Genomic DNA, 57,671 nt, shown 5'->3' with positions numbered 1-57,671 from the left:
GCATTGTAGCCCATGGTGTACAGGAAGGTATGGGACATATCCGCCTGGAAACCGATATTAGGCCGATCCACCATTTCCAGAAGCTCTACCATATGCTTCCAGCTATGCATAGCTCCCCAGCAGATTTCTCCCTCTGCTGCCAATCTTTCTCCAAATCCTGCCGCCACATCACAGGCCTCTCGGAAAGTCTCTGCGATCAGCTTGGTGTTTCCCACCGGATCTTTGGCCCAATCAGAAACCCCTGCCGCAGAATCTATCCGGACAATTCCGTAATGGCGAACGCCCAAATCCTTGAGCTTTTGGCCAAATTCACAGGATTTGCGGACCATTTCCACAAAAGTCTTTCTCTGCTCAGCCGTTCCCATAGCCGAACCGGCCCAGATAGGTGCTACCAAGGAGCCTACGTTGAGGTTGTGTTTGGCTACTTTATCGGCAAGTTTTTTAGGCTCGTCGGGATTATTGAGATCAAAATGGGGTTCCAAAAGCCCTACATCGATCCCATCAAATTTTACCCCGTTTACTTCTGCAGCTGCGGTCATAGCTAACAAAGAATCAAAAGGTATCACCGGCTCGGAATCGGGGCCTTTGCCCACCAATCCCGGCCAAGTCGCGTTGTGGAGTTTAGGAAAGTTGTTCATGGTTATTTGGGATTTGAAAATTGAAATATTGAAATATTTGAAAATTGCTTCGAGTAAAGGCTAGAAGCAGGATGTAATCCATTAAGGTTTACATTACCACAAGATCCGGATTATCCGGACCGAAATGCTTCAGCATTACGATTGGATCAGTTTTGGAAAGGTTGGTGATTTTTACCCCTGCTTTGGCAGCGTCTTCAGACACGAAGTATTCATCATGGGTCAATTGACCAAATCGAATCAAGGCGGGAGTCTCGATATCCCAAACGCCCATTTTGCCATAGCCTTGCATCATAATAAATCCATAGGCAGCATTGTCCTTAATCACCACAGTCTGGCCTGGATAGACCGTCAGCTCTTTGGCACTATAATCTCGGGACCGATAGCAAATCCAATTTTCATGGTACCCTGCAGCATGCATTTCCTCCACAGCATGAACTGGCTTGGGCTCCATGTAGTGATTATCCATCAGGTTGGGGTTAACATTCAAGTCCCAATCGATCATTTCCACTAGGAGCTCATAATCCCCCCATCGGTTTTTCGGAGTGGCATTCCAAAGCAATTCTTCCGGAATAATCGCCTCATTGACCAGACTTTGGTACATGGCGAAGATATCAGAAGCTTTTTGCGGCTCGTAGGTGCAGAGTGAACCCGGCGCATGAAGCATTCCCGGAGGCACATCCCAACCCGTACCCGGCTGCAATCGGAAAGCCTGAGAGTAGTTGGTGATTTTGTTATCTCCTTTACTGAAGTTTTTCAGACAATCCAAAATGATGTCCTTGGTTGTCCCCGGAGCGATCCCAAAGAAGGTATAGGGAAAATCCCCTCCATGATTATTGACCTGAGGAGGAAAATAATAGGCCTCGGGTTTCCCATTTTGTCCGGTCAATGCGCCAAACTCATCACTCGGGTGGATATGGTGAGGTAAGGGGCCCATGTTGTCAAAGAATTTGGAATACATCGGCCAGGACTTGTATTTATTCCAAAGCCTTGACCCGATAATCTGCGCACCTAATTCATCGATGGCATCTTTAAGAAGAAAGAGCTCCGTTTTTCCTCCCTCTTCGAAAGCCACATGGCTCAATCCTTCATTTTTGGAGGTCAGGGGGCCATTTTGAGCAGGGGTAGTGGAAGCAAACCATCGCTCGTCGATCCCTCCACGATTTCCTCCCAATGCATAGTAATCATCTGGATGAAGCTTGATTCTTCTTCCGGGTACACAAAAGGATCTCGGTACCCAAGTTGGGGTTAATCTTAGTATTCCTTCGCCCTGTTCTAGGGCCTTCTTGGCTAAACTCATCGTATTGGTTATTAGGTTATTGAGTTGATTTTTATTGGAAAATTGAAAGATTGGAAAATTGAAAAATTAACCCCTCTTTCCCTATTCATCATTTTTAATTTTAAACTTTAAACTCCTTTACTTTTTGGCCTGTCAATACTTCCAATCTAAGATCATAAGTTCGGCTTTCTCCGGGTTCAAGTAAAATCAAGGTTCCGTTTTCTCGGGCAGCAGCCTGACCAATCGGCGGATGTGTAGCCGGTTCCAAAGCTGTGACATATTCATTTCTTCCCCAATGCTGCCAATTGATCAACCAAGGCATCTGTTTTTTGGAAAAGGAAATCTTCAAGGCTAAGCCTAATTGGTCATTGGCATAGCCACAAATCACCTGATCTTGGGAATCTGCTTTAGGATCAATAAATGCCACATCTTCTCCAAATCCGGCATGCGCATCCATCGGGGCCGCACATCGGGTAAACTCATATTTCCGGTTGAAATCGGTATTATTCGCGTCCGTAGCTTTGGGTTTCTTTTCTCCTTTCCAGACGATCCTCGTGCCCTCATCAATGAGTGGCCAACCGCAGTTGATATGATACAAAAGCATATGAGGAGCAGGTGCGTTTCCTCTGTTATTTACCACATCTTTGATCCGGATTTCTGGATTTCCAAGGGTTCCTGAGATGCTTCTGTGCATTTCCAGACTAGGACCAAAGGTGGTCGTTTCCCGCACTTTGGCCACAATTTCAAAACTCAAATCCCCGGAGAAAATATCCGGCTGCTTGATTGAAATCAATTCTGCGGGTGTATTGGAATAGTTGCCATGCAAACCACGGGAACCTCCTTCATCGGTATTGGGCGGACCGGCATTGGAAAGACCACAGGTAGTCAATAAACCTCCTCCGAAGGTCCTCAACCAGTCGATCCCTTGATTGGAAAAAGGCTGTGGAGCTGTCAACCCGGCATGGGAAATCCAAGCCAAGCTGTTTTCATTGAAAAACGCATCCAAAATATCCATTCCCCGGTCTAGCACTAGCTTGTAACGAAGCCCAGTTCCGGTATTGACCCAGGCGATCCGAACTCCTTTTCCAGCCCCATTGTCCAGAATGGAGGTTTCTATTCCTCCGATTTGCTGGGCATTGGAGAGTTTATCTTTCCAGATTTGGGGATTTCCGAGGTTCATTTTGGGTAGTGAATTGAAAAGGTAACCTATTAAAAAGCCACTCTGAGACTATCCTGCCCTATATGGGTAAGGGAAAATAGACAGGCTTTAAGATAGCTAAAAGGGCAAATTAAATTTTGCCATTGGTAAAAAAATAAAAGGCACAACCAAGTTTATGTCAGTTGTGCCTTTTTCCATGAAAGCTCTATTTTATAGCTTCTTCAACTGAATATTCTTAAACTTAATAGTCATCGGAGGACCCACATGCATCTGCATTCCCATCAGCCCCTTCATCATCCGGTTTTTTTGATCCTCATCGTGGACTTCGCTCATCAGCGTACCATTAACGTAGTGCTTCAGGATATTTCCTTTGGCTACGATGTGGATGGAATTCCAGTCTCCAGATTTAATCAAACTGCCCAATTCAGCCCGGTCACCTAAATCCTCAACCAGATTCAGTCCTTGCCAGGCATTTCTCGCAACAAAGTCCCGTAGATTACTGATACTGTCGGGTTGGGAAGTAATTCGGGTTTTCTGTCCCCGATAGGCCAAGGTAGTTCGCTTTCTTTCCTCATAATTCTGTCCTGTGTAGCGATTTCCCCCATCAATGTCTGCCTGATAACCTCTCAAGGCATAAGGTACTTCGGTAAATCGATCGCTGCGATACTGGACTCCGGAGTTTCCGGTTTCGGAAATCCAGTAATCCATCTTCAGCTCAAAATCACCCAATTCACCACCTTTCCAAATAATGAAAGTATTGGCTTTAAGGGGATTTTCCGCTGTAGTTTCTCCATGAATAGCCCCATCGCTCACTTTCCAATAGGTCGGATCATATTCCCAACCCTCTAGGGACTTTCCATCAAAAATGGCAACAAAATCCGCTGATTTAGGATCCGAATATCCAAAACTAAAGGCCTTTCCAAGGAGAAAAGCGGCCTCTCCCCAGCGACTAACAAGTCTGTAGGAACTTAATCCAAGAGAAACTACAACTGCTGCTCCCAAAAGAATCAGAAAAGATTTTTTGGGAATAAACTTGATTTTCATTTCTGTGCTGTTGCTTTGTTTTGAAATACTTCGTGATCAGGATTGCCTGAGGAAATCAAATAGGCCATCAAGTCCTTCAGCTCCTCTTCATTCAGTCTGTTGATCAGACCAGGCATCATAATCGATACCTCGGCATTTTTCTTCAGCACCACGGAGCTTTTTGCAATGGTTTTAATGTCATTGGGTGCAAATGGATTTTGGGAGATATAGTAGTTCTGATCATCCTCATCATTGAGCTTACCCACGATCGATCCCCCGTCTTTGAGCTCTAAAACGGTCGCATGATACTGGTCGGAGATGGTTTCGGATGGATTAATGGTTGCCACCAAGATATCTTTTGGAGAAAAGCGAGTACCCAACTGAGTCAGGTCAGGACCAATCGCGCCACCTTCACCCTGCATGGTATGGCAGGATTGACACAGAGTAGCTGCATACATAGCTTTCCCTCGGACAAAATCCCTTCCGCTCAAATCTGCCATCAAAGGCTCAGCTTGCTCCACAGTCCATCTTCTTCCAGGACCTTCTGGCTGGATGCCTGGCTCTACGATATCATTTCCACTGGAGGAAAGTAATTTCCCACCGGACATTTCATCATACTTTTCAAAATCCCTAGACTCAACGGTTGCCAAAGCCATCTTTCTTGCCCTGTCCAAGAAGCCCACATAGCTTCGGCCTCCTTTGTAGTTGGTCAGGGCATTTTTCACCCAAGCAAAGTATTCATCCCGCTGAGCGGAGGTCCATCCTTTGTCTGCTCCTCCCAAAACGGTAGCATAGAAAGTAGCTTGGGCAGGTGGCACATTGGCCAGCATATTGGCAATGTCCATCCCGTATTGGGGATTTCTGAAAATCAAATCTGAGGAAGCGGTAAAGGTCTTTTGGTAATCAGGATCATCCTTGGCTGTCTTCAGAAGAGCCAGCGTTTTTTCTACTGCACTTGGAGCATCCAAATGAACCATCAGGATAGATAGCGAACGATCAAGCATGTTGTCATTAGCAGGGAAATTAGGATCCAAGTAGGCCACCAATTGCTGCTTGACGGGTTCTGCACCTTTGTCATAGCGGTAGAGAATCACTTCGATAGTCCGAAGCAAGTCCTGCTTGTCTTTTGCCGACAGCCCTTTGTAATCGATCTGCATCAAGCTATTAAGCATGGCGGCTGCATCTGCGTCAGTAGCATGATGGGCCAAGGCCAAAATCGCATGAATTTTTTTGGCGGGATCAGGTTCGGCAATCGCCTTATCTTTCCAAGAAGCAACCGGCTGATGTTCCAATACCAGTCTTGCGGCGTATTGCACGTATCGGTCGTCATGACCCAATTGTGCCCAAGCTTTTTCCAAACCATCTGCTGGAGCCCCTGAGACGTGGTATTTTTCCAGTTCCCGTCGGGTTTTAGCTTCCTGAGGAAGGTCTGCTTCGGTCATTGGTGTATAGCTGTCCAGCTCTCCGGTGTAATACACCCGGTATAGGTCTGATTCCAATCTTCTTCCTCCTGTGGCAAAATACATAGCCCCATCCGGGCCAATTGCCCCATCTGTCAGTGGAAGCGGAGAACCTGAAATGAATTCCTCAGCAGTAGCATCGTAAGTAGCACCATTTGGAGTCAAATGAATGGCGTAAATCATCCCAAAGCTCCAATCAAAAGCATAAAGGGCTTTTTTGTATTTGCTAGGGAATTTGGCATCGTAGCCAAACATGGCATTCACAGGAGAACCCTGGCCAATATTCAACACAGCGGGAAGATTATCCGGATAGTTTGGAGACCATTTAGAGTTACCTGTTCTCCAGCCAAACTCCGCTCCACTGGTCACGTGATTGATTCGCGTAGGTCGGTACCAAGGCATTCCAAAGTCCCACTCCATATCTGCATCGTAGGCGAAAATATCCCCCACTTCATTGTAATCGAAGTCAAATGCATTTCTAAAGCCAGCTCCAATCAGTTCCCAATCGGTTCCTTCTGGGTTGATTCTTGCAATCCATCCTCCCGGAGCCATTCGATTGTTGGCATGTCCACGTGGATCTTTGATCAAAGGGAACAGATTGTCCTCCTGCCAAACCGGAGGCAAGCGATAGGAATTCATCTCTGGCACATCCACATGGTTGCCTGCAATCAGGTAAATGCCTTTTCCATCTGGTGTCACTCTCATGCTGTGCGGACCATGTTCACCTTGCTGCCCTTTCAGTTCCCGGATTTGGGTGACAGTCTCAAACTGATCATCTCCATCCAAATCCTGAATTCGGTACAAACCCGTAGGCTGACTGAAGGTCTCATTGGGATTGTGGTTGACCATGACATAAAGGCTGTTAAAAGCATACAGCAAGCCCTGTGCATAGCCCATACCCACTTGAGGTTCGGACACGTTACCTACGATTAGTTTCTCCACCTTGGGTTTGACTGTAGAATCTGATCCAAGGGGTGGCAACTCTAATCTGTAGAGAAACCCATATTGATCTGAGGTGATCATTCGGCCTTTGTCATCAAAGGTCATTGCCACCCAAGAGCCTTGATCATGCTCCCCCGGGCTGTAGAGCAGTTCGGCTACGAAGCCATCCGGCAGTTTGAGTTTATCAATCTTGGGATTTCCGGTAAGCTGACGCTGGGATTCTTCTTTTTTTGCACAGGAAAAAAGAAGAACCGATACTCCCAGGACTAAAATGAAGATTTTGGATAATCGATTTAGAAACATAGGGTTAAGGATTTATTGCTTTCAAATGAGATAGCCACTTTTTCTCAAATTGGGAATAATTTGACGGAAAAAGGAGCCATTCACAAAGGCTATTTACTATTTATCACTTTGCTGACTGTCCTGCTATATCTGCCAAAAAATAACCCGGCTCCATTGCAAACCCCCTTTGAATTTGTTTGGAAACCGGGCTATTGGAATTGAAGAAAACCAACTTAGAAATGCGGCGTTAGGTCAGCTTCCAGAGATGGATAAGGGTAAAACTTATCCAGTACAGTGAAAGCATTGCTTGGTGGTACAGACCCCGGAACGGGTGGATAGTAGTAATCCAGAGGATTGGAAATGATTCGCTGACCATAAGGGACGATGATTTCCTGGATTCGGTCTGTTCGCATGATATCAAACCAGCGCTTGTTTTCGAAGGCCAGTTCCACCCTCCTCTCTTTGAAAATTGCCTCACGGACACCTGCTTGTCCTGAAGCCGTGGAAGCTCCCAATCCTGCTCTTTGTCGGACTTGATTGAGAAGATTTACTGCTTCTCCACTTTTTCCCTGTTCATTTTGAGCCTCTGCCATCAGCAACAATACCTCTGCATAGCGATAGACTGGCCAGTTCATCCCATGGTTGTTATGCTGAACATGGTTGCTCTGGAATTTTTTGATGTAAGGATAAACTTTGTCATCTCGGAAACTGGCCGAGAGGAAAATGTAACCAATGGAGGCTTCTTCTCTCAAATCCCCTTCTTCATAGGCTGCTATCAAGTCAGGGGTAGGCACTGCAGGACCTTCTCCACCGAGTTCTTGTGGATTAATGGTGCCCATGATCGGAGCCAATTCAGTAATGGAAATCGGTCTGGGCATAAATTGGTACATGAAATTACCCTGAAGCCCTTCCGGTCCTTCTTTGAATTGGACCTCAAAGACAGACTCCGCGTTGTTTTTATTATTTACACTTTCCGAAAACGCCATTTCGTAAGACGGCATCAGCATGTATTCACCCGAGGAAATGACGGGGGCCAATACCTGCTCGGCTTCCGACCAACGCTTAAGATAAATGTAAACGTCTGCCAGCAAAGTCCTTGCAGAACCTTGGGTGACTCTGCCTGGCAATTGCTGAGATTTTTGTGGCAACAATGGAACCGCCTCAGTCAAATCGGTAATGATCTGTGCAAAAACTTCTGCCTCTTCCGAAAGCGGCAAAGCAGACTCCTCACGGGTGGCTACCGGCTTCAGGTGAAGAGGTACCTTGCCAAAATACCGAGTCAAGTGAAAGTAGGAGAATGCTCTCAGGAATAGAGCCTGACCTCTTACATTGTTCTTGGAGCTTTCATTGAAATCTACCGCATCTATTCTGTCCAAGACTTGATTGGTCCGGGCGATGATCAGGTAGAGATTTCTCCATGCATTCAGGACATGGACATTTGGGGTAGTCCCTCCGGATATCGGCACAGCAAAGTCGGCCAGATTCTGATGGTTTTCTGTGGCACCAAAGAGGATGTTTCTCCCATAATACAGATTGTCGGAGTGCAATTCACCCAAAAGCCAAGCTCGATCGTTGTAATATGGCCGCAAAGGAGCATAGGCAGCATTGACAGCCTGTACAAAGTCCGCTTCAGTCTGGAAAAAGGTGGCCGAACTCAAGGAGGTCTCAGGCACCACCGTCAGGAAGTCTTCGCAACTGCTGAATACAAAAGCCAAAGACAAAAGGAATACATTATATTTTTTCATGTTCTTTTTCATTTTTAGTAGGTGATCAAATACATGGATCCTTATCAGAAATTAATATTGGCACCGAAAGTAATCGTACGAGGTACAGGATATGGAGCCAAATCCACTCCAGGGCTGAGATTACCTCCATCACCCTGACCGTTGTTTTGCATACTTACTTCAGGATTAGATCCACCCCAGTATTTGGTAAACACGAAGACATTCTGTGCAGAAGCATAGATTCTGGCTGACTTGATGGCCTTTGGTAGCTTTGTGAATGTGTAGCCCATGGTGATATTTCGGATGGTAAAGAAGGAGGCATCCCAGACGAAATTACTGTTTGGCCAATCCCGCTCAACTCCTGTCACTACCCCACCTCCGACTGTTGTGCCGAAGATACCTTCACCTGGATTTGACGGAGACCGGAATCTATCCCCAGCTCTTCTTACCATATTGAACACCCCATCCAAATTAGCTGTGGAGAAAAGGTGTCGCATATACAATTCATTGCCGTGAGAGCCTGAACCGATGATGCTGAAGTCCCAATTTTTCCAGTTTAGGTTATTGGTGATACCATAGACAAAGTCAGGGAATGGATTACCGATGATCGTTCTGTCGTCATTATTTCCGCCAAAAGTGATTACACCATCCCCATTGACATCTTCAAGCTTGATACTTCCTACGGTGGATCTTCCCGGAATGATGGGAGAGTTGGCCAAATCCTCGGCATTCTGATAGTTACCCAATTTGTTTAGCCCATAAAATTGGGCAAAGGGCTGTCCAACCTGAGTGATGTGAAAACTACCAAATACCCTGTCAATTCCGTCTGCCAAAGAGATTACCTTATTTCTGTTGAAAAATATATTGGCATTGATCGTCCACCTCAGTGCACCGGTGGTTGGGGTTGCATTCACGGCAAATTCATGTCCCCAAAACTTGATCTCCCCGATGTTGTCATTGAAATTGGTGAAACCAGATTCCTGAGGAATTTGAACAGCGAAAAGCAGGTTGGTGGTATTTTTCACGAAGTAGTCATAGGTGAATGAAATCCTATCATCCAAAAACCCTAAATCAAATCCGATATCAAACTGGGCCGTAGTCTCCCAACCCAAATTGGGATTGTCCAAGGTAGTCACAGCGGCACCAGGGATGACATTGTTTCCAAAGGCCACGTTTACGGTGTTGTTCACCAAAGCATATTGAGTAAAGTTACCGATGTTGTTATTTCCTGTGACACCAAAACTCGCTCTCAACTTGGCAAATGAAAGAGTCTTGTTATTGGCAAGAAAATCCTCGTCGGAAAGCACCCATCCTGCAGAAGTGGATGGGAATACCCCCCATCGATTATTAGAGCCAAATCGGGAAGATCCATCTCCCCTCACCGCTGCTGTAAAGAGGTATTTTCCTTTGTAGTTGTAAGTGAATCTGGAGAAAACCGAGGTCAAAGACCATTCCTGCACATCATTTCTTGTGCCCCCACGATTGATATTGATTGCTCCCTGAATAGTAGGAAGACGATCGTCTGCATAAGTATCTGCCTGAATTCGCGTAAAATCACTTCGGAATCGCTGATTGGCCAGACCGGCAAGAAACTCCAGGTTATGGTCATTGATTGAAGTTCTATAAGTCGCGATATTTTCATTGAGCCACGAGAGGTTATTTGCATTTTCTCTCACCGAAACAGCCACTGTAGGAATGGCCACATTAATTGCCGATGTAGCTGTAGAGGGGTTGAAAGTGAAGAATTTGGAGGTATTTATTTCCGTATTGAAAGTTGTCTTCAATGACAATCCCTTGATAGGCTTCCATTCCAAGTAGGTATTGGCCAATACATTCAGCCTAGTGGTCTCATTGATAATCTCTTGAGCTGAACGAACCCAGTTGGGATAGGCAAAAATGTTACCCGTGTTGCCCGGGAATCGATTAAAAAATGTCAGCTCACCTTCCTCATCATAGATCGGCATGACCGGCCAAGTATGCAATGCATTGAAAAGAATACCTGTGCCCCTTGTACCGTCTGTCCTTGGCGTATTGTCATAGACATAGTTAGGAGCCACATTAAGACCGAGGTTTACTTTGTCTGAAAGCTTATAGTCTGTATTCAGACGTAATGAATACCGCTGAAAATCAGTATTAATGACAACCCCTGTTTGGTCAAAAACTCCCAAAACCACCGCTGTATTCATCCGGTCTGTATTTGATGTCACGGTCAGGTTGTAGGAAGAAATCGGCGCTGTCTGAAGCAAAGCATCATACCAATCGTTGTTTTTATCCCGGTATTCTGCAGGATTTTGGAATTCAACAGGTACAGCTTGACCTGCATCTTCAAAGTACTCCTTCTTAAACTGGGCAAATTCTTCCGCATTCATCATTTCCAATCTTCCCTCCATTGGCACATTCTGGAAGCCTGTAAATACGTTAAGGTTGACATTAGTCTGCCCTGCCTTGCCTTTTTTGGTAGTGATCAAAACGACCCCATTAGCAGCACGCGAACCATAAAGTGAGGTCGAAGCTGCATCCTTGAGCACCGTGATATCTTCTATTTCATCGGGGTTGATCGCATTGATATCTCCCGTAATAGGAAAACCATCCACAACATACAGTGGATCGCTACCCCCTGTCACTGAAAGCTGTCCGCGAATACGAACCTGCATTCCTCGTCCTGGTTGTCCGGTAGTTTGATTGATTTGTACTCCGGCAAGCCTGCCTTGAAGTTTTTGAGCTACCGTGGACACGGGCATGTCTCGGAGCTGTTCACCCCCGATAGACTGGATAGCACCTGTCACTTCTTTTTTGATCTGACTACCATAGCCCACTACTACTACTTCTGACAGGTCTGAGGTGGAAAGCGGCAGATTGATGTTTACGGTGGTTTGTCCTGCGACTACAGCTACTTCTTGAGTAGTGTACCCTACAAAGCTGACTACGAGAATTTCTCCTGGAGTAGCCTCAATTGAGTAGGAACCGTCAATGTCGGTGACTGTCCCTTTTTGGGTACCTTTTATTAGAACTAATGCCCCTGGCACGGGCTCTTTGTCAGGCTCCGAAAGGACCACTCCACGAATCGTCTGAGTCTGTGCCAAAGACTGCAAACTCATGCATACAAAGAGCAGTAAAAATCCCAAAATTCGGAACCTTACCTTGGATAGATAATGGTTATTCATACGGTCGGGTTTATTGATGAGAGATAGATTGTAGAAGTGAATTTTGATTTTTACCCCAGCAATCCTATCCTGCTGAATCCTGCATAAAACATAGAAAATCAGGACTTAACACACAGGACACAGCAGGACACCACCCATTTTGAATCACCAGAATAGGCCTGTTCAAAGGCGGAGATTTGAAAAGAAAAAATAGGATAGAGCAGGATTGACTTTAGATAAATTTTACAGCCATTCCGGCAAAAAATTATTCATCGAATTTGAGTAGGCATTATTGTTCCAATCATCATTCTTTTATTGAAAATTGGATATAATCTGACTATACTTATCCAATCGAAATCCTCTTCTAATGAGAAAAAACCCGCACTGGATTCTTGCTGCAACTATGGGACTTTTGATCCTATTTCTAAATGGATGTACCCCAGACCCTACTCTATCAGTAAGAAAAAACTCACGAATCACTCTTGTAGGAAACAATCTGGCTTCTCGAATGATGGAGTTTGGGTGGTTTGAGACAGAAATGCACCTTAGGTATCCGGATAGTACTTTATTTATCCGAAATCTGGCTGATCCCGGCGATACCCCAGGATTCCGACCCCGCTCTGCATCCAATGACCCTTGGGCTTTCCCCGGCGCAGAGGAGTTTCAGGATGAGTTTGGCACTTATTCTAACAGTGAGGGCTTCCTGGAGAAGCCAGACCAATGGCTTTCTCGCCTCCAAGCTGATATAGTGATCGGTTTCTTTGGATTTAATGAGTCTTTCCAAGGGAAAGAAAAGTTGCAAAACTTCAAAGATGAATTGGAAGCCTGGGTCATTCACTCCAAGTCTCAGCAATACAACGGCAAATCCTCTCCCCAGCTGGCCTTGGTTTCTCCTATTGCCATGGAGGACCTAAGCGAAACTCTGGATGTTCCGAATGGAAAAGCCCAAAACGAACTCCTTCAAGCCTATTCCAAGGCGATGAAAGAAGTAGCTCAAAAGCATGAGTTGGTTTTTGTGGACGCCTTTTCTGCCAGTCAGAAATGGTATGATTACGAAGATCAGCCTCTGACCCTTGATGGATCCCAATTAAATGAGAGAGGATACCAACTTTTTGGTGAGTTTTTAGCTGATAAGCTTTTTGGAAAAACTGAAATAAAAGCGGAAGCCAACCGTGAAATGATCCATAAAGCTGTAATGGAAAAAAACTGGCTTTGGCACAATGACTATAAAATTCCAAACGGAGTCCATGTCTATGGCCGTCGCTACGATCCTTTTGGACCGGACAACTACCCTTTCGAAATCGAGAAAATCCGGCAAATGACTGCTATTCGGGATACCGCGATCTGGGAAGCCAATCAAGGCAGAATCAAGGACCTCGCCTCAGCTGATGCCAAGACCAGAAGCTTGCCCGAAGTAGAAACCAATTACAATCCCCAAGCCAACGGCAGCTTGGAATACAAATACGGAGATGATGCACTAAAAACCATCCAAGTCCCCGAAGGCTACAAAATCGAACTTTTCGCCTCAGAGCAGGAATTCCCAGACTTGGCCAATCCTGTTCAGCTTTCCTTTGATAACAAAGGAAGACTTTGGGTAGCCACCATGCCCAGCTATCCGCACTACAAGCCCGGAGATCCTCGGCCAAAGGACAAGTTGATCATTTTGGAAGACACGGACGGAGATGGGAAAGCGGATAAACAAACCACTTTTGCGGATAATCTTCACATACCTGTAGGTTTTGAACTTGCGGCAGAGGGAGTTTATGTGTCCCAGAGCCCAAACTTGATCCTATTGGAAGATACCAATGAAGATGACAAAGCGGACAAAAAGACTATTCTTCTTTCCGGTTTTGACGACCACGACACCCATCATGCGATTTCGGCCTTCACCACTGACGAAAGTGGAGCGATCTACATGGCAGAAGGGGTCTTTTTGCATACCAATGTCGAAACCTCCTATGGTCCAGTCCGCGCTACCAATGGGGGCTTTTACCGCTACGAACCCAAACGTCATAAATTGGAGCGAGTCAATCAGGTCAGCATTCCAAACCCTTGGGGAATTGCCTTTGATGACTGGGGTCAAAACTTCTATGCGGAAACCTCCGGGCCAAATGTGAACTGGATGCTTCCCGGGTCCACTTTGCCTCGCTATGGCAATTCCAATTTCAAAGGTCCAAACCTGATTGAAAAAGACCACATGGTAAGACCTACTTCCGGCTTGGAGTTTCTTTCCAGCAGACATTTTCCGGAGGACATTCAAGGAGACCTGATTATTAACAACACGATTGGGTTTTTGGGAACCAAGCAGCATCGGATGATCGAGGACACAGTAGGATTCACTTCTCAATGGAGACAGGATCTGATCAAATCTACCGATCGGAACTTCCGCCCGGTGGATATGGAGATAGCACCTGATGGCTCTTTGTATATCGTAGATTGGCACAATATCCTTATTGGCCACATGCAGCACAATGCCCGGGATCCACTTAGGGATCATGTACATGGTAGAATTTATCGACTGACCTATCCATCCCGACCTTTGGTCACCCCTGCCAAAATCGACGGGGCAAGTATCCCGGAATTGTTGGAAAATCTCAAACTTCCGGAATACCGAACCCGATATAGAACCCGCAGAGAATTGAGAGGAAAAGATGCACAGGAAGTTTCTGAAGCGGTTAAATCCTGGGTCGCTAATCTTGATAAAAATGATCCTCGCTACGAGCATCACAGACTGGAAGCGCTTTGGGTGACTTGGGGAATCAATCAGGTCAATCAGGACCTCTTGAGAGAATTGATGAAGTCATCCGATTATCGCGTCCGCGCTGCAGCCACCCGAGTGGTCCGATACACCGGGTATCAGGTACCCGATCAAGCAGACCTTCTGATGGCTGCGGTCAAAGATCCCCACGGCCGAGTCAGAATCGAAGCGATAGCAGCTGCTTCCTGGCTTCCTCAGGATAAAGGATTGCCGATATTGGCAGAAGCTGAAAAGCAGGACAAGGATCAAATCTGGATCCCTCGAACCTTGGAAACGGCCGTGGCCCACTTGAACGGACTTTCTGTGGCTGAAAAGAAGGAAGAAGACATCAAAACCTCCCTGAGTGGATCAGATCGTGAGCTTTTTGTTTTGGGCAAGGAAATCTACGCTCGGGAAGGATTCTGTGCTACCTGTCATCAATTGGATGGTGGTGGATTGACTGCCTCCCAATTTCCTCCACTTCGAGGCACTCCTTGGGTGACAGGAAGTCCGGAAAGATTAATCAAAGTGGTACTGAAAGGACTACTCGGACCCATCGAAGTGGCTGGAAGAGAATATCCTGGACAAGTACCCATGACTCCATACGAAGGAATGCTCAATGACACAGAAATCGCTGCCGTCTTGACCTATGTCAGGAATTCATTTGGCAACCAAGCTTCACCCATTTCTCCCGATTTGGTTAAGAAAGTCCGTGATGAGGTAAAGGATAAAGAGGGCTTCTGGAGTCCTGCGGAGTTGCTGCAAATGCATCCGATGGAGAAGTAGGGGGATTCAAAGATTGGAAAATTTGAAAATTGGAAGATTTTTGAGTTGGAAAAGTGGTAAAGTTGGAAGGTGGTAAAGTTCTCTTTTGGCCATGGCATTATTTCAGGCATGATCATCTCGTATATCTAAAATCGTAAACCAATGAAACCCTTTCTAACTCTCGCATTATTCGCTTTCTCATCGGTTTCATTCGCCCAATCCAAAAACCTTCGGTTCGAAAAGCAGCTCATCGCTTTTGAAAGCTATGAATCAGCAGGAGCGTTCGATGTGGATGGGGATGGCTATTTGGATTTGGTATCGGGGAGCTATTGGTACAGGGGGCCTGAGTTTTTGGACCGACAGCTTATTGGACAAGTCAAGCGCTTTGGAGAATACTACGAGGATTTTGCGACCATCCCTATGGATGTGAACGGGGATGGGAAAATGGATTTTATCACTGGGGGATGGTTTGAAGGGAAATTGATCTGGAAGGAAAATCCAGGAGGTAATGGAGAATGGAAAGAGCATCTGATAGCAGAAACGGGAAATATAGAAACTATCCGGGCTTGGGATTTGGATGGAGACGGCACTTTGGAAATCGTACCCAATACTCCTCGAAAACCCTTAGCCTTTTATAAATGGGTGGGCCCGAATCAGTTTGAAAAGTACCAAGTATTCGAAACCCAAGGCCATGGAATGGGATTTGGCGACATCAACGGAGATGGCTGGGGGGATTTGATCAGCTCCATGGGTTGGTACGAGGCTCCGGCCGACCTGAGGCACGGAGAGTGGATTTTTCATCCGATGGACGGATTTAAAGACCTGAGCATTCCAATCATCGTGACCGACTTGAATGGAGACGGAAAAAATGATCTGATCTTGGGGCATGGGCATGATTACGGCTTGTATTGGATGGAACAGATCGATCGAGATGGAAGGATTGATTTCCAAAAGCATGACATCGACCCCTATCATTCCCAATACCATACAATGGAATGGGTGGACCTTGATGGAGATGGTAAAAACGAACTAGTAACCGGAAAAAGGTATCGGGCGCACAATGGAAAAGATCCGGGTGGTAAGGATGAAGTCGGACTTTATTATTTCAAATGGGATGGGAAGTCCTTTGTCAAAAACGTCATCAGCTATGGACCCTTTGGAGAAGGAAAAGGTTCGGGGATTTACTTTGAAGTGAAAGACCTGAACCGAGACGGCAAGCTGGATATCGCTGTAGCGGGGAAAGATGGATTAGCGGTATTTTTTCAAAAATAACTTTGATTTTCAATCGATTGACATAAAAATAGCTCATTGAGAACTTTTTGTACGTCCAAAACTATTTATCTTTATACGTATAAATTCCCTGACCATGGATACCAAGCTCACCCTCAAACTAGATAAAACTGTCATTGAAAAGGCAAAAGCCTATGCATCTGATCAGCAGGTGAGTCTTTCCAAATTGGTAGAAAACTATCTAAACTCGCTCACCTCCAAATCCACAGAAACGGACGAAATCTCCATTACACCATTTGTAAAAAGTCTTACTGATGGAAATACGATTCCGGCTGAATATGACTACAAGAAGGATTATCGGGATTACTTAGAGGAAAAATACCGATGAGGAGGATCTTTCTCGATACAAATATCATTCTGGATCTCCTCGCTGAAAGACATCCATTCTATGAGCCTATCGCCAAGATAGTATCATTGGCGGACCGAAAGGAGATTTCTTTATTCACCTCTCCCATTTCTTTCACAACGACTGAATACGTTCTGTCAAAATTTGAAACCAAAGAATCAGCTCTTCTTAAGCTTCAAAAATTTTCCATTCTATGTCAGGTAGCAGAAGCCAATCAGGAAACTATAGATAAGAGCCTATTTTCATTTTTTAAAGATTTTGAAGATGCTGTCCAATATTTCTGCGCACTTCAGTCCAATTGCGATCTCATTTTAACCAGAAACAAAATAGACTATAAAAACTCAGCTCTTCCGGTTTTAAGTGCATCCGAATTCTTGGCAAGTCTTCTCAAGTAAAAAGGATAACTGACGGTTTATCGAAGATCCGATCAATTAAGTCCCCCATTTTTTAGGGTAGAAAGTTTTTAGCGACTCCATTTTATTCATTTCCATTGTAAGACTTCTTCCATTATCATTAAAAGACTTTGCCAAAACAACCAATCCTATTTCAGGGAGCAAATAAATACTGATTTTCAGAAATATTTTTTTTCAATTATTATTTATTGTTTTTCAATAAATTTTTACTGACTTTTGGAAAGTCTAATCCTTACATCTATGAACTCTCTCAAATCCCAATGGAAAGAAAAATGGGTGAATCAGCCCTCGCTGATGCTGATCACCGTCGTCATTTGGTCCATCTTTATCGGACTTTGTATTCAGGCAGGCGCCGTTTTATTCACTTTCATTTACAGCTGGTTTAATCCAATCGTCGCCCAGAATCTCTTCGATGGGCTCAATTTGTATTCCCTCAAGGAGGCCAATCCCTGGTACTATGCAGGAGTGATTTCTTTTGTCTTGTTTATTCTGGGATTAAAGGCTTACCTGTTTTACCAAATGATCCGGATTTTTCTGAAGATCAATCTGGTTCACCCCTTCAGTCAGGAAATCTCCAAGCTGATATCAGCTGTCAGCTACACTGCATTCCAAATTGGGGTAGGGATCATTTTTGCCTCTGCCTGCTTCAAATGGCTTGCGAAAAAAGGATACGAACTCGATCAGGTCTATTCTTTAATGGGCGGAGCTTATGAATTCCTTTTAATGGCCGCAATCTTGGTGGCAGTCAGTCAGGTCTTCAAGCGGGGAGTGGAATTGCAAGCTGAGAATGAATTAACCGTCTAACCCCCTCTGTCCATGTCCTCCAAAACCGATCTTGTCATCAAGTTTCTTCATGTGATCTCTTGGATCATCTTCATTGCGCTTTGTTATCAGACTGGAGCTCTGATGTTCAATTATGCCTTTATGCAATTCCGGGTATTTCCCCCGGAAAATCAGTACCTACTCCTGGACTTGACAGAACTCTTTTCTCAAAGTGAAGGCTATTTTGGATTGCTGTTTGGTTTGGCGATTGGTATAAGTGGATTGAAGGCCTACTCCTTTTACCTGATCACTTTGATTTGCCAGTACCTGAATTTGCATAAACCTTTCAGCCTAGAGATGTCAAAGCTGATTACCAAAATCAGTTACTACATTCTTTTGGTTGGAATCCTAGGAGCTATTGCCATGGGAGTTACTGAAGAACTTACCAAGCAGGGCTACCCCGTTGAAAATGCCTATGAATACTGGGACGACTATTCGGCCTTTCTGATGATGGCAGCAGTGGTCTTTGTGATCGCTCAGGTTTTCAAAAAGGGGCTGGAAATCCAGTCTGAAAATGAGCTAACCGTCTAATCGCCTTTCGAATGAAAAAAACTACAAATACCCTTCTCTGGCTCATCCAAGTTATCTCGACTGTTGTTTTCTGTGCGCTCTGTGTACAAGCTGCCGGACTGATTTTCTTTTCTGTTTACCACGTGATCGATCCTGAAAATTCAAGAGAAATGATTTTGGGAATTGATATGGCACAATTGTTCAGTCTGACCAAAATAGATTTTGTAATTCTTTACATGCTAACTCTATCAATTCCTGTTTTAAAGGCCTTTGCATTTTATTACACGCTAAAAATCTTCAATAGACTCAATTTGGTCAAACCATTCAGTCAAGAAATTGCCTCTCTTATTTCAAAGATTAGCTATTTGATCTTGACCATTGGAATACTTGGAACAGTTGCTTTTCAATATTCTGAAATACTTGATGCCAAGGGCTTTGAGCTTAACCAACTTCAAAACTGGTGGAATGACAATTATGCCTACTTACTGATGGGCTCGATCATTTTTGTGATCGCTCAGGTATTTAAAAAAGGCTTGGAAATCCAGTCTGAAAATGAGCTAACCGTCTAATAAATTATTTAACCCACCCAGAAAAAAGCAACCAATGAAAATAACCAGAATATTACTTTGGATTACCTATATCAGCTTGGGGCTGAGCGCAATAGCTTTCGGTTTGTTTGGAATAATTTTGATAAAAACTGATTTCCAAGCCCAAAAAATCGAGAATGGAGATTTGGCGGGAGTCACTTCGAAAAGTACTACCGGCAAATTTAAATTACCAATGAACTTGGAGGCAGAATATTACCTCAGAGTCAAAGATGGGCAAGTCCTGGTCGACGGCTACTTTCTTAAAATCCAAAAGAAATACATCCCTGATTCTTTCTTGGCTAATGTTGAAATCCCGGAAACTGATTATCCTGTCCCTATCCAAGGCGACTTCTATTCCATGCCTGAATCAGATAGCTATCTTTATATTAAAACTGATTTTTCTAGCATTGAAAGCGCTCTCCACATTTGGAAATTCTACTTCATTCTATCTTTTGGATTGTTGGTTGGAGCGATTGTTCTCGTGATCCTTTTCCTAAAAAACTGCGACAACGGTAATTTCTTTATTGCTCAAAATGCTGCCCTTCTCCGTGTGATTTCCTACTTAGCCATAGGCTATAGTCTGATGGAATATGGTTTTCAATGGCTGGTCTTTAATGAAATGAATTCCCAACTGGAAGAATCATTTTCCTTCTCTTTGAATTCAAATCTGGACTTCAACTGGAACTATTTGATCATCTCCATATTCCTGGTGCTGATTGCGCAAGCCTTTACAGAAGGCACCAAACTGAAAGAGGAACAATCCCTAACCATCTAAGCCATGCCGATAATCGTCAATTTAGATGTTATGATGGCCAAAAGGAAAATGTCCCTCAATGAGCTTTCCGAAAAGGTGGACATTACCCTCTCCAACCTTTCAATCCTGAAAACCGGAAAAGCCAAAGCCATCCGATTCAGCACTCTGGAAGCCATCTGTCAAGCTTTGGACTGTCAGCCGGGGGATATTTTGGAGTTTCGGGAGGAATAAGAGATTCTTTGGTTATTGGGTTATTGGAAAATTGTTCGAAGTTCGAAGTTCAAAGTTTCCCGTTAGTCACCACTTGATTGTACTCTGAACCATGAACCCTGAACTATTAACACAATGAATCCCCAAATCGACCAATTTCTTCTCGAAGGCTGTATGCGCTGCGAAAAAGGCGGCACTCCCTCTTGCAAGGTCCATCGATGGACACCCATTTTGGAACAGCTGAGGCAATTCCTTTTGGAAACAGAGCTAGCCGAAGAACGGAAATGGGGAGTACCCACTTACACTTTAAATGGAAAAAATGTCCTGATGCTGGGTGTATTCAATGATTCCTGCGTGATCAGTTTCCTTAAAGGAAGTCTGATGTCCGACCCAAAAAGCATCTTACAACTTCCCGGCCCCAATTCCTACGAGGGAAGAATCATCCGATTTACCCAACTGGAACAGGTAGAAAAACTGGAGTCCGAACTCAAGGCTTTTATCCGGCAAGCTATTGAAGTCGAGAAATCCGGTAAAAAGCTTGAGAAAACGCAGCCTTCAGCAAAGGACCTCCCGATAGAGTTACAACAGAAATTTTCCGAAGTGGAAGGCTTGGAAAAGGCATTTTTTGCGCTTACACCTGGAAGACAGCGTGGCTATTTGATCCACTTCAGCGGGGCAAAGCAATCCGCAACCCGCCTGAGCCGAATCGAAAAGTGTGTTTCAAAAATCATGGCAGGAAAAGGGATGATGGATTGATATAGCCTAGGTTGAATTTACGGGTGAATTATAGGCAACTTCCATTGCATTGGACTTTTTTGAGAAAATTAAATTGAAAACGCCGGTATGTATTCCGTATTTTTATCCATCCCCGACTCTCTCAGAGGGAAATCTTACCGGCTTATTATTGCTAAGAGACCTTAAGTTAAAATCCATTGATTGAAGCCTACTCCTGTATTTAGACCAAGTATTTTCTTGATTTTATTCAACTATATTTTACTCTGGGTTTGGCTTGAAGATGGTTTTTATTAAATTGAAATTAATGATGAAGTTTTTTAGCCTAAATAGACCCGGTTCCATTACAATCGCCTACCTGATTCTGGGATTAGGTTGGATCTTTCTAAGTGATCGAATTACCGACCTCCTATTCAGCAATGATATCAAACAGCTTTCTAGATTTCAGCTTTACAAGGGATCATTTTATGTGATTGCAACTTCCCTAATACTTTATTTTCTCATTCGAAGATTGTACAGAGCCGTCAATCTTCGGAATCAAGAAATGGAACTCCTTTTTTCAAACCCTGATTTAGGTCTAATCCGACTCGATGGAGATTTTAAGTTTTTGGAAGTCACCTCCAACTTTGAAAAAGCTACCGGGTATTTCGCCCATGATTTATTGGGAAAACCTATTTTCCACTTTATTCCTGATCAGCTTATTGAAACTTCAGTTAAGGACTTTCAGAAAATCAAATCTTCACCATCAACAAAGAGCTTTATTTTTTATCTACCCTTTTTAGCTAAAAACGGAAATTTGCTCTTTTTCAATTTATACGGAATCCAAGTTCCTGACAAGGAAAAAAACTTTATTGCAGCCGTCCAGAACATAACCAAAGAAGAATTGGCCTTACAAAAACTGGAAGCCAAAAACCAACAGCTGATCGAACTTGCCTCAGATCAATCCCATCTTGTGAGAGCCCCTTTGGCTAGAATTTTGGCCATTTCAGATCTTATTGACCAAAAACATCATTTGAATGAAGAGGAAAAAGAGTTCTTGATAGGAAAAATCAAAATCTCAGCTGAGGAACTCGATATGCAGATCCGAAAAATCTCGCTAAAGATGAATTCCTGATTGATTTTCTTTCCTCAATTGACTTCCACCACAAACCTTGCATAGCGTGTCATCGAATGCGCGGCATTATCCTTCACTTCGCCAATCACATGTAGCTGTCCTGTAGAAGTCCCGTCCAAAGTCACTTCCACTTTACTGCCTGAGGATGTTAATTCAGTGGTTCCAGTGTAACTGCCTACCTCCTGATAAACCCAGAATTTCGTATCCAACTGATCTCCATCCGGATCGCTGGTTTGGATTTCCAAGGTCAGTTTATCTCCGGGTTTGGCAGAAAGCCGGGTCGCTCCCACGGCCTTTACCACAGGAGGATGATTGGCGTCGACATAGTCCATCACGCACCAGTCGGCTCGCGCCGCAAAGTCCTCCTGTATTGCCTCCACCCAGCGAATCTGAGGATAGGTAGCATCCAGAGTATCTGTAAATGGATTGAAATCAAGTACATTCTTACCATCCTCCCATCGGTTGGGTTGCTCAGGGGACTGCACCAGTCGACCTCCCCAGCCGCCCCACTGAGGTTGATTGAGATTGTCTAAGCCCACATCGATCAGGTGCAAATAGGCTGGGGAATCCCCTTCGGAGATAAAGTCATAGATTCCGAATGTCCCCCATTGGGCATTTTCCAAACGAGTAGGATCTCCGTGAATATGCTCGTCATCTCCTGCCTGCATTTGCCCGTCTCCATAACTGTAATATTGCTTAAGAAGGGGCCCATGGTTGTTGATGATTTCCTCCCCCATAAATTTACCTTCAAAAAGGTAATGCTGTGACTCCGGCACTGCACGTTTCCAAGCATAAGCAAAGCACCAAAACTGGCTGGAATTGTAGTAAATCTTCAAATCCGGCCAATTGGGTGCGATATACTTGCGATAAGTTGCGTCCTGATCGAGGATGGCGTAAATGATCGCCTTATCAGTAATTTTGTGATAGATATTGTTCCACTCCGGGGTGCCTTTGTATTCATCTTCAATGGACTTTAGCGCCCGGGCGATGGTGTTGGTTCCACCCCAAACCTGGAGATAAATCGGTTCCATATCTTCATCCAATAACTTGGCTTTGATAAAGTCCGAACCCTCTGTATCCACTTCCATCTCTCCCTCAAAGTTGATATTTCCCACTCTGACCACTGACCGCAGGTAATCCGCTGTCGGAAAGCCCTCAGCATGTTGACTTAGCTTAGGAAAGATTTCTTCATATGCATCCAAAAGCGGATTCATCCACTCCACTCCAGGCCAGCGAAGATCAGTTTTTGCTCCATACATCTTCCTGGTCATCTCCATTTCTGAAGTAAAAAGCGTGCCTTTCCCATCCCCTTTGTAATGCCACATGCTCGAGGAATAGATCAAGCCCTCGATGCGGAATTCATTGGCATAAAGCAGCATTCGGATAAAGGAATCCACATCATCAATCTCCCCGTCGGTAGTGACGATGGTTCGGGGCTTTTTGGGTTCGGGAGAGACATTCTCAACGGTTTCCGTTTTGGGTTGGCAGGAGAAAAACAGGGCGAAAGCAACAATGAGAAGGAGAGGTTTCATAGGTAAATGGGTTTGGGTAAGGAAAATAGGAAAAGGTGGGGAAAATTCCTTTTTTGCGACCAACTAGCTTCAACGATCATTTTTTCCCTCCATCCAATTAGACCATGATAGAATTAATCCGCACCACTTCCGAGAATCCCGATTTTCAAAGTCTCGTTTCCAAACTTGATCAGTATCTGGCCATTAGAAATGGAGAAAGCAATGACTTTTACACCCAGTTCAATAAAATTGACCTAATTCAGCATGTAATCGTAGCCTATATGGATGACAAGGCAGTTGGGTGTGGTGCTATAAAGCAATTTGACCAAGACTCCATGGAAGTAAAACGGATGTTTGTACTTCCTGAATGCCGAGGTCAGGGAGTGGCTGGGGAAGTATTAAAAGGGTTAGAGCTATGGGCAGGGGATTTGGGAATGGAAAAATGCGTCTTGGAAACAGGAGATGATATGACGGATGCGATTGGACTTTATCAAAAATTTGGCTACATCCGCATTCCCAACTATGGACAATACTTTGGGGTTGAAGGGAGTGTTTGTTTTGAAAAATCCTTGAGTTAGCCCTTTTCCAATTAACAGCAGAATTAGGCCAGTAATCTCATCAGCGTATTAGAGAAGAGATTCAGCGATTAATTTTGAAAAAAAAATATCCCAGTCGTACCCAAGGCATTTGAAGGGAGAAATTAGCTCTTTTATACGTATTCTCAGGAAAGCATTTCTTGAGGCTTCGGAAGTCTGGAAACAGATTTAAGGTTAAGAGGTGAGGCAGTGTGACAATTAGGCTAGTCTCCGCAAAAAGCATTTCTAAGGAGGATTACTGGAAATTTACTTTTCCATAAATAGCTGAATGGTATAATCCAACAACTCCACTCCTCCTGCTTTCCCATGGCCAGGGATTACCGTTTTGATGTCTCCAAAAGCAGCTTTCACTCCTCTTACCGTTTCCGACCAAGTTCCTACGTTGGCATCGCCCAAGTAGCCGACTGAGGCATTCAGCTCTTTAATCAGACATCCTCCAAAAAGCACCCTTTCTGAAGGCACATACACCACTACATTGTCCCGAGTATGCCCTTCCCCAAAGTATTTAGAGATTACTTTGATTTCTCCAAGCTCATGAATCAATTCCTCTGAAAAACCATGCTGAGGAACTGCTTCTCCTGCTTTTTGAGCTAAATCCAGGGTACGGTCAGAGCCAAAGGAAGGAATTCCCCGGGCATGAAAAGCCTCCAATCCACCAAGGCAATCGTCATGAAAATGGGTAGCTAAAACTCCTTTGACCATCGCTTTTTTATCGGCTTCAATCCAGCGGATCAGTTCCTCGCTGACTTCATTGCTGGTAGGCGTATCAAAAATCAGGGCTTCATTCCCCTCCAAAACCAACATCCCATTACAAGCCACTTTTCCGAAATCCTGAGTCTGCAAATAACTGACATGGATAAATACATGCTCACTGACCTGCTCGATTTGGAGGCTTTCCGATTGATAAACGAGTGCATTTTGCTGGGCAAAAAGGAGATTTCTTATCAATCCGGATAGCAGCAACCCTATTAAAAATCTCAAGTTCATAGAAGTGATTTTTGAATGGGAAAGGTAGAAACAATTCTCTAGCTCTTCGCAGTTGGATGCCTTGAGTTTCGTCTCTTTTTTAGCTACCTTTTTCCACTATTTTTCATTCAAAGCACTTCTTATGCAAGGTTTTAGCACCAATTCTTCACCTGGAAAAATCACAGAAAGCACCGATCTCTATGTAGCTGATGCAGGCCCCAAAGGTCGGGGAGTTTTCGCAGGAAGAGCTTTTCGAAAAGGAGAAATCATCGAAAAATGCCCGATAATTCCTTGGGAGCACGAGGAATTGTACCGTTTGGCTGGTCACCTGCTGGAGCGCTATGTATTTCTATGGGATAAGCGAAAAAAATCCCTGGCAGTGGTATTGGGCTTTGGGTCGCTATACAACCACTCTTCCCTGCCCAATTGCAGCTATTCCCGCCAAATCAAAAACCAACTGATCGTCTTTCGGGCTAGACGGCCAATAGCCCAAAATGAAGAATTGACCATTCACTACGGTCCCTCTGCTGAATCCTTTCACGAAAAAACATAATCACATGTCAAAGAGAAAACCTAAATCCCAAGAAATCCAGAAAACAATTCTCCCCATAGGCGAGGATGTTCCCAAAACAGGAGTCCCCGCTCCTCAACCTCCACTATCTAAAGCTCAGAAAAGACCAGGAACTGCCGACGAAAGATTCCAAAAAGACGATGGTTTTGGTCCAAAAATCGGTCCCAAAGGCCTAATGCATAAAATAGATGCAAGTACCCAACAAGATCTCAAGGACCTGTCCAACAAGGTGGCTTATGGTGGGAAATTTAAAAAATAAAAGCAGAAGGTTCCGATGGGGATTTTCCTGGGCTTCTGGGTCGAGAATTTAGGATTTGGACGCTTCCTGTCTTTTCTTTGTAAGCCCAAGCAATCCTTTTCCTACTCATGAGCAAAACCATCCTCATCCAGCAAGCCAACCTAGTCAACGAAGGTAAAATCCAAGTAGCCGATGTCCTTATTTCAGGAGAATTCATCCAAAAAATCGGTCAAATCCCCGCAGAAGAAGCCGAAGTCGTGGTGGATGGACGAGGCAAATATTTGCTTCCAGGAGCCATTGACGGACAGGTACACTTCAGAGATCCGGGCTTGACCCATAAGGCAGACCTCCACTCAGAAAGCAGGGCAGCCGTAGCCGGAGGAGTCACTTCCTTCATCGACATGCCTAATACCCGACCCAATACACTTAATCTGGACTTGCTTGCTGAAAAGTACCGCCTGGCATCAGAGAAGTCTCTGGCAAATTATGCTTTCCTGCTCGGGATCAATGGTGAAAATCTCGAAGAAGTCCTTCAGTGGGATACTTCCGACCTTTTGGCTATCACAGACGATGGGCTTTATTTTTCCGGAAAAGGAAATATCCTCGCCGATCGGCCTGACATGCTGGAGAGAATTTTCTCCACCTACAAAGGCATCATTGCCATCCATTCTGAAAAAGAGGAAATCGTAGAGAAAAACGAGGAAGCTTACCGTGAAAAATATGGAGATGATGTCCCAGTAAAATTTCACCCTATCATCAGAAGCGAGCAGGCCTGCTTTGAAGCGACGGAAAGAGCCATTGCTTTGGCTGAAAAGCATGGAGCCCGACTCCACATTCTTCACTTGAGCACGGCCAAGGAGACTTCACTTTTTAGAAATGATATTCCGCTTAAGGATAAGAAAATCACCACCGAGGTATCAGTTCATCACCTTTGGTTTACGGATGCCGATTACGAGGAAAAAGGCACGCTGATCAAGTGGAATCCTGCCATTAAAACCCAAAAGGATGCTGAAGGCTTACTGGAGGCCCTGCTGGATGATCGAATTGACCTGATCACGACCGACCATGCTCCCCATGCGATCGAAGAAAAGCTGAAACCTTACTTCCAGTCCATGTCCGGCGCTCCCTTGGTACAGCATTCGGTGGTTTGCTTGCTGGAGTTTCACAAGCAGGGCAAAATCTCCTTGGAGAAAATCGTGGAAAAGATGTGCCACAACCCTGCAATTCTTTACCAAATCGACCGACGAGGCTATATCCGGGAAGGGTATTATGCCGACCTGACCCTGGTGGATTTGGATTCTCCATGGACAGTAAGCAAGGAAAATATCCTTTACAAATGCGGTTGGTCGCCCTTGGAGGGCACTACTTTCCAAAGTCAGGTAATCAAGACCTGGGTCAATGGGAATTTGGTCTTTGATCAGGGCACCTTTGACGACAGCAGCAGAGGAATGGCCTTGGTGAAAAGTAAATCCTGAGGGACCCTCATGTTTGCTGGCCGCACCTTGGTTTTGGCTACCAAGCACCAAAAAGAACAGGTGCTTGGCCCTTTGTTTGAAGAGGTGCTTGGAGTGAGGGTAATCGTTCCGGAAGATTTAGACACCGATTTACTGGGCACATTTTCGGGTGAAAAGGACCGGGAGGATGATCCACTGACGACGGCTAAAAAGAAATGCGATTGGGCTTTGGAACTTTCGGGGGCTGATTTGGCCCTGTCCAGTGAAGGTTCTTTTGGGTCCCATCCCTCCCTGTTTTTCCTCCCTGCCAATGAAGAATGGCTGTTTTTTTCTGACCGGAAAAACGGTTGGGAAATCCACATCCGGCATCTGTCTACAGAGACCAACTATTCCCACTTGGAATTTGATTCTTGGGAGCAACTGGAAAACTTTGCGAAGCAAGTCCAATTCCCCAGTCACGGCCTGATCCTGAGAAAAGCAAAGAAAAGCTTGGAAGGCATGAGCAAGGGAATTGTAACTTGGGAAGCATTAAAAGAGAAAGCAGAGCAGCTGCTAAATGCCTTTGGGAAAGGGTATGCAGAGACTGACATGCGAGCCCACCTCAACCCCACCCGTATGCAGGTGATTCGGGAAGCCGGAGAGAAACTTTTGCAAAAAATCCAATCCCTCTGCCCAGCATGTCAAACTCCAGGATTTGGAGTGACTAACTGGGAGTCAGGCCTTCCCTGTAGCTGGTGTGGCAGCCCGACTAGATCTATTTTGGCCGAAATCAGAACTTGCGGGCATTGCAGTCATCAAGAGCGGGTTCTTTTCCCCAAAGGAAAAACGGAAGAAGACCCCATGTACTGCGACCGCTGCAATCCTTGAGGAATTTATTGTGAATCTTCCGGCAGAAGCTTTTTTCTTTCCTTCAAAAAAGCCTCGATTTGAGCTTCCATCTTTTTCCTCAGCTTGGCTAGATCAGTTTGGAAGGCAGGATTACTAGCCAAATTGTTTTGTTCCAAAGGATCAACATTCAGGTCATAGAGCTCCTCCCATTCCGGATCATTGATGTAGCGGAAATATTTCCAACGCTCAGTCCGGATCGCCTCACTGGGTGCGATGATCGGGGTCTGCCATAGGTGCTCGATAAGAACCTCATTTCTCTTCCCCAGAGCAGAAGATTGGAGCGAAAGTCCCTGATAAACTTTGGGAATTTTAGCTCCCGCCAGTTCCAAAATAGTCGCTGCCACATCGATGTTCAGAGCAAATCCAGACTCTCGCTTACCTCCAGCCGTTCGTGGGTCAAAGACCAGTAAAGGAACCCGAAAAGAATTGTCGTACATCAGCCACTTGCCTGCCAGCTGCCTTTCACCAAGAAAATACCCATTATCACCCATAAGAATAATCACGGTATTCTTATCCATTCCTTTTTCAGCCAGAACCTTTCGAATCTTTCCGATTTCAGCATCTACCTCTGAGATCATTCGGTAGTAGCCTTTGACGCTATGCTGATATTTTTCCGGCGTATCATAGCGCCAATACCAGCGGGTTCGATTTTCTCCTGTCCGAACGTATTCCGGCTGAGCTAAGAACTCCTCCTCTGAAGCCATGATCGGGTCGGGAATCACCACGTCTTCATACAAATGGTCAAATTCCGGAGACCAGAAGTATTGCAATTCGGCCGGATCATGAGCATGGGGTGCGCTAAAGCTCAGAGACAGCATGAAGGGCTTTTCGCTGGGAGCATTCTGAATAAAATCAATGGCTTGCTGTCCAGTAAACCGGGTCAGATGAACCGTATCTTGTCCTATTGTTTTGAAAAAATACCCTCTTCGATCTTTAAATTTCCCATTTCGGTCGTAGTCTTCTCCTTCATCAAAAAGCTCGGAAAATCTGGGGTAATTCACTCCAAACTTGCCGAAAAACCCGGTGTAATAGCCCGCTTTGCGAAGCTCGGCTGGATAGGATTGATTCATAAATGGCTCCTTGATATCCCCTTGCCCAAAGGTGTAGCCGTGTGTTCGCTCATACAGTCCGGTGAGAATACTCGCCCTGCTTGCCGCACAAATCGGAGTGGTGACAAAGGCATTTTCGAAGTAGGTCCCCTCGGAGGCCAAGCGATCCATTTCGGGAGTTTGGATGATCGTATTTCCGGCAAAACCCAAGGCATCCCAACGCTGATCGTCAGTCAGGATAAAGATAATATTGGGTGAATTCTGCTGAGCAAACGACTGAAAACATCCCAAAAAGACGAAGAAAAGATAGGTAAACTTGGCCATCAGACAATTTAACCCAAAATCTCCAAGAACAGCACCCTGCACTATCCCGAAAAAATTACCTTAAAATGCTGCGGTAAGAGATAAAGTAAATCTCAGGTTATCTCTAGAATCCGGCAAGGCATAGGGTCCATATCTGTAAAAAAACCCTATTCCCCATCCCTGAGAATTCAAACCAGAATTCAGTTTAATCAAGTTTGCTATTTCCAATCCTGACTCCCAATAGCCCCTTTCCATGGTTTGGAAACGGATAAAATCATAGCGGTCAGGATTGCTTAAGGATCCTATGGCAAAGCTTTGGTGAAATTTAAGTTGAGGGGCGATGGAAACCCCTTTGCCCTTTTTTGTGAAAATAGGGCCAGTAAGGTGGGCATAATTGACATGAAGGCTTCTGTCCGACAGAAATTCATAGACCTGCATGGTTTGTAAAAAACCCGGAAATACCAAAGGAAGATCAAACCCTTCCCCCGCTTGAACCTGGATTCCATATCCGGTATTCAGGTAGGAAACAGGAAGGTCAGAACCCCATATCCCTTGAGCGGTCATATGCAACTGATGAAGAGAATTACCTGCACTCCATTGGTGCTCAAACTTGAACTCCGAACTCAAAAAATTAACATTCCCCCCCAATAAATCAGGAATTGATTTGCTCAATCTAAATCCGATAACCGGATAAGAAAGCGTCATGGAAACAATATCATTTCCGACACGGGTGGTCGATTCTCCACCCACATAGTTTAGCTCTACTCCTGCCTCAGTAGCAGTAAACCTACTGACATACTCATCGGGAGGACTTGACTCCGCAAAATCCAAAACATTGACCCGGTTTTCCACTGATCCGATCAGTTTGTACCTGAATCCCTTCAAAGGCATTTGGGAATACGATACAAAATACCGCTGCACTTCATCGACTCTGCTAAGGAGAAAATTCCTGTAAACCAATCCTGAGGTAGTGAATGACCTACCTCTTGGAAGCAGTGTCCTCCCAGGCTCTTCGATATCCTGACTGTAGCCTAGCTGGAAACGAATATCCTGCTCGGAATCAAGTAAAAAACCAAGAGATCCTCCATATTTCCATGCTTTATCCTGAAATCCGTAGCGGAAATAGCCCTCCAATCTGAATAAATCCGAAAGTGACTGACTGCTTGACAAGCCTAATCCCAGTCCAAAGCGCTCGTATTGATTGAAGCGAAAAATCCGGTTGGGAAGAACATCCACAGCTCCCAATCTCACCCGACCGGTACTCAGATAGGCCAGGAAATTGGCTCCGCTATTTAGTCTCCTTTTGATCTTTGGATCCAAATTGTCAAACCTTTGGTAGGTCAAAAATTCCCGTGTACTTAAAGAGTCCATACGCAACTGAGCCCAATCCTTTTCCCCCTTGGCTAGGTCAAAGGTCACACCTATTGGGCTTATCTTTTCTTTAGGGTCAAGGTCGTTGATCCTGATGTCGGACAAAAAGGTCTGATTAACTAATTTTACTTTCTTCGATTCAAAATCCAGCTCTGAAAAGACGTAAATACTGTTCATTTGCTCAGGAAACCAATGTTCTCCATCGAACCTATTTTTTTGCTGTATTTCAAAATTAATCTGACCAACCTCTTCAGCAGGTTTGAGCAGGAAGTTTTCCAAGGCGTACAGCCGAGAAGAGATGTAAAGCAAGCCTTTTCCCAACCGATAAGATTTTCCACTTTTGGGCTGATAGCTGATTAGGTAAGTTTTACCCCAATCTGTCTGTAAGCTATCCTCCAAAAAATAATCGTATTTTCTCATTCCATCCTCAGAAATAGGGTTTACGAAAGGAATTTCGAGGATTTTTATATGGTCTGAGTAAACCGAAAATGGCTGAAAACTGGTCGAAACAGCGGCAAAAATTGGGTTTTCGATTCCTGATATTTTTGAAGCTTGGACGTTTTCATTCCGCTTTCCGGGGCTTTTGAATTTAACTTCAGAGTAGGTTTCGGACATGAAAAGATGCCCTCCTTCCAGAAAATTTACCAAGCTGTCATCTACTTCGGGATTTTCGGTCAGTCCATCTAGAGTCACAACCATTTTATTGTAGCTGGCATACCGGAATGACTTGAGCTTTTCGGGATTATTGATATCCCGGTTGGCAATTGCTTTCCTCACAAGGGCCAAAGCTGGATTTTCTCCTGCCGAAAACTCAAAAGTTTCCAATTCCTGGGTCTCCTGCACCAAGTAAACCATTGGATTTCTTTTTAGGCGGGAAAAAGTGACTTCCTGTCTTTGATAGCCTACATGGGAAAAAATAAGGACATCCCCTTCCTGAAAACCTGAAATAGAGAAAGTGCCTCTGACGTCAGAAGTGGTCCCTGTCCCCTCTTTGTTCTCCACTTTGATGTGAACAAAAGGAATGGGCTGTCCCGTTGCTTGGTCGAATACCTGAAAACTTTGTCGTCCTGACTGCGCAAAAGACACATTTATCAACCAAAAGAAAGTAAGGACTTGAAAAAAGGCAACCTTCGAAGTGATCGTTTGCATAGTCAGTCAAGTAAAGTTGAGAAAATTAACTGCCCCTCAATCTGAAAAGTTGGCCTACTTACATCAAAGCAGAAATTTTAGGGCTCGATGAGGAAAATTGGACTTGAGTTTTTTTGATTCGTAACTAGCTGGATTGTCCAATTTTTCCTTTTTGAAGGCATTCCTTCGGAAAGAAGTGCTTGCTAAAACTATTCAATAGGAAGACTCTTACCGAGGGAATAGAGCATGTCACCCTTGGTGAGATCGCGAAAGCCTTTGCATCACATTAAGAATTGAAGACCACCTATACTCGCAAAAACCTAAGCTGTTGTAGTGAGAAGACCTTTTCTGCACTAATAAGACTTAGAACCTTCTTTTTTCTTCAGTGAAGTGAAATGAGCTCTCCCTGGCAATCGGCCAAAAGGGAGGAATTGATTTGGGCGATTTTTACTTGGCAGAAAGAGTCCTCAGCAAAATATTCTTTCAAGAAAGTGGCTAATCACTTGGTAACCTGTGGAATAATCACAAGATTTATTCAGGCCAATATCAATCTTGAGAATCAATGTTTTCCCCTTTCTTTCAGCCCAACTAACCTGTACTCCCCATGTTTGTCATTGAAACTTACACTACTGCAGTGGTATTCAGCCTGATCACTATGCTCTGCTGGGGTTCTTGGGCCAATACCCAAAAGCTGGCCTCCTCGTCCTGGAGGTTTGAGCTATTCTATTGGGATTATGTCTTGGGAATTGTGCTTCTATCCTTGATTTTTGGACTCACTTTGGGAAGCATGGGCACAGAAGGCAGGAGTTTTATTCCTGACCTGGTCCAGGGAAATCAGGAATCCCTCTTATCCGCATTTTGGGGAGGGATCATCTTTAATGCTGCAAATATTCTCTTAGTCGCTGCCATCGCTATTTCAGGAATGGCTGTAGCCTTTCCGGTGGGAATTGGGCTGGCATTGGTGATCGGAGTGATTGTAAACTACCTGGAAAATCCCATAGGCAATATCACCCTTCTTTTTGTAGGGGTAGCTTTGGTTGCCCTAGCTATTTTGCTGAACGCTACTGCTTATCGAAGCCTCAATCAGTCCCAATCGAGCCAACCCACCAAGGGGCTGATTTTATCCTTGGCCGCGGGGATACTGATGGGCTTTTTCTATAAATACGTGGCTGATTCCATGTTTTTGGACTTCACCCATCCGATACCAGGCAAACTCAGCCCTTATTCCGCTGTTTTTGTTTTCTCCCTGGGGATATTTTTCAGCAATTTCTTTTTCAATTCCTTTCTTATGAAAAGGCCCTTCCAAGGAGTTCCATTGAAATTTTCAGCCTATTTCCAAGGCTCTTTCCTAACTCACCTGACGGGAATTCTGGGAGGGTCCATTTGGTGCATGGGAATGTCTTTCAGCATCATTGCAGCAGACAAAGCCGGGCCAGCCATCTCCTATGGTCTAGGCCAAGGAGCTACCATGGTGGCGGCATTTTGGGGAGTTTTCGTCTGGAAGGAATTCAAAGATCTTCCACCTTCCAAAAACTCCCTGCTGTACCTGATGTTTGCTTGCTTTCTGATCGGGCTGGGCCTGATCATTTATTCCAAATTGGCCTAAATTCCCATCCCAACCACTTCCATCTATGCCAAATATCCTCATTGTCGGAAGCTCAAATACAGATATGGTCGTACAGACCGAGCGCTTTCCCCTGCCTGGAGAAACCCTCACTGGAGGTGAATTTTTCCTTTTTCAGGGAGGAAAAGGGGCCAATCAGGCTGTAGCATCAGCTCGGATGGGCGGAACTGTCCACTTTCTCACCAAACTGGGCAAGGATATGTTCGGACAGCAAACCCGCAAATCTCTGAGGGATGAAGGCATTTCCCCGGACTTGATTCTGGAGGAGGAGGGGATTGCCTCAGGAGTAGCTTTAATCTTGGTGGAAGATTCAGGAGAAAACCAAATTGTAGTAGTACCCGGTGCCAATGGAAAACTTTCACCTGAGGATTTAACCAAAGCCATCCCCTTTCTGGAAACAGCAGACCTTCTTCTTTGCCAACTGGAAACTCCAATTCCAACCGTCGAGGCTCTGGCTCAACTGGCTAGAAAATTTGAAAAGAGGCTTATTTTGAATCCAGCACCTGCTCAAGCCCTCCCAGAAAGCCTTTATCAAAACCTCTTTTTAATTACGCCTAACGAAACAGAGGCTTCCTTGCTTTCCGGAATTGCTTTGGAAAAGGAAAGTTCGCTCAGTGAAATCGGAGACTGGTTTTTGTCAAAAGGAGTTCAGAATATTATCCTGACTCTGGGAGAAAAAGGGGCCTATTTTCACAATTCATCCAGACAGTTTCTCATACCAAGTCAAAAAGTAAAAGCCATAGACACCACGGGAGCAGGTGATGTATTCAACGGCACCCTGGTTGTGGCTCTTGCAGAAGGGATGGACTGGGAAAAAGCCATACAAACTGCCAACCGAGCAGCAGCGATATCTGTCACCCGTATGGGTGCTCAGCCTTCGATTCCCTTTCGAAGTGAAGTCTATGGAAAACAATAACCCTCTAAATCATGAGCCCATCTCGCCTAGTTTATAGCCAATTTCTGTTCATACTTTTCCTAATCGGAGCATGCACGCCCAAGCCAATTCCAGAGACTAATCCCGGTCTGAACTATTCGGATTACAATCCAAAAGAATCTGATTTAGTCCTGGACAGAAACGACTATGCCCACCGGCTGGAAGGCTTTTGGCTGGCCACCTGCATTGCCAATTGGACCGGACTGGTGACTGAAATGGATAAAATCGGTAATATAGGAGAAATCCAAACCGGCCCCTTTTACACCCGGGAAGATTGGGGAAAGCCTGACCAGCCGAGCATTTGGGCAGAGGGAATTCCGAGCAATCTTTCCCCCACCATCGATTTTGTATTTGCCGATCCGGATACCCTTTGGGGAGCCGATGACGATACTGACATCGAATACATCTATCAGGAACTGCTGCTCACAAATCAGACTTCCATGCTCAGTGGAAAGCAAATCAGGGAAGGCTGGCTCAAACACATCAAAGTAGAAGAGGAAAACTATCTCTGGGTATCCAATCAAAAAGCCTTTGATCTCATGCGGGAGGGACTGGTTCCTCCTGCCACCGGGGACCCGGCCAATAATCCGGAATTTGAAATGATTGACGCCCAATTGACCACGGAGATATTTGGGCTATATGCTCCCGGAAGGCCGGATATTGCCATCAAAATGGCCAAGCTCCCCATCCAAACCACCGCCAGAAACGAGAGCCAATGGATCTCGGAGTTCTACGTGAGCATGTTTGCTCTTGCAGCAGGTTCAGACCCCTCAATTCCCATAAAAACCCGAATTTTAGCCATCGCTGAGCAATCCAAATCAGTCCTCCCTACTGACTCCTACCCTGCCAAAATGTATGAATTCGTCAAGGCCAAGTACAAGGAAGGCATCTCTTGGGAGCAAGCGAGAGATTCAGTTTACTACCGCTACCAGGTAAACCAACTGGATGGCTATGATTTGACGGGTAGAAACTTGTATTGCAATGGATGCTTTGCAGCGGGAATCAACTTTGCAGCGAGCCTGGTCAGTCTTTTCTACGGAGAAGGCGACCTGATCGAAACAATCAAAATAGGATCGCTGGCAGGTTGGGATTCCGACAATCCCACTGCCACTTGGGGAGGATTGATCGGCTTTATGCTGGGTAAGGAGGGAGTGGAAAAAGCCTTTGACCGAAAGTTTTCCGACAGATTTCATATCCATCGGACCCGGGTGGGTTTTGAAGGGGAGGGTATCGATACCTTTCAAAATATGGCCAAAAAAGGAGTCTGGATCGTCGATCGGGTGGTTCAGGAGGAGTTAAAGGGAGGAGTTGACCCAAAAAAGAACCAGTGGTATATTCCTACCTCGGATAATTTTTAAGCCTCAGCTACCCGACTTTTTATGGCAAAATCCAGCTCTCCGGTTCTCTTCAAAAAAAGCATTTTACTTTTGGTTATTTACATGGCCTTTATCAGTCTTGGCCTTCCGGATTCGCTATTGGGAGCCGCATGGCCGGCTATGTTTGAAGATTTGGGTGTCCCTGTGGATTACGGAGGAATTATCTTCATGATAATTGCCGCGGGAACGGTAGTTTCAAGTCTGCTCAGCGGGAAAATTCTGCAGATTCTGGGTTATCCCCTGATGATCACCCTCAGCGTGTCCATGACGGCCTTGGCTTTGATGGGATTTTCATTTTCTGGGGAATTTATCTACCTCTGCCTTCTGGCCATTCCCTTGGGACTGGGTGCAGGAGGAGTAGATTCTGCACTCAACACTTATGTTGCCATAAATTATCAAGCCAAGCAGATGAATTGGCTGCACAGTTTCTGGGGAGTCGGGGCCGCCATAGGCCCAATAATCATCGGAAGCTATCTGGCACAAGGGAATTCCTGGTCCGAGGGCTACAGCACCATTGCCTCTATTCAGTTGGGACTTGTTTTGATTTTGGCCTTGTCCTTTCCTCTTTGGCTCAAATCCAAGACCAATGAAGAATCTTCTGAGGAAGAAGGTTCCTCCGGCTTTTTTTCTTTACTTCGACGCCTTCAGGGATTAAAACATGCCCTGTTTGTCTTCTTTTGTTATTGCACGATTGAGGCCAGTTTTGGCATGTGGGGAGCCAGTTTTTTGGTTTTTGTGAAAAATTACGAGGTAGATCAGGCCGCCCGCCTCACTTCTCTTTATTTCTTCGGAATTACCTTAGGACGCTTTTTCTCGGGGTTTTTAACTGCTCATTTTACCAACAGGCAATTGGTCTATTTGGGTCAGGGAGTGATCGGGTTGGGTTTGGTTTTTTTGCTGCTTCCATTTTCAATTACAGTAATTCCAGGTTTCCTTCTAGTGGGGCTAGGTTGTGCACCGATATTTCCGAGTTTGCTTCATGAGACCCCAGCCAATTTTGGAGAAAAACACGCACAAAGCATCATGGGATTACAGATGGCAAGTGCCTATGTGGGAATTACACTGATGCCTTTTCTCTTTGGGAAAATTGCCATTTATACGGGGTATGGATTTCTCTTGGGCTTTTTGGGCATTTTTCTTTTCCTGATTATCGGAATGACGAAGCGGATGAATGCGAAAGTTGACTCCTCCTCTGCCAATTGAGCTTTGATTTGAAAAAAGCTTTAAGAAAACGCTAGCCCAATTAGAGCCTTCCGAAGAAAAATCAGGATAAATGCAAGTTCAAAGGCTTAGCCTATCCTAACTAACTGCCAAAACTTATTCTTTGGGAATAAAAGGAGAGAGCGACCGCGCTTTTCTCAAAAATATACTCCAAATCCCCCTGAAAAATTTTGCTCTTGAATCGGTGAAAATTGATCAAATCAGATAGTTAAACCAAGAAATTGTTCCGATTTTCATTCGTTCTAACCAACCACTAACTATGAAAAATTTTTATTCTTTGAATCAATTTCTCCGTCTTTGGATGGGAATTTACATTCTTCTGATTGCTTTTCCTTTTCCCATACAATACATCCCAATTCTTAATCTGCTGACCACCTATCTCTATGATATTCCCAAAGAATGGGTGGTTTTGTTTTTTGGGCAAAAAATCCTGGGCTGGGAGGAGATTTCTAAAATTAAGCTTACCGGAAGTGGGGATACCACCTTTGACTTTGCTTTTTTGGCATTTGCGGTTGTAGCCTCGGTTTTGGTGGCGGGAATCATTTTTTTATCAAAAGGCAGTAAGTCCGAATACAGCAATTTTTATCGCTGGGCACTTCTTTATGCGAGATATTTCGTTGGGCTATCCTTGTTTTCCTATGGTGCCATCAAATTCTGGAATGGCCAATTTCCCGGACCAAACATTGGCACCATGGAAGTAATGTATGGTGATATGTCCCCCATGGGATTGGCTTGGAGGTTCTTTGGGTTCTCAGACACATACAAGTTCTTTATGGGCATTTCAGAAATCAGTGCCGGACTTTTAATTCTATTACCCAGAACCAAAGTCTTTGGAGCCTTGCTTTCGATTGGGGTTTGCCTAAATATTGTTTTGGTAAATTTTTCTTTTGATGTCCCTGTAAAAATATTTTCCAGTCATCTGCTATTCTTTTCCATTCTGATTGTTCTTCCTTATGCCAAATCATTGTTTGAGTTATTTTTCCTGCACAAACCGGCCCAATTGGAAAAAGAACAGCCTTATTTTCGAAGTAAACGAGGCAAAATAGCCTGGGTGATAATCAATTTCTTTTTTGTGGGATTAATTTCATTCGGCACGTTGGCCAATCATCTCTACTTTCAATTGACCTTTGTACCCACCCATCCTTGGCAGGGCTTTTATACTGAATTTAAAACAGAAAGTCCATTTCCCTTTGAGCGACTGGTGATAGACGATAAAGCTTTATCCTGGGGAAGTGAATCCAAAATCACCAAGTACTTTGTCATCCAAAAAATGGATGAAAATGGGCTGATTGTCTTCGCAAGCTCCATAAATGAACCCAATGTCAACACCTTGGAGGTTCAAGAAACTTCAAATGGGGAGGTATTGCTTGTCCTCAATATGGACAATCAGACCTTCAAGGCCCAAGCCAAAAGAAAGAAGAAAGAGGAATATCCCCTTATCCAACGTGGGTTTAATCTGATTCAAGAATATCCTTATAATCGGTAAATTACCTATTCGGCAACTCAATGCTACCCTTTCCATATCGAATCCTAAGCTAAATCTTCCTACTTATGAAAACGCTTTTTCTCCTTTGCTTCTACTTTTGCTTCATCTGTCAGGGATTTTCCCAAGGCGACACTCAGGCCGCCAAAAACAGCCTAATCCAACTGGATCTTGGCTGGGAAAAAGCCCTACTTTCCTCTGATGTTAGCTTTTTGGAAACTCTCTTGGCGGATGATTTTATCTGGGTGCATAATCATGCCGGAATGATTGATGGTAAAAAAGAAGTTTTGGCCCGAGCCAAGCGGATTCAGGGAGGCCAAGTGGATAATACCAAGGGCCGCGTGTCCAGTGATCAGAAAGTAGTCATTTTGGGACAAACCGGAATCGTATCCGGCTACACTGTGGTGGACCGAGGCCCAAGCCCCACGAGGTACCATTTTATGCGAACTTACACTTGGCTAGACGGAAAATGGAAGCTCTTGGGAAACCACACCATGGCCATTCCCGAGGAGGAATAGACGGTAGGCAGTAAGCAGTTTTCAGATAGCAAATTCTTTGATCATTGAATTTGATGCTCATTGATTTTTGTCAAGCTCCAACTCTAAAGTCCCTCTAATTCGAATTAAAAACCTAAGTCCTTTCCTTTTATGAAACTCCTGCCCTATCTATTCGGAATCACCCTATTGACTGGAACCTTCATTCAGGGGAAGGGCCAAAACTTCCGGGAGGTTCTTCAATCTGAAATCACGGAGTCCAATCCGGGGATCCTCTTTACCCTGGAATCGGGAGATGAAAGTCTTTCTTGGTCTGGCGCTGTGGGAATCAATAATGCGGCAATTGGAGATTCATTGGAAACCGCGCAGACTTTCCGGATTGCCAGTGTGACGAAAACCTATGTCGCAGCAGGCATTCTGAGACTGATGGAGAACCAGATTTTGAGCCTGGATGACCCGATTTCAAAACATATCTCCCCCGAGCATGCACAAATCCTTGCTCAGGATTATGCTCTGGACCAAATTACCATTCGTCAGATTCTCAGACATTCGGCCGGATTTTTCGATCACACCAATGCCTCTGAGTTTTTTGACATTGTCCTAGGCACTCCTGAATACGAATGGACCCGCACTGAACAACTCAGGATGTGTGTCGAAAAAGGAGAACCCATCGGTACTCCCGGAGGACAGTTTAGCTACTCGGATACGGGATATGTGATTTTGGGAGAATTGATCGAAAAGTATACCGGCAAATCGCTGGACGGAGGAATCAAGGAACTCCTTGGGTTGGAAGATTTGGGACTGGATAGAACAGACTTCGAAAGAATGGATTCCGAAACTGACCGACTCCGAATTCACCAGTATTTCCAAGGAAGAGATACCTATGCCTTCAGCCCCACGATGGATTACTTTGGAGGGGGTGGGATTGTCTCCAACTCTCAGGAGTTGGTGGATTTCTTCCAGGCTTTGTTTCAGGGAAAAATCTTTGAACAAGAGGAGACCTTACAAATCATGCTTGAGCAAGTGACTTATGAAACCAAAGCCCGAATGGACTACCAAATGGGCACGTATAAGGTAAAAGTTAATGGATTAGACGCCTTTTGTCACTCGGGATTTTGGGGCACCCAAGTGGTTTTTATCCCCGAGCTAGATTTGTATATGGCTGCCAATTACTCCGGAGGTTGGAGAGGAAGTGCGGTGGCGCCGATTTTCGGGAAGATTCTTTTGGAAAAAGAGAAAAGCCAACCCAAACTTTAAAATCCATTTCCCTAATAGGAACCTTTTAAATAATTGGCATTCAAGGGATCCCCAATCCAGCCTCCCAAATATTTCAGCTAGTTTCCTTATCTTTTCCTCACTAACCCCCAGCCTATGAAAGCTTTTTATCTCCTTCTGATCTGTCTGATTGGAATTTCTTCCTGCCAAAAACCTCAACAATTCGATATATTAATCAAAAACGGGCAGATTTTGGACGGCTCGGGCAGTCCCTCCTTTATCGGCGATGTGGGAATCAATGCAGATACCATTGCAGCCATCGGCAAACTGGAAAACGCTGTTGGCACCTTGGAAATTGATGCCACAGGACTGGCCGTGGCTCCCGGCTTTATCAATATGCTCAGCTGGGCAGTGGAATCCCTCATCGAGGACGGCAAGTCTCAAAGTGACATCCGTCAGGGAGTGACTTTGGAGGTCTTTGGTGAAGGCAATTCCATGGGACCGCTTTCGGAAGCTATGAAAGCCGATGAACTCAAATCCCAGGGAGATATCAAATACCCCATTTCCTGGACCTCTCTCAAAGAATACTTGGAATTTCTGGAGAAAAAAGGAGTAGCTACCAACGTAGCCTCTTTCGTTGGGGCTACCACCGTCCGAATCCATGAACTGGGCTATGAGGACCGTGCACCTAATCCGGAGGAATTGGAACGGATGAAAAACCTGGTCCGACAGGCCATGGAAGAAGGAGCATTAGGCGTGGGCTCCTCCTTGATTTACGCTCCTGCATTCTACGCCAGTACTGAGGAGTTGATCGAGCTCTGCAAGGTCGCAGCGGAATATGACGGAATGTATATTTCCCATATGCGAAGTGAAGGCGTGAAGCTTTTGGAAAGCTTGGACGAACTGATCCGGATTGCTTCGGAAGCGAGGATTCGTGCGGAAGTCTATCACCTCAAAATGAGCGGAAGGGACAATTGGAGCAAATACGATCAGGTGGTGGCCAAAATTGATTCAGCCAGAGCTGCCGGGCTGGAAATCACCACCGACATGTATAATTATGTGGCTGGAGCAACGGGGCTTGATGCTTCGATGCCTCCTTGGGTTCAGGAAGGTGGATACGAGAAATGGGCTGAGCGACTGCAAGACCCTGCCATCAGAAAAAGGGTTTTGCAGGAAATGACCACCCCGACTACAGAATGGGAGAGTCTGATGCAGGCTGTCGAAGGGCCTGATAAAATCATTTTGGTAGGCTTCAAAAACGACAGCTTGAAATACCTGACTGGAAAAACTCTAGCCGAAGTTGCAGCCCTACGAAACACCTCACCTGCTGAGACAGCCATAGACTTGGTGGTTCAGGACGGGAGTCGGGTTGGAACGGTCTATTTCCTGATGTCAGAAGAAAATGTCAAAAAACAGATCGCCTTACCTTACATGAGTTTTGGTTCGGATGGGGGTTCATTGGCTACCGAGGGAGTTTTCCTGAAGTCAAGCACTCATCCACGGGCCTTTGGCAATTTCTCCAGACTGCTTGGCAAGTATGTTCGGGATGAAAAAGTGATTTCTTTAGAAGAGGCGGTTTACAAGCTCACCACTTTGCCAGCCACTAATCTGAAAATCATAAAACGGGGAGCTTTAAAAGAAGGGTATTTTGCAGACTTGGCGATTTTTGACCCGGCTAAAATTCAGGATCATGCCACCTTCGAAAATCCTATGAAATACTCCACCGGGATGGTTCATGTCCTTGTCAATGGCACTCAAGCCCTCAAAGATGGAGAACACACCGGAGCCCTACCGGGAAGAATGGTCAAAGGACCCGGTGCCAAAGAATAAACCCACAAAAAATCCCCGTCCTGAAAAAGAACGGGATTTTTTTGATCTAGGAAAGAAGGGTTTCTAGAAACCCTATTTTTCACCCTGTCCAACTGACCGCTTTGGCTACCTCTTGAATACAATCGATTTGAGTCAAAAAGATAGTTTAATCTCCTGATTCCAAGTTCCTATTTCTTCAATCCAGAAGGCTTCAATTACATCTTGGAGGTACTTCCTGCACTTTGCTCTGCGTGTCCATGAATTTATCCAAAATGGTGAAACCCATAATCGTGACAACGACTGAATTCTCTTCGACCGAATTAATCACTCCATTGAAGTTGGAAAAGGCAAAAAGCGTCCGTATCTCAGCACCGGTAAGCGCCCTTCCTCTTTCGTTTTTACCTGAAATACGGATCCGCTGAACATGATTGACACGGACATTTTCATAATATTGATAGGCATCATAGACCAAGGATGCCGATCTGGGAGGTACAGTAATGACCCGGCTGGAAAAATAGCTTTCCCGCTTGGTGGTGGTTTGGGATTCATATTGGGAAGACTCGGAAGTGACCGAATGACTCCATTCAAAACCCGTGGTCACCGATGCACTCAAGGAGGACCTGACCCCAAAAAAAGGAGCGCTAATCGTGACCCCCACCGTGGAAGATACAGACACAGTCTTGGTGTTGTTGACAGAAATGGATTCTGCCCACCCCACAGTGGTGGTTCTCTCCTCGCTGAAGTCCGCTCCGACCGTTTGCTGAAGTTGCCCTCCACTGCAATTGGTCAAGGTACTGTTGAAGCTGAATCCCGAGGTGGCTTTGGGAAGAACCGGCTCCAAGACTGAAGTGGCAATAGGCTGGGCACTCCACTCGATTTCTTTGGCAACAAATCTCCACAAGACTTCTTTGGCACCGGATAGATTGACAGTCAAACCCACACCTGCTGCCTCTCGGATTTGTCGATTGCGGTGATCAATCAGGCGAAATCGCCCCTCTCCCACTTTTTGAATTCTAAACTGGAAGCTAGCGAGAACGGAATTGGAGAGTCCGTTCAGATTTTTCCTACCCGAATTGACTGGAGCAAAATGGATTCGGACTGGCGGCTCCTTGGCATAAAAAGTCTCTGCTATCTGCAAATACTCTCCAGAACTAGCCAATTGGATATAAAATGTATTCTTTTGACCTGGAACCGGAGTAAAATTGAACACAAAATCCGGTTGATTTCCTGAGAAGGTGGTATTCGAGCTTACGGTCATGGTATTCCCAAAAAACGGATCCCTATTCCATCGCATGGCTCCTGTTTGGGGTACTCCCTGATTGTTTACCTTTTGCACATACATTCCTGTACCCCCTAATAAGGCATAATTGGAAACTTCTTCGGTATCGGGTAAGGACGCCGCATTGATGGCGATAGGAGTAAGATTGGAAAGAAGGGAAAGAGTGCCCAAATCAGCCTTGGTCAAAATAGGCTCATTGGCTTGATCTTTCACATTGACGGTTATTTTTACTCCATTGGTGAGTTGTGTACGTTGGGCTGGAGAAAGATCCTTTACCGGAAACTTCAGTACCGCAAGGTAACCAAACTCATCCACCGGAACGGCCTTGCGCAAAACCTCGCCTGAGGTCTGAAGTTCAAACTCAGCTTCAGTAGGCTTCCAGCCCTTTCGGGCAAGCTCACGAAGGTTGAGCACCAAACCCACCTCGCCTTCGTAGGTTTCCAAATCACTTTCTGATATTCCCTGTCCTTCCTGAATCGTGCCGGGAGTTGTATCAGGCTCCACAGGGTCAGTACAGGAGAAGGCAAAAAGAAGGGAAATTCCGATCAAATAGCTGGTAAAAGAATTTGAATTTTTCATTGCGGAAAGGTTTTTAATACACGCTTAGCCATAATCAGCTGTAAGCCAAACCTATCCCTAGATCTTTGAGATCAAAAAAATCATGGGGGGACAAATGGTATACTTTTAAAAAATGAGCTGCTCAGAGAGTCAAAATAACTTCCTCTAGGGAGTCTCCTGTCTCCAAACCCAGCTTTTTACGGAGCCGCTGTCGGGCCTTCTTGATTCCGGGCATGCTGATCATGAGAATGTTAGCCATTTCTTTGGAGGATAGATTCATCCGAATCAGCGCCATCAGGCGATATTCTGAGGGGGAAAGTCCTGGGAAGTTATTCGCAGCTTTGGAAAAAAACTCGGGATGGACCTCTTCAAAAAACCGGGAAAAAGCGGTCCAACCCTTGTCGTCATTCAAATCCGAGTTAATTGTCCTGATCAGTTTTTGGTAGCCTGAGGTTTCTTCAGCTTCCTCCTTCAGCCTGAGGGCAGTTTGTCTGAGGTTTTCAAGGGTTTCATTCTTTTTGGCCAAGTGAAGGGCCTGGGTAGTCAGCGTTCTGGATTTGAATTCCAGCTGCTCATTCATACGCAGCTGCTCGATTTCATTCTTTTTGATTTTTTGCCTGTAAGCATAAAAACCTAATCCCATAGCCAATGCCATCGCAAATAGCCCTGAAACAAGAACACTCTGCCGGAGTTGGGAAATTTCCGCTTTTTGTTCCAAAAGTTCGATTTGCTTTTCCTTTCGCTCCAAGTCAAAAAGAGTTCGCTGCTCTTCGATTTGCTGTGATTTTGCCTGGTCCAAAAGGGAATCTCTCAAAGCTGCAAAAGTGCGAAAGTCATCCAATGCGCCATCGATATCTCCAAGTTGTTCTTTGGCTTGGGATCTAAAAAAATAACTCTGACTTAAGGTTTCTTTGGCTCCCTGATCTTGACCAAACCGGATCGCTCGATCCAGATAGTCGATAGCTACTTGGGCTTGCTCCAGCCCAATGTAACTTTCGCTGAGGTGATTACAGGCTTCCGCAATTTTCAGGTTGTTTCCGGTCTCTTCCACGATGGCTAGCCCCTTGAGCAAAAGTGGAATAGACTCAGAAAATTTCTTTTGCTCCACCAGACATTTTCCCCAATTGGTGTAAGCTGTACCCTCAAGATCTTTTGCTCCTATCGCCTCGGAAAGAGAGATGCTTTCTTGGAGATATTGAATTGCAAGGGGAAAATTATTGAGGTAGAAATAATTATTGCCAATATCATTAAGGGCTTGTGCCTGAAACATTCGGTCTTCATAATTCAGGTAGATTTCAGAAGCCAAAAGATTGTATTCGATTGCCTTTTCAAAATTCCCCAAGTTAGTTTCCAGACCTGCCAAAATATTGTATCCATCTGCAAGACGAAGTTCATCTCCTTTTTTTTGCAGGATTCTTACTGCACGTAGAGTCTCGATGAGAGCAATATTCATGTTGCCTTTGCGATTCTCTATTTGACCTTTTAATAAAAAATCTTCTCCAGCCAAAGTACTATCCGGCTGAATTTCAATCAAAATGGAAATATTTTGATCCAAAAGCGACAGTGCCTTCCCATAATTGCCCCGATAATATTCCAAGATCGCCAAGGCAAAATTGACCTTAGCCACTTGTCCGGGCAAGTTCAGGTCTTCAAACATTTGAATCGCCTTTTGGTACCAAAAAGCTGCAGAGTCGTAATCATCTCGCGTTTGGATCAAAACCCCAAAATTGTAATTAGCCTTTGCAATCTGCATCGCATCCTCCACGCTTTCTGCGAGTTGCAAGTGTTCCGAAACATATTTTTTGGCTTCCTCGGGATCATTGAATGCATACAAATCAAACAAGGCTTGCAGCACGGCAAATCGCTCTTCTCCTTTGGGATTGGAATGATAAACGCTGAGTAAACTATCCAACTTTTGGGCATGTACGGTCTTGACTATCAGACCAAAAAGAATAAATAGAAAAAATGCTCTTTTCCTCATCATTGGAAAATAAAAGTCAAGGTTTGCTTACTCCGGCAATAATCCTCAGTGGCCCACCGCTTCCATTTTTGATCATCATGGGCAGGGCAACTACGTAAAACTCCTTCTCAATCAGCTGATCCAAATTGGCCACATTTTCAAAACCCGGGATATTGTATCCCATCAGCACTTGATGCGCGGCAAAGTCTTTGGATTGACCATAGTCCAGACTCGGCGTATCTAGACCTACCGCTTTCACTTTTCGCTTTTCTGCCAAAAAACGAGCTCCTTCCGGGTGAATCCCGGGAAAATGGAGTTCGGGAATGGCTTCAAGACCTGTCTTGGCTGTGCCAAAGTACTTTTCCCTGTCCGGATAAAAAGCTCCGTATCCGGTCCGAAACAGTAAGATAGTCCCTTCGGGAATCATTCCATGCTCGCTTTCCCAATCTAAAATAGCTGCAGAGTCAATCAGATAATCTCGATCCGCCAAGGCCAACTCGCTCACGTCTATCAGGACGCCTTTTCCTGTCAATTGGTCTAAACCCAGCTGATCGAGGGTTTTGCCTGAAGCTGAAAAATGGATCGGCGCATCGAGGTGGGTCCCTCCATGTTCCGGGGTAGAAAGGCTATTGGAGGAATAATAGTAACCCAATTCGGTAATTCCGGCTGCATCTGATTCCAATTGAAACCCCTTGAGATTGTTTGGCCAATACAGGGTTGTGGAGTCATAAGTATAAGTCAAGTCAATCCATTGGATCGTAGAAAGGGCTGCAAAAGGGTCTGTGGAAAAGTTTGGCTCCTTGGGTTTTTCCTGGCAGGAAAAAAAGAAAATCAAGAACACAGCAGGGAGAAAAGTTAACTTCATCATTGAAAATCAAAGGCTTGAGACTCCCTAAGATAATCAAGATGAGCAAATGGAATCAAAAATCAGAGGATAAAGACCTAAAGCGCAATTCAATTCCTCAAAAAAATCAAGGTTTGAAATCAATCCCCTTGATAGAAATTTTCTAGCCGGTCGAGATTTGCAATCTCGACCTACTTTTCTGGAAATGTGAAAATCCAAAAAACAGGGATCACAATCCGTACTTTTCCCCCATCTCTCGAATTAGCTTAAACCCATTTTCCGCCATATCCCAAGGTGCAGAAAACTCTCGCCACACCCCAATAGAATTGGCAAAGGCCGGGTCATTTCTGGTGAATCCTTCGATGGTCAACCAACCTTTGTAATTCACCTTTTTCAATGCCGCGAAGGTTTCGTCCCAAGGCACATGACCTGAACCTGGCGTTCCCCGGTCGTTTTCAGAGATATGGAAATGACCCAATCTGGGAGCAATTCTTTCTATGGCAGAACCCAGTTTTTTCTCTTCCATATTCGCATGGTGGGTGTCAAACATCGCCTTTACGTTGGGATGATTCACTTTTGCCAGCAGGTAATCCAACTGATCCATGGTATTGGCCAGATAGCATTCGAAGCGATTTAAGGCTTCAGGAGTCATGAGTACGCCCAACTTTTGGGCGTGATCGGCCACCGAATGAAGTACTTCAGCGGACCAGTTGTACTCGTCCTCGATAGGAGCACGACTTGCAAACGTGGCAAATGCGGAATGATAGGGGCCACACAAGACCTGAGAGTTGAGATCCGCAGCCCGATCGAGAATCCAAAGCAGCTTTTCTTTGGCTTTTTCCCTCACTTTTGGGTCCGGGGAAATGGGATTTTCATCCGGCCCCATCACGGTGACAGTGGTGACTTCCAGCCCGATGTTTTTGCAATGATCTCCCACGGCTCGACAGGCTTTTTCATCGGTACCTCCAATAAAAAACTCCGCACCATCGTAGCCAATGGCTTTCAATCGGTCCAGAATCGGAAAAAGATTCTCAGAAATCTCTGCTGACCAAGCCAGCACGTTAAATCCTATTTTGTTCATTTCTTTTGAATTCAATTTTTTATTTGCCTCTTCTTTTCTTCATCATTCGGCGTTCGACATTCGATATTAAAAAAGATATGAAATGTCGAATAGGGATTGAGTCTAGTCTCTTGTTTCTGATCTTGATACCAGCTACTTGCTACTTATTTAAAATCCGCCACTTTCATCCCTTTTCGGAAGGTATCAAATCCAAACATGGTGGGCTGATAAGCACCTACATAATCCACATTGAGATCAGGTGTAATCGTTTCGGGCATTTCCAAAAGCCAAAGGGAAGCATTCACTATCAATCTTCGCAAATCTGCACTTTGGAAACCCATGGATGAACCCATCGTAGAGGAAAAGGCCATTCCTTCCTTTCCCCCTTCCAGCTGATAAGGCTTGGTCCAGGCAATGGGCATCACGGACTTTTCCCAAATCAAGGGTGCTTTGTCATCCATCCCCGCTGTGGACTGTCCATGAATAAGTACTGTGGCACTTTTGGGAAGTCCCTGAATTCCATACACATCTTCTGGCACCCAGATATCCTTTACTCCCCTCAAAACAGGATGATCATTCATCTGCTGAACACCATCGATGAGCGCTCGGCATCCTTCTTTGGCATGGACTCCATGGTGATTGACCCAAGTTTCTCCGAAAATCCGCTTTCCGAAGCCCTTTTCCCAACCGGCTTCTTTCCCATTCCAAGTCCACTTGGCAAATCGGGATTCTTTGTTTTTCTGATAAGCAAAGGCATGGGTAGAAGTACGAAGACCGATGATCGGCTTCCCGGCTTTCAGGAAGTTCTCAATGTATTGGGTCTGCTCGTCGGGAAGCTCTCGGAATCGGATGAGCATGATCATCAGATCAGCTGTCTCCAAATGCTCCAATCCGGGAATGTTGTTTTGGTAATTTGGAACTACCTCTCCTGTTTCCGGATGAATGGGCAAAAGCACCGTGGTCTTAAACCCATGCCTTTCTGAAAGAATTTTGGCCAGCATGGGCATGGATTCCTCGGAACGATATTCATCATCCCCCGCCACCAACACAATATGCTTTCCCTTTCCCGGGCCCTCTTTTCCTTCAAACTGAAGAAAAGTGACCCCATTTTGGGCAAGCCCCTCCGAGATCAAAAAGTAAAAAAGAAGGAAAAACGGAATTCTGAGTCGGGAGAGGAAGCTATTCATCTGGTTTGGGATTTGGGACTAGGAAGTCTTTTTGCCTTTGATTTTCTTAAAAATAAGAATTGGAAGCAAAATCACTATCCCGACAGCTAGACCAAGGACAAAATCTTTGATTATTCCAGGCCAAGTAGGAAGCAGATGATGGAAAAAATCAATGTTGTGGGAAAAGATTCCTCCAGCCACCAAGAGCAAAGCAATCGTACCCAAGAAACCAATAATCCGAATCAAATAAGGCAAAGCCTGAACCAACACCCGGCCGATTTTATCTGAAAGGGTATTGTCCTCTGGATTAAGTGCAATGAGTTTATAACCGAATTCATCCATTCGGACAATCAAGGCCACCAGTCCATAGACCCCTACTGTGGCAAGTAAGGCAATGATGGAAACTACCACGATCTGTGTACTCAGCGGCTGATCGACCACAGTTCCCAAGGCGATAATGACAATCTCTACAGAAAGAATAAAATCCGTGGTAATCGCAGATTTGACTTTTTTCTTTTCCTGAGCCAGAACCTGTTCAGGGGTGATATCTACTTCCAAGTCTACTTTTTCATGTCCATGAGCATGAGGAAAGATCCACTCCATTATTTTTTCTGCACCTTCATAGGCCAAATACATACCTCCCAGTACCAAAATCACCGTGACTACCACCGGTGCAAAGGCACTGAGTAAAAAAGCTATGGGGAGAATAATCAATTTATTGACCAGGGAACCCTTTGAAATCGCCCAAAGAACTGGCAACTCTCGGTCAGAAATGAAACCGGAGGCTTTTTCAGCATTTACCGCTAGGTCATCCCCCAAAATCCCGGAGGTCTTTTTGGCAGCAACTTTGGTCATGGTGGCCACATCATCCATGATAGTAGCGATATCATCAAGCAAGGCAAATAATCCTGAAGCCATTTGTATTTACGAATTACGATTTTGGAATAACGACAATTTTTTTAGCCTTCAACCCTAATTTCAAAAATGAAGAGGCAAGTTTGAAAGAAAGGAAAAAGGAGAACGAAACTAAAAAGAAGTTGGGCTTTTGGGTAGAATCTGGAATAATATTCTCCAAAAAACCGCCCAAGTATCGAACCCAATTTTCAAATCTTTCAATTTTTCAATCCTCCAATTTCTGCGGATCAAAAATCAATGGAAAGAACTTTCCTCCCATTTTTTCTCCTTTGGGGATCACAGGAACACCTTCCAAAAGCGGTTCATTGGTATCCGATACCGTACCATCAGCGAAGACATTGAGCACAAAAGCCTTTCTGGATCGGGGAGAAAAATTGGCAAAACTTCCATGCACCAAAAGCGGATGGTGAAATGCGGCGTGACCGGCTTTGAGGGGAATGGCAACCGGTTTGAAATTGGCTTTTTGCTCATCCGTCATCATCGCCATCAAGCCATCCATTTCTCCGGCAAGAGCAGGCTTTTCCAGAAGTCCCCAACGATGCGAGCCCGGCACGTACTGCAAACAGCCATTTTCCTCCGTGGCATCATCCAGTCCGCACCAGCAGGTCAGGTGCTGCATCTCGATCGTGCGGGTCCAATAGCTGTAATCCTGATGCCAAGCCACATTTCCCCCGTGGTGGGCAGGCTTGCAAAAGAGCTGATCGTGCCAAAACCGAACAGGACGATCTCCCAGCAATTGGGAAGCGACCATGCGGAAAGCCGGATTCCATATCACATCATGAAAGGCCTCCGCAATCCGCCAATGACCCAAGGAATGAAACAGAACCTTGTTGGGATCCCCTGATTCATTGCTGTGGAATTCATGGAAAAGATGATGCAAAGGATGCTTGGGGTCCATTACTTCATCGAGTGCTTTTTTCAGGACTTCGATCTGCTTTTCATCCAGAAGTTTGATATTTGCCAAATAACCATTTTCGTGGAAAAAGTCGATTTGATCTCTGCTGAGACGGTATTGATCCCAATCGGAGGCAGATTTGGGTTGGGGGAAAAGCTCGGTCAAAGGATGAGGAAAGTCGGCAAGGTCACGCATGAGTTTATTGGTTTATCGGAGAAGAAAAGTTAGTAAAAATGCCAAAGAAAGATTTCTGATTTAGGAAATATTCCCTCCGCAATGGTTTCCGTTGATTTTTCGAAGGATGTCAAAATTTTTGATGGGAGTTGGGTAGATTAGATCGGTAAAATAACTGACCCAAAATCATCCATTATGTCCACCAATCGAAGAGACTTCCTCAAAACCGGTGCTACAGCAGTACTCGGTCTTTCCGGTCTTACGATCGTTTCACCCGAAGTTTTAGGCAAATCCCACGGATATGTAGCCCCAAGTGACCAAGTCAATCTGGCTTGCATCGGCATTGGCAATCGGGGAGCGGAAATCATCAAAGCCCTGCACAAAACAGGATTATGTAACATTGTCGCGCTCTGTGATGTGGATATGGGGGCCAAGCAGACCCTGGAGGTGATGAACATGTTTCCTCAGGCAAAGAAATATCAGGATTTCCGCAAGATGTTTGATGAGATCGGAGGGGAATTTGAAGCGGTAAGCATTGCCACTCCTGACTTTTCCCACTTTCCGGTGACCATGATGGCTTTGGCCGAAGGCAAGCATGTCTATGTAGAAAAACCCATGGCAAGAACCTTTCTGGAGGTGGAACTGATGATGGCCGCCGCAAAGAAAAACCCTAAACTGGCTACCCAGATGGGAAATCAGGGGCACTCGGAGGGAAATTATTTTCAGTTTAAAACCTGGAAAGAAGCAGGAATCATCAAGGATGTGACTGCCATGACGGCTCACATGAACAGCCGCAGACGCTGGCATGGATGGGACCCCAATATCAGTCAATATCCTGCCGGAGAATCCATCCCGGATACCCTAAACTGGGATGTCTGGACTTCACAGGCCCAACCCCATCCTTTCAACAAAGATTACCACAACGGCCAATGGAGATGCTGGTATGACTTCGGCATGGGGGCTTTGGGAGACTGGGGCGCTCATATCATGGATACCGCGCATGAGTTTTTGGAATTGGGACTGCCTTATGAAATCAATCCTACCAAACTCAGTGGTCACAATTCCTTTTTCTTCCCCATGTCCACTACCTTGGAGTTCAAGTTTCCGGAACGCGGCGCTATGCCTCCCATGACGATTACTTGGTATGATGGATTGGATAATATTCCTCCGGTGCCCGATGGATATGGAGTCTCCGAACTTGACCCTAATATCCCGCCACCAAGCAACGGACAAATCCAGCCTGCCAAACTCAATCCCGGAAAAATCATTTACAGCAAAGAGTTGACTTTCAAAGGCGGGTCTCATGGAAGTACCCTTTCCATTATTCCTTCGGAAAAAGCCAAAGAATGGGAATCCAAGCTCCCGGAAGTACCGCAAAGCCCATCCAATCACTTTGAAAACTTCCTGAAAGCCTGCAAAGGAGAAGAAAAAACCCGATCTCCGTTTGAGATAGCAGGACCACTCAGTCAGGTTTTCTGCTTGGGCGTATTGGCTCAATGGACAGGACTGAAATTGGAATTTGACCGGGAAACCAAACAAATCACGAACAACTCCATGGCCAATCAACTGCTCATGGGACTGCCACCAAGAAAGGGTTGGGAAGAATTTTATAAAGTTTAAAAGAGAGATATAAGACTTAAGACACAAGATTTTAGACCGTCAAGATTTGCTTGGGGGTCTTTTTTTTGGAAAAGAGCAAAAAAAATCAGTGAAAATCTATGCCTTTTTCTGTGGTAATCTGTGGGAAATCACTGCAATAAACCCGAGAGGAAAGGAAATTTCACTTAAATCTTTAGACATGAAAAAAGTATGGCTTCGAACCTCTGCCAATAAAAAATTTGAATTACCAGAAGAGCTTCAAAATCCAAGTTTTGGGAGTCATCGGTCTTCAGTCACCCGTCTTCCGCCCAAAATCAATGGAAAAATGGTCAATGGGTCGAATACCGCAAAAATAAATCCCACTTATCTCTCCAACCTCGCCAGTCTCTCCAGCAAAGGAGGATGCGAATAATTCACAAATACATACCAAGGGTGCGGGTTGATATCGCTGAGGGTTTTTACCGAAAGGGTCTTCAAGGCTTCTGCCAAAGGCTTCCCTGAAAAAGTGGTCTTTGCGAAAGCATCTGCCTCAAATTCATTTTTTCTGCTTAGCCAGTTCATCCCTATCCCTAAGACCATCGAAATCGGAGAGAACAGCATGGTAAAACCGATGATATTCAACTCAGGAGACCACGAATTTCCACCCAAAGCCAAACTCATGTTTTCAGAAAAAATCACCTGAGCCAAGAGAAACAACATCAACCCTACTTGGGCTACCGAGATTACCATACTCCAGAGGATGTGTCTCTTTTTATAATGTCCCACCTCATGAGCCAAAACAGCTACCAATTCATCCGGAGGATGCTGCTCAAGTAAGGTATCAAAAAGGACGACTTTCTTTCTCGATCCGAATCCGGAAAAGAAGGCATTTGCTTTGGAAGAGCGTTTGCTCCCGTCCATTACAAAAATATTTTCTAGGGGAAAGTTTACCGAACGGGCATAGCCGATGATTTTATCCTTCAATTCTCCGTTTTCCAATGGAGTAAGCTTATTGAAAAGAGGAAGAATCCATGCCGTGTAAAACAGGTTTACTGCGACCATAAACACCGAGGCAATCAGCCAAAACTGCCACCAAAAATCCTTACCCATGCGATGAATCAGCCAAAGAAAAACCAGTAACAGACCTCCTCCTATTACTATGGATAACAGATATCCTTTGAGCTTGTCAGAGAAAAAGGTCCCAAGGGTGGTTTTATTAAAGCCGTATTTCTCTTCGATTACAAAGGTAGAATACCAATCAAAGGGAAGGCTAAGGATGTCGGACCCGATAAATACGATCCCGAAGAAAAGTAAGGATTGATATAGAGGGTCTATTTCAAACCCCGCAATCCAAGAATCCAAAGCTCCAAACCAGCCCCATAAAATGAAGGCCAGAGTAAACAAAAAAGAAAAAGTGCCTGCGATGAGTCCAAAACGGAAATTTTCCATTTGGTAGGCTTTTGCTTCTTTGAGCTTGGATTCACTGAGGTATTCAGAGAGATTTTCAGGGATGGAAGGAATGGGATGGTTGACATTGAGCATTTTCAGTGTTTTCCTCACCAAAAAGCCAAATACCAACACCCCCACCAAAAGGTATTTTAATTCCTCTGAACTCATGAAATTGATTAAAATTTAGGACAAGGAAGGATAGTGTCCCTGCGTGAAGGTTTTCCCTGATAGCTGTTTGGCAAAGTCCAGGAAAGGCTGATTTCGTGAGCGCCTCCAGTTTGGATTCCCAGTTGGGAAACCGTGTAATCGAAGCTGTATCCGATATTCAGTCCACTTAGCAGATTGACACCGACCATCATTACAACTGCGTCACGGTTGCTTTGGTTCTCGACAGGCCGGTAGGGTACACCTCTATACCAGAGTCCAAACACGATGGGTTCGAGATAGAGATAAGCCCCTAAGTCCAATTGCTCAAATGGTCCTTGTCTTTTGAAATTAACTGTCGGTGTAATAGATCGCTGCCGACGCATGTGGGTAAAATCACTTCTCATGGTGCCTTCACCCAGATCGATTCGATACCCACCGTGAAGGGATAGCTTCATGGGAAGTGGACTCAATCCGTCAATAAAAGACTGATTGGGTTGATTTACGTGATGAGCCGCCACACCTACCCAAAGATTTTCAGTAAAGAACAAGCCGCCAACAGAAAGCGAAAGCATTCCTACCGGATCTCCCAAGCCCGGGATATCCGTTGGGAAATTGATCAGGTCTCCAAAAGGATCTGCATCGTTGATGTTATTGGCAAAAACCAGATTTTCATAAAATCCAATCTCTCTTCGGATATAGCTAGCTTGAAAACCGGGTCGGAAGTAGCTGTTTTCGCCCAATTTCAATTCGTAAGAATACATCAAAGACACAGAAGTGGAACGAAGCTTGGCTGCGCCTTCCGTATCCTGCATCACATGTACACCGATTCCACTATTGTAGTCAGGAAGATAGGTATCATAGTAAGCAGAAAAAGTGGTGAATTGGGCATCGATGCTAGGCCATTGGTTGCGATAATTAAATCCAACTCTTCCAGTCAACTCCCCTCCTGCCATCGCTGGATTGAGGTAAAGAGGCGCCGCGTAATATTGGCTATATTGCGGGTCCTGTCCATAAGACTGCTGCACCAGCGCAAATGATGCAGATATAAAAAAAACCAATCGAAGCAGAGACCGTAACAAGGATTTGTTCGTTTATTTGAATATTCAGTCAGCTTCTAAACGTTTGCACACTTAGGTTGTTTTAGAAGCAGTTCGAAAAATATGAAAAGCAAATCGTATTCCATACTTATCCCGTTTTTTTTCAGCTTGATCACGACCTTTTTGTGGTTGGGAAATACCAGTGCTTCCCTTGGACAAGGCTTCAATAACAACGAGTGGATATTTGGATACTGCGGCACAAGTACTGAAAACAACTATCTCTCCTTCGGAAAAGGAGGTACTGCTACGGTACAAACCCTTCCTTCTACTGTCTTGGTGGGGACAAATAACAACTCTTTGGCTATAGACCCGATCACCGGTCAGCCTCTTTTTCTTACCAATGGGGAATTAGTCTACGATTTCGGATCAAATCCTCTTCAGGGCAGTGCGCCAGGATTGAACGGAGACATCGATGGAAGACAAACCGTAGCTTCCGGATTTTTGGAATATGATCCAAACGGGAACAGGCTTTTTTACATTTTTTACATTTCTCCAGCAGGTCAGTTGCAATACGCAGTTGTGGACATGAATGCTCCTGGAGAGGCGGTAGGAAATGAACCTGCATTAGGTGAAGTGATCGCCAAGGACGTCGCTATCGGACCGGCTGAGGGTGCCGTCTTGGTAGTAAAAACCCCAGCCTCCCCTTCCTATTTGATCAGTTTTTCTGGCGGAAGTCTTATTTCAAGAAGGCTGGAATCCACCCAAGGAGATTTTACACAAACAGACACACGTGGAATCCCATTCACTCCAAAGGCCATCATTTTCGATGAGGACAGCAGCCGAATCCTTGTGATTTCTGAAAATCCCGGGGATGATATTCTTGTGCTGTCTTTTGATTCTGCAACAGGAAACTTCGGCAATCCCGAGCCTATAGATTCATCAGGCAGCAGCGAAGAAATCGGTGGTGCAGAATTCTCCCCAAATGGGGATTACATTTATTTTTCGAGAGGAAATCAGCTTTTCCGGGTCCCTGCATCTGACCTAAGTGCAAGCCCAGAACTGATACCTACAGACCCCAGTTTGCATCAGATTTATGATGTCAAAGTTGGCCCTGACGGGCAAGTATATTACATCTATGAGGAAGTGGCTGGAGGTCCTCAACTCATCGGTAGAGTAACCAATCCTGATGAATCGGATTTGACTGCAGTCGTGGTGGAAGAAGACCCCTTTAATGGGACAGATTTCTGCGGAAAGATTTTTCCAACATTTGCTCCCAATGCCGACATCAATCCCACAGTGGACTTTACTTGGGATCCTGAAGAGCCCTGCGCCAACAATCCGGTCCAGCTAACCAGCGAAATCACACCCCAGAATTACCAGCCCATTTCTTTCAATTGGGAATTCACACCTCCTCTGACTGACTCAGATGGCAATCCACTACCTGCAGACTTCAATCAGGAGCACTTCCTGATTCCACAGGATGCGGCTCAAGAATCCAGTGTCACTGTCACTCTTTCGGTAGAATTTGCTGATGGTACTACCCGAGATGTGACTAAAACCATTCCTCTTACCGAAAACAACCTCGAGGCTAATTTCACCCCTTCAGATACTACGATATGCGAATCTTGCATAGATATCGAGGCTTTTCTCCAAGCCCAATCTGCCGAAGGAGAACAAGGTGGAGAAGCTCCGGGAGGGGCTGGAACAAACTACGAATACTTCTGGTCCAACAAGCGGGATCAGGGCTGGATCAGCAAGCAGCCCAATGAGGTATGCAGACCCGGGCTATATTGGGTGCTTGTGAGAGAGCAAGGTTCTTCCTGCTATGCCTATGCAGAGATTCGTGTGAAAATGTGGGATGTGCCAGATCAAACTAATAACATTTGGTATTTTGGAGACGGCGCCGGTCTGGATTTCAATCCTGACCCGGATGATGAAAATGCTCCTACTCCCCGACCTATTGCTCAGCGACACCCTCAGAATATCCCTGCAGGAACAACCACTATCTCTGATCAGGCTGGACAGGTTCTATTCTTTACAGATGGGGCCTCTGTTTGGGACCTAAATGGTCAACTGATGCAGAATGGGGACAATATCGGCGGAGACAATTCAGCTACCCAATCTGTGATTGCTGTGCCTGTCCCAACCCAACCCACTCTCTTTTATTTGTTTACCACCCAGGCTCAAGGTGGAGGATCTAACACCGTCAGCTACAGTGTAGTGGATATCAAATCCGAAAACCAGACAGGCGTAGGAAATGTAACCACCAAAAATAACTTCCTCTTCAGCCCAAGCACTGAGCAAACGGCCGCGCTTACTTCAGGAGATACGACTTGGGTGATGTTCCATGAATTGGGCAACAATACCTTCCGAGCCTATCCTGTCACCGTCAACGGAATCGGCCCGGCAGTTCTGAGTTCAGTGGGAAGTAATCATGGGTTTAATTCGGGT

The 57,671-nt window shown here is 45.0% G+C and carries 47 protein-coding genes (2 of these 47 cut by a window edge); 27 read left to right on the top strand and 20 right to left on the bottom strand.

The window, feature by feature from the left end; genetic code table 11:
- The 7 genes from AAA938_RS15365 to AAA938_RS15335 all read right to left on the bottom strand — a co-directional run.
- Positions 1–638, bottom strand: partial view of a sugar phosphate isomerase/epimerase family protein gene (locus AAA938_RS15365; RefSeq protein ID WP_338229630.1) — the 5' portion only. It extends 379 nt beyond the left edge of the window; only the first 638 of its 1,017 coding nucleotides appear in the window; its start codon is at positions 636–638; its stop codon lies off the left edge, out of view.
- A gap of 88 nt (positions 639–726) precedes the next feature.
- Positions 727–1,935, bottom strand: a complete 1,209-nt coding sequence (locus AAA938_RS15360) for a hypothetical protein (RefSeq protein ID WP_338229629.1) — start codon at positions 1,933–1,935, stop codon at positions 727–729.
- Positions 1,936–2,035: 100 nt separating this feature from the next.
- Positions 2,036–3,094, bottom strand: a complete 1,059-nt coding sequence (locus AAA938_RS15355) for an aldose 1-epimerase family protein (RefSeq protein ID WP_338229628.1) — start codon at positions 3,092–3,094, stop codon at positions 2,036–2,038.
- A 189-nt stretch (positions 3,095–3,283) separates the two neighbouring features.
- Positions 3,284–4,117, bottom strand: coding sequence for a 3-keto-disaccharide hydrolase (locus tag AAA938_RS15350; protein ID WP_338229627.1), 834 nt, complete (start codon positions 4,115–4,117; stop codon positions 3,284–3,286).
- The gene (locus AAA938_RS15345; RefSeq protein WP_338229625.1) at positions 4,114–6,801 is read right to left on the bottom strand and encodes a c-type cytochrome; all 2,688 of its coding nucleotides are present in this window, start codon (positions 6,799–6,801) and stop codon (positions 4,114–4,116) included. Before AAA938_RS15345 ends, AAA938_RS15350 begins: the two co-directional genes overlap by 4 nt.
- A gap of 212 nt (positions 6,802–7,013) precedes the next feature.
- Entirely contained in the window at positions 7,014–8,525 is a 1,512-nt protein-coding gene (locus AAA938_RS15340) for a RagB/SusD family nutrient uptake outer membrane protein (protein ID WP_338229624.1), read from the bottom strand.
- Positions 8,526–8,569: 44 nt separating this feature from the next.
- On the bottom strand, positions 8,570–11,668 hold the full coding sequence (locus AAA938_RS15335; RefSeq protein WP_338229623.1) for a SusC/RagA family TonB-linked outer membrane protein: 3,099 nt from the start codon (positions 11,666–11,668) through the stop codon (positions 8,570–8,572).
- 382 nt (positions 11,669–12,050) lie between these two features.
- Between AAA938_RS15335 and AAA938_RS15330 the strand changes: the two genes are divergently transcribed.
- The 11 genes from AAA938_RS15330 to AAA938_RS15280 all read left to right on the top strand — a co-directional run bounded on the left by AAA938_RS15330 (position 12,051) and on the right by AAA938_RS15280 (position 21,927).
- Positions 12,051–15,170 carry a PVC-type heme-binding CxxCH protein gene (locus tag AAA938_RS15330; RefSeq protein ID WP_338229644.1) on the top strand — a complete coding sequence of 1,040 codons (3,120 nt, stop codon included), beginning with the start codon at positions 12,051–12,053 and terminating at the stop codon, positions 15,168–15,170.
- Between the two features lie 141 nt (positions 15,171–15,311).
- Positions 15,312–16,421, top strand: a complete 1,110-nt coding sequence (locus AAA938_RS15325; protein WP_338229622.1) for an FG-GAP repeat domain-containing protein — start codon at positions 15,312–15,314, stop codon at positions 16,419–16,421.
- Between the two features lie 94 nt (positions 16,422–16,515).
- Positions 16,516–16,767 carry a DUF6364 family protein gene (locus AAA938_RS15320; protein ID WP_338229621.1) on the top strand — a complete coding sequence of 84 codons (252 nt, stop codon included), beginning with the start codon at positions 16,516–16,518 and terminating at the stop codon, positions 16,765–16,767.
- A complete protein-coding gene (locus tag AAA938_RS15315) occupies positions 16,764–17,180 on the top strand; it encodes a type II toxin-antitoxin system VapC family toxin (RefSeq protein ID WP_338229620.1) in 417 nt (138 codons plus the stop codon). Before AAA938_RS15320 ends, AAA938_RS15315 begins: the two co-directional genes overlap by 4 nt.
- 258 nt (positions 17,181–17,438) lie before the next feature.
- The gene (locus AAA938_RS15310; RefSeq protein WP_338229619.1) at positions 17,439–18,002 is read left to right on the top strand and encodes a DUF2975 domain-containing protein; all 564 of its coding nucleotides are present in this window, start codon (positions 17,439–17,441) and stop codon (positions 18,000–18,002) included.
- A gap of 12 nt (positions 18,003–18,014) precedes the next feature.
- Positions 18,015–18,551, top strand: a complete 537-nt coding sequence (locus AAA938_RS15305) for a DUF2975 domain-containing protein (protein WP_338229618.1) — start codon at positions 18,015–18,017, stop codon at positions 18,549–18,551.
- An 11-nt stretch (positions 18,552–18,562) separates the two neighbouring features.
- Entirely contained in the window at positions 18,563–19,099 is a 537-nt protein-coding gene (locus AAA938_RS15300) for a DUF2975 domain-containing protein (protein ID WP_338229617.1), read from the top strand.
- Between the two features lie 34 nt (positions 19,100–19,133).
- Positions 19,134–19,892: a DUF2975 domain-containing protein gene (locus tag AAA938_RS15295; RefSeq protein ID WP_338229616.1), complete on the top strand. Its 759-nt coding sequence runs from the start codon at positions 19,134–19,136 to the stop codon at positions 19,890–19,892.
- Between the two features lie 3 nt (positions 19,893–19,895).
- Positions 19,896–20,102, top strand: a complete 207-nt coding sequence (locus AAA938_RS15290) for a helix-turn-helix domain-containing protein (RefSeq protein ID WP_338224975.1) — start codon at positions 19,896–19,898, stop codon at positions 20,100–20,102.
- Between the two features lie 114 nt (positions 20,103–20,216).
- Positions 20,217–20,837, top strand: coding sequence for a YdeI/OmpD-associated family protein (locus tag AAA938_RS15285; RefSeq protein WP_338229615.1), 621 nt, complete (start codon positions 20,217–20,219; stop codon positions 20,835–20,837).
- A gap of 283 nt (positions 20,838–21,120) precedes the next feature.
- Positions 21,121–21,927, top strand: a complete 807-nt coding sequence (locus AAA938_RS15280; protein WP_338229614.1) for a PAS domain S-box protein — start codon at positions 21,121–21,123, stop codon at positions 21,925–21,927.
- A gap of 14 nt (positions 21,928–21,941) precedes the next feature.
- Here AAA938_RS15280 and AAA938_RS15275 read toward each other — a convergent pair whose 3' ends face one another.
- Entirely contained in the window at positions 21,942–23,459 is a 1,518-nt protein-coding gene (locus AAA938_RS15275) for a DUF1593 domain-containing protein (RefSeq protein ID WP_338229613.1), read from the bottom strand.
- Positions 23,460–23,563: 104 nt separating this feature from the next.
- On the opposite strand from AAA938_RS15275, the gene AAA938_RS15270 reads away from it, so the two are divergent.
- Positions 23,564–24,016, top strand: coding sequence for a GNAT family N-acetyltransferase (locus AAA938_RS15270; RefSeq protein WP_338229612.1), 453 nt, complete (start codon positions 23,564–23,566; stop codon positions 24,014–24,016).
- 264 nt (positions 24,017–24,280) lie between these two features.
- Here AAA938_RS15270 and bla read toward each other — a convergent pair whose 3' ends face one another.
- Complete coding sequence (gene bla / locus AAA938_RS15265; RefSeq protein WP_338229611.1) at positions 24,281–25,021, bottom strand: subclass B1 metallo-beta-lactamase; 741 nt, start codon at positions 25,019–25,021, stop codon at positions 24,281–24,283.
- Between the two features lie 121 nt (positions 25,022–25,142).
- Here bla and AAA938_RS15260 point away from each other — a divergent pair, with 121 nt between their 5' ends.
- The 4 genes from AAA938_RS15260 (at position 25,143) to AAA938_RS15245 (ending at position 28,130) form a co-directional block, all read left to right on the top strand.
- Positions 25,143–25,553 carry an SET domain-containing protein gene (locus AAA938_RS15260; protein WP_338229610.1) on the top strand — a complete coding sequence of 137 codons (411 nt, stop codon included), beginning with the start codon at positions 25,143–25,145 and terminating at the stop codon, positions 25,551–25,553.
- 4 nt (positions 25,554–25,557) lie between these two features.
- On the top strand, positions 25,558–25,830 hold the full coding sequence (locus tag AAA938_RS15255) for a hypothetical protein (protein WP_338229609.1): 273 nt from the start codon (positions 25,558–25,560) through the stop codon (positions 25,828–25,830).
- Positions 25,831–25,937: 107 nt separating this feature from the next.
- Positions 25,938–27,284 (top strand): dihydroorotase, encoded by a 1,347-nt coding sequence (locus AAA938_RS15250; protein WP_338229608.1) that lies wholly within the window; start codon positions 25,938–25,940, stop codon positions 27,282–27,284.
- A 9-nt stretch (positions 27,285–27,293) separates the two neighbouring features.
- Positions 27,294–28,130, top strand: coding sequence for a DUF6671 family protein (locus AAA938_RS15245; protein WP_338229607.1), 837 nt, complete (start codon positions 27,294–27,296; stop codon positions 28,128–28,130).
- Between the two features lie 5 nt (positions 28,131–28,135).
- Here the strand turns inward: AAA938_RS15245 and AAA938_RS15240 are convergent, their stop codons facing one another.
- Together AAA938_RS15240 and AAA938_RS15235 are read right to left on the bottom strand one after the other, a co-directional pair.
- Positions 28,136–29,524 (bottom strand): sulfatase family protein, encoded by a 1,389-nt coding sequence (locus AAA938_RS15240; RefSeq protein ID WP_338229606.1) that lies wholly within the window; start codon positions 29,522–29,524, stop codon positions 28,136–28,138.
- Positions 29,525–29,584: 60 nt separating this feature from the next.
- Positions 29,585–32,023: a DUF5686 family protein gene (locus AAA938_RS15235; protein ID WP_338229604.1), complete on the bottom strand. Its 2,439-nt coding sequence runs from the start codon at positions 32,021–32,023 to the stop codon at positions 29,585–29,587.
- Positions 32,024–32,606: 583 nt separating this feature from the next.
- On the opposite strand from AAA938_RS15235, the gene AAA938_RS15230 reads away from it, so the two are divergent.
- The 8 genes from AAA938_RS15230 to AAA938_RS15195 all read left to right on the top strand — a co-directional run bounded on the left by AAA938_RS15230 (position 32,607) and on the right by AAA938_RS15195 (position 42,179).
- A complete protein-coding gene (locus AAA938_RS15230) occupies positions 32,607–33,608 on the top strand; it encodes a GRP family sugar transporter (RefSeq protein ID WP_338229603.1) in 1,002 nt (333 codons plus the stop codon).
- Between the two features lie 25 nt (positions 33,609–33,633).
- On the top strand, positions 33,634–34,542 hold the full coding sequence (rbsK, locus tag AAA938_RS15225; protein ID WP_338229602.1) for a ribokinase: 909 nt from the start codon (positions 33,634–33,636) through the stop codon (positions 34,540–34,542).
- An 11-nt stretch (positions 34,543–34,553) separates the two neighbouring features.
- Positions 34,554–35,918 (top strand): ADP-ribosylglycohydrolase family protein, encoded by a 1,365-nt coding sequence (locus tag AAA938_RS15220; protein WP_338229601.1) that lies wholly within the window; start codon positions 34,554–34,556, stop codon positions 35,916–35,918.
- Between the two features lie 21 nt (positions 35,919–35,939).
- A complete protein-coding gene (locus AAA938_RS15215) occupies positions 35,940–37,139 on the top strand; it encodes an MFS transporter (protein WP_338229600.1) in 1,200 nt (399 codons plus the stop codon).
- A gap of 277 nt (positions 37,140–37,416) precedes the next feature.
- Positions 37,417–38,643: a hypothetical protein gene (locus AAA938_RS15210; protein WP_338229599.1), complete on the top strand. Its 1,227-nt coding sequence runs from the start codon at positions 37,417–37,419 to the stop codon at positions 38,641–38,643.
- 65 nt (positions 38,644–38,708) lie between these two features.
- Positions 38,709–39,158 (top strand): nuclear transport factor 2 family protein, encoded by a 450-nt coding sequence (locus tag AAA938_RS15205; protein ID WP_338229598.1) that lies wholly within the window; start codon positions 38,709–38,711, stop codon positions 39,156–39,158.
- Positions 39,159–39,287: 129 nt separating this feature from the next.
- Positions 39,288–40,391: a serine hydrolase domain-containing protein gene (locus AAA938_RS15200; protein ID WP_338229597.1), complete on the top strand. Its 1,104-nt coding sequence runs from the start codon at positions 39,288–39,290 to the stop codon at positions 40,389–40,391.
- Between the two features lie 114 nt (positions 40,392–40,505).
- Complete coding sequence (locus AAA938_RS15195) at positions 40,506–42,179, top strand: N-acyl-D-amino-acid deacylase family protein (RefSeq protein WP_338229596.1); 1,674 nt, start codon at positions 40,506–40,508, stop codon at positions 42,177–42,179.
- Positions 42,180–42,369: 190 nt separating this feature from the next.
- Here AAA938_RS15195 and AAA938_RS15190 read toward each other — a convergent pair whose 3' ends face one another.
- The 7 genes from AAA938_RS15190 to AAA938_RS15160 form a co-directional block, all read right to left on the bottom strand.
- Positions 42,370–44,016, bottom strand: a complete 1,647-nt coding sequence (locus tag AAA938_RS15190; protein ID WP_338229595.1) for a hypothetical protein — start codon at positions 44,014–44,016, stop codon at positions 42,370–42,372.
- Between the two features lie 121 nt (positions 44,017–44,137).
- Positions 44,138–45,979, bottom strand: coding sequence for a tetratricopeptide repeat protein (locus AAA938_RS15185; protein WP_338229594.1), 1,842 nt, complete (start codon positions 45,977–45,979; stop codon positions 44,138–44,140).
- Positions 45,980–45,992: 13 nt separating this feature from the next.
- Entirely contained in the window at positions 45,993–46,823 is an 831-nt protein-coding gene (locus AAA938_RS15180; RefSeq protein WP_338229593.1) for a cyclase family protein, read from the bottom strand.
- Between the two features lie 205 nt (positions 46,824–47,028).
- Positions 47,029–47,880: a sugar phosphate isomerase/epimerase family protein gene (locus tag AAA938_RS15175; protein ID WP_338229592.1), complete on the bottom strand. Its 852-nt coding sequence runs from the start codon at positions 47,878–47,880 to the stop codon at positions 47,029–47,031.
- A 143-nt stretch (positions 47,881–48,023) separates the two neighbouring features.
- Positions 48,024–49,046: a ThuA domain-containing protein gene (locus AAA938_RS15170; RefSeq protein ID WP_338229591.1), complete on the bottom strand. Its 1,023-nt coding sequence runs from the start codon at positions 49,044–49,046 to the stop codon at positions 48,024–48,026.
- Between the two features lie 18 nt (positions 49,047–49,064).
- The gene (locus tag AAA938_RS15165; RefSeq protein WP_338229590.1) at positions 49,065–49,943 is read right to left on the bottom strand and encodes a DUF808 domain-containing protein; all 879 of its coding nucleotides are present in this window, start codon (positions 49,941–49,943) and stop codon (positions 49,065–49,067) included.
- Between the two features lie 202 nt (positions 49,944–50,145).
- Positions 50,146–51,030, bottom strand: a complete 885-nt coding sequence (locus AAA938_RS15160; RefSeq protein WP_338229589.1) for a phytanoyl-CoA dioxygenase family protein — start codon at positions 51,028–51,030, stop codon at positions 50,146–50,148.
- A 174-nt stretch (positions 51,031–51,204) separates the two neighbouring features.
- Between AAA938_RS15160 and AAA938_RS15155 the strand changes: the two genes are divergently transcribed.
- Both AAA938_RS15155 and AAA938_RS15150 read left to right on the top strand, forming a co-directional pair.
- On the top strand, positions 51,205–52,629 hold the full coding sequence (locus tag AAA938_RS15155) for a Gfo/Idh/MocA family oxidoreductase (protein ID WP_338229588.1): 1,425 nt from the start codon (positions 51,205–51,207) through the stop codon (positions 52,627–52,629).
- 178 nt (positions 52,630–52,807) lie between these two features.
- Positions 52,808–53,020, top strand: coding sequence for a hypothetical protein (locus AAA938_RS15150; RefSeq protein ID WP_338229587.1), 213 nt, complete (start codon positions 52,808–52,810; stop codon positions 53,018–53,020).
- On the opposite strand, the gene AAA938_RS15145 is transcribed toward AAA938_RS15150, so the two are convergent.
- Both AAA938_RS15145 and AAA938_RS15140 read right to left on the bottom strand, forming a co-directional pair.
- Entirely contained in the window at positions 52,972–54,204 is a 1,233-nt protein-coding gene (locus AAA938_RS15145) for a M48 family metallopeptidase (RefSeq protein ID WP_338229586.1), read from the bottom strand. The genes AAA938_RS15150 and AAA938_RS15145 overlap by 49 nt on opposite strands.
- A gap of 8 nt (positions 54,205–54,212) precedes the next feature.
- Positions 54,213–55,262: a PorP/SprF family type IX secretion system membrane protein gene (locus tag AAA938_RS15140; RefSeq protein WP_338229585.1), complete on the bottom strand. Its 1,050-nt coding sequence runs from the start codon at positions 55,260–55,262 to the stop codon at positions 54,213–54,215.
- A gap of 81 nt (positions 55,263–55,343) precedes the next feature.
- Between AAA938_RS15140 and AAA938_RS15135 the strand changes: the two genes are divergently transcribed.
- A protein-coding gene (locus AAA938_RS15135; RefSeq protein ID WP_338229584.1) for a hypothetical protein crosses the window boundary here: on the top strand, positions 55,344–57,671 show its 5' portion. 3,192 nt of this gene lie beyond the right edge of the window; only the first 2,328 of its 5,520 coding nucleotides appear in the window; the start codon lies at positions 55,344–55,346; its stop codon lies beyond the right edge, outside the window.

Source organism: Algoriphagus taiwanensis (assembly GCF_036245645.1).
GTDB classification, from domain to species: Bacteria; Bacteroidota; Bacteroidia; order Cytophagales; family Cyclobacteriaceae; genus Algoriphagus; species Algoriphagus taiwanensis.
The sequence above is the reverse complement of the archived record's forward strand: the minus strand, read 5'-3'. Positions and strand labels throughout refer to the sequence as shown.

What these genes read in the sequence shown, in the direction of transcription:
- AAA938_RS15295 (WP_338229616.1), top strand. Translation starts at nt 19,134, where the DNA reads ATGAAAATAACCAGAATATTACTTTGGATTACCTATATCAGCTTGGGG.
- AAA938_RS15345 (WP_338229625.1), bottom strand. Translation starts at nt 6,801, where the DNA reads ATGTTTCTAAATCGATTATCCAAAATCTTCATTTTAGTCCTGGGAGTA.
- AAA938_RS15245 (WP_338229607.1), top strand. Translation starts at nt 27,294, where the DNA reads ATGTTTGCTGGCCGCACCTTGGTTTTGGCTACCAAGCACCAAAAAGAA.
- AAA938_RS15340 (WP_338229624.1), bottom strand. Translation starts at nt 8,525, where the DNA reads ATGAAAAAATATAATGTATTCCTTTTGTCTTTGGCTTTTGTATTCAGC.
- AAA938_RS15175 (WP_338229592.1), bottom strand. Translation starts at nt 47,880, where the DNA reads ATGAACAAAATAGGATTTAACGTGCTGGCTTGGTCAGCAGAGATTTCT.
- AAA938_RS15180 (WP_338229593.1), bottom strand. Translation starts at nt 46,823, where the DNA reads ATGATGAAGTTAACTTTTCTCCCTGCTGTGTTCTTGATTTTCTTTTTT.
- AAA938_RS15155 (WP_338229588.1), top strand. Translation starts at nt 51,205, where the DNA reads ATGTCCACCAATCGAAGAGACTTCCTCAAAACCGGTGCTACAGCAGTA.
- AAA938_RS15300 (WP_338229617.1), top strand. Translation starts at nt 18,563, where the DNA reads ATGAAAAAAACTACAAATACCCTTCTCTGGCTCATCCAAGTTATCTCG.
- AAA938_RS15315 (WP_338229620.1), top strand. Translation starts at nt 16,764, where the DNA reads ATGAGGAGGATCTTTCTCGATACAAATATCATTCTGGATCTCCTCGCT.
- AAA938_RS15215 (WP_338229600.1), top strand. Translation starts at nt 35,940, where the DNA reads ATGGCAAAATCCAGCTCTCCGGTTCTCTTCAAAAAAAGCATTTTACTT.
- AAA938_RS15270 (WP_338229612.1), top strand. Translation starts at nt 23,564, where the DNA reads ATGATAGAATTAATCCGCACCACTTCCGAGAATCCCGATTTTCAAAGT.
- AAA938_RS15190 (WP_338229595.1), bottom strand. Translation starts at nt 44,016, where the DNA reads ATGAAAAATTCAAATTCTTTTACCAGCTATTTGATCGGAATTTCCCTT.
- AAA938_RS15355 (WP_338229628.1), bottom strand. Translation starts at nt 3,094, where the DNA reads ATGAACCTCGGAAATCCCCAAATCTGGAAAGATAAACTCTCCAATGCC.
- AAA938_RS15150 (WP_338229587.1), top strand. Translation starts at nt 52,808, where the DNA reads ATGAAAAAAGTATGGCTTCGAACCTCTGCCAATAAAAAATTTGAATTA.
- AAA938_RS15165 (WP_338229590.1), bottom strand. Translation starts at nt 49,943, where the DNA reads ATGGCTTCAGGATTATTTGCCTTGCTTGATGATATCGCTACTATCATG.
- AAA938_RS15305 (WP_338229618.1), top strand. Translation starts at nt 18,015, where the DNA reads ATGTCCTCCAAAACCGATCTTGTCATCAAGTTTCTTCATGTGATCTCT.
- AAA938_RS15145 (WP_338229586.1), bottom strand. Translation starts at nt 54,204, where the DNA reads ATGAGTTCAGAGGAATTAAAATACCTTTTGGTGGGGGTGTTGGTATTT.
- AAA938_RS15350 (WP_338229627.1), bottom strand. Translation starts at nt 4,117, where the DNA reads ATGAAAATCAAGTTTATTCCCAAAAAATCTTTTCTGATTCTTTTGGGA.
- AAA938_RS15250 (WP_338229608.1), top strand. Translation starts at nt 25,938, where the DNA reads ATGAGCAAAACCATCCTCATCCAGCAAGCCAACCTAGTCAACGAAGGT.
- AAA938_RS15335 (WP_338229623.1), bottom strand. Translation starts at nt 11,668, where the DNA reads ATGAATAACCATTATCTATCCAAGGTAAGGTTCCGAATTTTGGGATTT.
- AAA938_RS15275 (WP_338229613.1), bottom strand. Translation starts at nt 23,459, where the DNA reads ATGAAACCTCTCCTTCTCATTGTTGCTTTCGCCCTGTTTTTCTCCTGC.
- AAA938_RS15220 (WP_338229601.1), top strand. Translation starts at nt 34,554, where the DNA reads ATGAGCCCATCTCGCCTAGTTTATAGCCAATTTCTGTTCATACTTTTC.
- AAA938_RS15160 (WP_338229589.1), bottom strand. Translation starts at nt 51,030, where the DNA reads ATGCGTGACCTTGCCGACTTTCCTCATCCTTTGACCGAGCTTTTCCCC.
- AAA938_RS15205 (WP_338229598.1), top strand. Translation starts at nt 38,709, where the DNA reads ATGAAAACGCTTTTTCTCCTTTGCTTCTACTTTTGCTTCATCTGTCAG.
- AAA938_RS15320 (WP_338229621.1), top strand. Translation starts at nt 16,516, where the DNA reads ATGGATACCAAGCTCACCCTCAAACTAGATAAAACTGTCATTGAAAAG.
- AAA938_RS15290 (WP_338224975.1), top strand. Translation starts at nt 19,896, where the DNA reads ATGCCGATAATCGTCAATTTAGATGTTATGATGGCCAAAAGGAAAATG.
- AAA938_RS15285 (WP_338229615.1), top strand. Translation starts at nt 20,217, where the DNA reads ATGAATCCCCAAATCGACCAATTTCTTCTCGAAGGCTGTATGCGCTGC.
- AAA938_RS15255 (WP_338229609.1), top strand. Translation starts at nt 25,558, where the DNA reads ATGTCAAAGAGAAAACCTAAATCCCAAGAAATCCAGAAAACAATTCTC.
- AAA938_RS15200 (WP_338229597.1), top strand. Translation starts at nt 39,288, where the DNA reads ATGAAACTCCTGCCCTATCTATTCGGAATCACCCTATTGACTGGAACC.
- AAA938_RS15325 (WP_338229622.1), top strand. Translation starts at nt 15,312, where the DNA reads ATGAAACCCTTTCTAACTCTCGCATTATTCGCTTTCTCATCGGTTTCA.
- AAA938_RS15280 (WP_338229614.1), top strand. Translation starts at nt 21,121, where the DNA reads ATGATGAAGTTTTTTAGCCTAAATAGACCCGGTTCCATTACAATCGCC.
- rbsK (WP_338229602.1), top strand. Translation starts at nt 33,634, where the DNA reads ATGCCAAATATCCTCATTGTCGGAAGCTCAAATACAGATATGGTCGTA.
- AAA938_RS15170 (WP_338229591.1), bottom strand. Translation starts at nt 49,046, where the DNA reads ATGAATAGCTTCCTCTCCCGACTCAGAATTCCGTTTTTCCTTCTTTTT.
- AAA938_RS15195 (WP_338229596.1), top strand. Translation starts at nt 40,506, where the DNA reads ATGAAAGCTTTTTATCTCCTTCTGATCTGTCTGATTGGAATTTCTTCC.
- AAA938_RS15210 (WP_338229599.1), top strand. Translation starts at nt 37,417, where the DNA reads ATGAAAAATTTTTATTCTTTGAATCAATTTCTCCGTCTTTGGATGGGA.
- AAA938_RS15240 (WP_338229606.1), bottom strand. Translation starts at nt 29,524, where the DNA reads ATGGCCAAGTTTACCTATCTTTTCTTCGTCTTTTTGGGATGTTTTCAG.
- AAA938_RS15235 (WP_338229604.1), bottom strand. Translation starts at nt 32,023, where the DNA reads ATGCAAACGATCACTTCGAAGGTTGCCTTTTTTCAAGTCCTTACTTTC.
- AAA938_RS15260 (WP_338229610.1), top strand. Translation starts at nt 25,143, where the DNA reads ATGCAAGGTTTTAGCACCAATTCTTCACCTGGAAAAATCACAGAAAGC.
- AAA938_RS15360 (WP_338229629.1), bottom strand. Translation starts at nt 1,935, where the DNA reads ATGAGTTTAGCCAAGAAGGCCCTAGAACAGGGCGAAGGAATACTAAGA.
- AAA938_RS15230 (WP_338229603.1), top strand. Translation starts at nt 32,607, where the DNA reads ATGTTTGTCATTGAAACTTACACTACTGCAGTGGTATTCAGCCTGATC.
- AAA938_RS15330 (WP_338229644.1), top strand. Translation starts at nt 12,051, where the DNA reads ATGGGACTTTTGATCCTATTTCTAAATGGATGTACCCCAGACCCTACT.
- AAA938_RS15310 (WP_338229619.1), top strand. Translation starts at nt 17,439, where the DNA reads ATGAACTCTCTCAAATCCCAATGGAAAGAAAAATGGGTGAATCAGCCC.
- bla (WP_338229611.1), bottom strand. Translation starts at nt 25,021, where the DNA reads ATGAACTTGAGATTTTTAATAGGGTTGCTGCTATCCGGATTGATAAGA.
- AAA938_RS15185 (WP_338229594.1), bottom strand. Translation starts at nt 45,979, where the DNA reads ATGATGAGGAAAAGAGCATTTTTTCTATTTATTCTTTTTGGTCTGATA.